This is a genomic window from Kitasatospora sp. NPDC094015, from assembly GCF_040304075.1.
Lineage (GTDB): Bacteria > Actinomycetota > Actinomycetes > Streptomycetales > Streptomycetaceae > Kitasatospora.
In genome coordinates, this window is record NZ_JBEOUL010000022.1 from 1 (window position 1) to 56,749 (window position 56,749).

Consider the following 56,749-nt stretch of genomic DNA (forward strand, 5'->3'; position numbering starts at 1 on the left):
GCTGCTCTCCGGCGGGCTGGACTCCAGCGCCGTCACCGCGCTGGCCGCCCGGGAGTCACGTGAAACAACGCGGCCCACCGGCCGCTACGACGGGCGGGTGCCCGAAAGGGCTCAGCCCAGGTCGAGGTCGTCCAGGGTGTACGCCGTCAGGTACGGCAGGCCCGCCTGCTCGATCGCCGGGGCGGCGCCGCGCTCCACGATCACCGCGACGCCGACCACCTCGGCACCCGCCTCGCGCAGCGCCTCGACCGCGGTCAGCACCGAGCCGCCGGTGGTGGAGGTGTCCTCGACCGCCAGCACCCGGCGGCCCTTCACGTCCGGGCCCTCGATCCGGCGCTGCAGGCCGTGCGCCTTGCCGGCCTTGCGGACCACGAAGGCGTCCAGCTTGCGCCCGCGGGCGGCGGCGGCGTGCAGCATCGCGGCCGCGACCGGGTCCGCGCCCAGGGTCAGCCCGCCCACCGCGTCGTACTCCAGCTCGGCGGTGGCGTCCAGCATCACCGCGCCGACCAGCGGCGCCGCCTCGGCGTCCAGCGTGATCCGGCGCAGGTCGACGTAGTAGTCGGCCTCCAGCCCGGAGGAGAGGGTCACCTTGCCGTGTACAACGGCCTTGTCCTTGATCTGCGCCAGCAGGGCGTCGCGGTCGTTGCTCATGAGCAGTCAGTCTAAGCCGTACCGCCGCCGACGATCAGCGCCGGCGCAGCGCGCGGACCAGCACCACGGCCCCGCCCAGCAGCGCCACCCCACCGCCGATCACCCACGGCATCGCGCTGCGCTCACCACCCGAGCCGGAGAGCAGCGTGGGCTCCACCCCGCCCCAGCGGGAGGCCGCCCGGGCCCGGGCACTGTGGGCCGGGGTGGCCGGGGCGTACCGCCCGCGCGGCGGGGCGTGGTCGACCTCCTCGGCCGAGCGCCCGACGATGCTGCGCCGCACCGGCCCGGCCAGCACCGGCTCCGGGTCGAACGGCCCGGGGCCCGGGTCGGCCGGCTGCTCGGCGTCGGAGAACGAGATCAGGTCGGACAGGTCGTCGTCCAGGTCGCGCTCGGCGGCGTGGTCCTCCAGGTACACCACCGTGGCGGTGGGCTGCTCGGGCTCCGGCTCCTCGGCCGGCTCCGCCAGCGCGGCCACCAGCGCCGCCGCGCCGCGCTCCAGCAGCCGCCGGCCCGCCGCCGTCCGCACGGCCGGGTCGAAGCCGGCCAGCCGGCCGCCCGGCTCCACGCTCGCGGTCAGCCGCAGCAGCGTGCCGTCCGGGACCTCCTCCAGGGCGAACCGCAGGGTCGCCGTGAAGTGCCCGTCACCGCGGACCTCGGTGCCGGTCAGGACCGCCCGGACGCCCTCCTCCGCCTCGTCGGCCAGCCCGGCGTAGGCGACGTAGGTGATGGTGGAGCCGCCGATCCGCAGCCTCAGCCGGCCGCCCACGTCCTGCTCGGAGGACTCCTCCGGCACGACGGTCAGGCCGGGCACGCAGGCGGCCAGCAGCTCCTGATCGGCCAGGGCCTGCCGGACGTCCTCGACCGGCAGCGGGACGACAACCTCATGCTCCATGGTTGCGAGCCTACCGACCCCGCAGGCCGGTGCGGAGAGTTGCGCCGAGGTTGGACCGGCCGGGCGACGCGCAGTACACGTACGGAGCCCTCGCCGCCCGCCGCCCCACCCGACCACCCGGTGCGGATCGCCCCGAACGGTCAGCCGAGCAGGTGGTGCGGGCCGGGCCCGCCGGCCGGGCGGTGGGCGGCCAGGGTGGCGGCGGACGCCCGCAGGCCGTCCTCGGTGAGCGAGCGGGGCGGCGGCCCGTCGCCGTCCAGGGCCAGCACCGGCCGGCCCCGGGCGGCCAGTACGAAGGCCGGCCGCGGCGGCCGGTGGCCGGCCCCGCAGCCCGGCGCCGGCCCGGTGCTGCCCAGATAGGGGACGGTGCCGAGCCCGGCCTCGCGCAGCCCCGCCTCGACGGCCCACAGCTCGGACTCGGCCGGGCCGGTGCGGACCGCGATCCGGCCCTCGGGCGCCAGCCGGCGGGCCGCCAGCCCGAAGAACTCCAGCGACCGGTACCGCAGGTCGGGGGTCTGCTCCGCCAGGTCGGAGATGATCACGTCGAACGGGCCGCCGCCGGTGCGCAGCCAGGTCAGCGGCTCGGCGGTCAGCAGCCGGACCCGGGGGTCGTCCAGCGCGTGCTCGTTCAGCGCGGACAGCGCCGGGTCACGCCGGGCCAGCTCGGACAGCTCCGGGTCGCGCTCGACCACCAGCACCGAGCGGACCGAGGGGTGCCGGAGTACCTCGCGCAGCGCCAGCCCGTCCCCGCCGAGCAGCAGCACCCGGGCGCCGGGCCGGGCGGCCAGCGCCGGGTGCACCAGCGCCTCGTGGTCCCGGTACTCGTCCGGCCCGCACACCACCGGGCGGCCGTCCAGGAACAGCTCCAGCGGGCCGCCGGCCGACCGCTGCGCCGGGACCCGCGGGTCGGACGGCCCGGTCAGCACGATCTCGTGGAACCGGCTCTGGGTGGCCAGCCGCACCTGAGCGCCGTAGAGCGCGTGCCGGGCCGCCCGTTCGATCGCGCCGGTGCAGGCGGCGGCCGCCGCGAGGACGGCCAGCACCAGCCCGCAGCCGGTCCACAGCAGCAGCCGGGTGCGCGGGGCGGGCTCGTCCCGGAACAGCCAGAGCACCACGGCGGCGCCCGCCACCGCGTTCACCGCGCCGGTGACCAGGGCGCCGGTGGCCTGGCCGAAGGCGGGCAGCAGCAGGAACGGGAAGGTCAGGCCGCCGACCAGGGCGCCCACGTAGTCGGCGGCGAACAGGTCGGCGGCGGCCCGGCCCGCCTCCTCCCGCCGGATCCGCTGGATCAGCGTCATCAGCAGCGGGATCTCGGCGCCGATCAGCACCCCGATCACCAGCGTGGTGCCGACCAGTCCGGTGGTGGTGGCCCGGTACCGGTCGAGCCACGCCCAGCAGGACTGGAGCGCCAGCACGGAGAGGCCGCCGACCAGCGCGAGGGTGCACTCGACCAGGGCGAAGAAGGTGGCCGGCCGCCGGGTGAGCCGCTTGGCGAGCAGCGAGCCGAGGCCCATCGCGAAGACCATCACCGAGAGCACCACCGAGGTCTGGGTCATCGACTCGCCCAGCAGGTAGCCGCCCAGCGCGACCAGCTCCAGCTCGTACACCAGGCCGCAGGCCGCGCAGACGAAGGCGGCCAGCAGGACTATCGGCCGGGCCGAGCGCGGGCGGACCCGGCCGCCCGAACCGGCCCGCGCTCGGATCGCCCGGGCGCCCGACTCCCTGGTCAGCGCGGTTTCGGGCGGGCCGTCGAGGTCCGGCCCGGCGGGCTTTCCGGTCGAATGGCTGATCATGGACAAACGCTAGGCGAGAACCGACTCCGATAGCTGCACCCATTCGGTGGACAGTGGCGAAAGTCGGTTGACGAATCGTTGTCATGTGCCATTCGGCGGGTTATTGGGCGGCGTTCGGATACCGGCGCACCACCAGGGACGAGCGGGTGCACACCAGCCGCCCCTCCTGCGGGTAGGCGTGCCAGGTGCGCCACAGCACCCGCCGCTCCTCGCAGTGCGCGACCAGCGCGGTGAAGGCGCTCGGGTCGCCCGGGAAGACCCCGGCCAGCGCGTGCGGATGGCTCTCCACCAGGGCCAGCAGCTCCTGCGCCCGGGCGGCGAAGACGTGCGGCGGCAGCTCCTCGATCCGGGCCGCGAACTCGTACTCCCAGCCCGCCACCTGCTCGGCCACCCGGGCGGGCAGCGGGGTGCGGCGGCCGGGCAGGCAGGCGACGGTCTCCAGGCAGTCGCCGGGGCCGGCGGCGAGGACGACCTGGTGCGACGCGCCCAGCAGGCGCAGCTGCAGGGTGCCGCCGGACAGGTGGTCGAGGCTGAGGTCGCGCACGGCCAGGGCGGGCAGCGGTTCGCCGCCCAGGCACCAGGCGAGGTCGCCGGCGCGGGTGTCCGTGTAGGAGGTCTGCAGTGTGGTGAGCATGCTCGGGCTCCGCGTTTCAGCTCCGTGCGCGCCGGCCGCGCAGCGCCGGACCCGGCCGGTTGGCAGGGGGCTGATCGGAGCTGTGCGGTCCAGGACGCGGCCGACCGTGGAAGGAAGGATTCCGGCTGGAGATTCAGCAGCAGAGAAGCACGAATTCTCCGGGTCCGTCAGGGATTTACCCATCTTTGCCAAGCATTCACCGTTCTGGGCGCAGCGCCAGATCTGGTGTGACCATCCAGGGGGCGGACCTTGCTCATAGCGCGCCCCGTGCCTACGCGCACGCGCCGCGCGCGCCTGGTGTGCGCCCCCATGCGCGGTGGCGTTCGTGACGCCGCCCGTTCGAGTGCGCCCCCCGAACGGCCCTGCCCGGGATGCGTCCTGGCACCGCGTCGGATACCGCCCCACCGGAACCGTGTGGCCGCCCGGTTCGTCCGTCCCTCCGGCACGTGGCGGACGGGCTCGTGCGACCGAGCCGAAAGGTGGGGATCTCCGATGGGATGGACGGCCAGGGACATTCCCGGCTGGCGTGGGGACCGCAGCCTCCGGAACTTCTACCAGGGTGCCCTGCACCCGGAGATGATCAACGACATCGCCCTGTACAAGGCCTCGGCCACGGGCGGGACCGACTACGCCAGGGCGTTGCGGGCGAGTCTGGAGTACCTGCTGGAACACCGCCCCGCATCGGTCGGCCAGTGGTGGAGCCTCACGCGGTACTCCTTCGACTCGGAGGAGGAGTTGTACCGCTACCTGCAGGACCTCCACGCCTACTTCTACGGGGATCGCGCCGAGGAACCGATCGCCCCCTGACCCGTTCCGCAGCCAGGAGTCCGGGGCCGGGACAGCCCGGGCGGAACCGCACAGGAGGTTGGTTCGTCCCTGGAGTCGTACGACTACTTCCTCGGGGACCGGAAACTGCCGGCGCCCGGGCGATGGTCAGAGCCGCCGGAGCCGGGTGACGGCCTCTTCGAGGACGCTGTCCTGCTTGCAGAAGGTGAAGCGGACCAGGCTCCGGCCCGCCTCGGTGTCGTCGTAGAAGACGGCGTTGGGGATGGCGACCACGCCGCAGCGCTCGGGGAGGCGGCGGCAGAACTCGATGCCGTCCTTCTCGCCGAGCGGGGTGATGTCGGTGGTGATGAAGTACGTGCCCTCGGGGCGGAAGACGCCGAACCCGGCGGCTTCCAGGCCGTCGGCGAGCAGGTCGCGCTTGCGGGCGAGGTCGGCCCGGAAGTCCGTGAAGTAGCTGTCGGGCAGCCGCAGGGCCTCGGCGACGGCGTACTGGAACGGGCCCGCGGAGACGTAGGTCAGGTACTGCTTGGCGGTCCGCACGGCGGCCACCAGCTCCGGGGTGCCGGTCACCCAGCCGACCTTCCAGCCGGTGAAGGAGAAGGTCTTGCCGGCGGAGGAGATCGAGACGGTCCGCCCGCGCATCCCCGGCAGGTCGGCGATCGGGTGGTGGCCGCCGCTGAACACCAGGTGCTCGTAGACCTCGTCGGTGACCACCAACAGGTCGCGCTCGACGGCGAGTTCGGCGATCGCGCCGAGCTCGGCGGGGGAGAGCACCAGCCCGGTCGGGTTGTGCGGGGAGTTGAGCAGCAGCAGCCGGGTGCGCGGGGTGACCAGCGCGCGCAGCTCGTCCAGGTCGGGACGGAACGAGGGCCGGCGCAGCGTCAGCGGTACCCGGACGGCGCCGGCCATGGCGATGCAGGCGGCGTACGAGTCGTAGAACGGCTCCAACGCGATCACCTCGTCGCCGGGCTCCAGCAGCGCGAGCAGCGCGGCGGCGATCGCCTCGGTGGCGCCGGCGGTGACCAGCACCTCGGTGTCGGGGTCGTACGCGAGGCCGTAGAAGCGCTGCTGGTGCTCGGCGATCGCCGCCCGCAGCTCGGGGACGCCGGGGCCCGGCGGGTACTGGTTGCCGCGGCCCTCGCGCAGTGCCCGCACCGCCGCCTCGCGGACCTCCGTGGGCCCGTCGGTGTCCGGGAACCCCTGGCCGAGGTTGATCGAGCCGGTCGCGGTGGCCAGCGCGGACATCTCCGCGAAGATCGTCGTCCCCATCCCCGCCAGCCGGCGGTTCAGCAACGGTCGCTCGCTCATTCCGGGCTCCTCAGCTCGTCGTCGGGCTCATCCTCGACGGCCGCGCGCCACGGGACAAGCCCGCACCGGCGCGCCGCGCCCGGTGGCACGGCGACGGCCCGCCCCCGGGGTGGGGGCGGGCCGTCGCGGTGGTGCGGGGGAGCGGGGATCAGCCCTCGTCGGTGGCGTCGCCGTCGGCGTCGCCGCCCTCGGTCTCGATCTCCTTCTGGAGGCCGAGGCGCTCGACGATCCACTGCTCGAAGCCGACCGAGGCCTGGGTCCAGTTGGCCGTGGTGGAGACGAAGTAGTCCAGGTTGACGCCGGTGCCGACGATCATCTGGGACTCGCCGATCAGGCGGACCACGCCGTCCTCGTGGGTGTGGGTGTACACCTTGGGCCAGAGGGTCTCGCGGTTCCACTCGTCGATCAGGTCGAGGATCTCGGCCTTCTGCTCCAGCGGGTACGGGCGGTCGTAGAAGGCACGGACCGCGAAGAGCTCCTTCTGCTCGCCGCGGAACATGTAGTAGACGCGGAAGCCCTCCCAGGGCGCGGTGAGGTCGCCCTCCTCGTCCACCACGTGCTTGAGCTGCATCTGGTCGAGGAGCTGGGTCACCAGCGCCTGGTCCGGGACGATCACCGGCGGCGGACCGGCCGGACCCCCGCCCTGGCCGCCACCCTGCGGGGGCTGGGGCGCGCCGAACGACGGGATCGAGGACGGGTCAATGCTCACTGGGGGTCCCTTCACGGTTCACGAGGGTGGCTGTCCACGTGGGGCCGCCCTGCTTACCTCTCCATCCTGCCTCATCAGTGGCCTGCGGCACAGGGAGCACCTGCCTCGGTGGTCGCTTCCGCGGCGGCCCGCGGAAGCGACCACCCGGGTCACTTGACCAGCGACGTCCGGCCGGACACCGAGAGCCGGTCGCCGACCTCGTCCAGGTCGACCACGACGGTGTCGCCGTCGTGCACCTGCCCGGACAGGATGGCCTTCGCCAGCTGGTCGCCGATCGCCGACTGGACCAGCCGGCGCAGCGGCCTGGCCCCGTACGCCGGGTCGTAGCCGGTCAGTGCCAGCCACTCGCGGGCGGCGTCGGTGACCTCCAGGTCGAGCCGCCGGTCGGCGAGCCGCTGGGCGAGCCGGGCGACCTGGAGGTCGACGATCCGGCTGAGCTCGGCGGTGCCCAGCGGCTCGAACACCACGATGTCGTCCAGCCGGTTCAGGAACTCCGGCTTGAAGGCGGTGCGGACCGTCTCCAGGACGAGCTCCTTCTTCCGCTCCTCCGGCGTGTTCCGGTCCACCAGGTACTGGCTGCCGAGGTTGGAGGTGAGGATCAGGATCGCGTTGCGGAAGTCCACCGTCCGGCCCTGGCCGTCGGTGAGCCGCCCGTCGTCCAGCACCTGGAGCAGCACGTCGAAGACCTCGGGGTGGGCCTTCTCCACCTCGTCCAGCAGCACCACGCTGTACGGGCGGCGCCGGACCGCCTCGGTGAGCTGGCCGCCCTCCTCGTAGCCGACGTACCCGGGCGGGGCGCCGACCAGCCGGGAGACCGAGTGCTTCTCGCCGTACTCGCTCATGTCGATCCGGACCATCGCCCGCTCGTCGTCGAACAGGAAGTCGGCCAGTGCCTTGGCCAGCTCGGTCTTGCCGACGCCGGTCGGGCCGAGGAAGAGGAAGGAGCCGGTGGGCCGGTCCGGGTCGGCGATGCCCGAGCGGGTGCGGCGCACCGCGTCGGAGACCGCCCGGACGGCCTCGTGCTGGCCGATCAGACGGCGGCCGAGCTCCTCCTCCATCCGCAGCAGCTTGGCGCTCTCGCCCTCCAGCAGGCGGCCGGCCGGGATGCCCGTCCAGGAGGCGACCACGTCGGCCACGTCGTCCGGGCCGACCTCCTCCTTCACCATCGGGGTGCCGGTGTCCTCCTCGTCCTCCGCCCCGGCCTGGCCCTCGGCCAGCTCCCGTTCGGCGGCCGGGATCTCGGCGTACATCAGCTTCGACGCGCGCTCGAAGTCGCCGTCCCGCTCGGCCCGTTCGAGGGCGCCGCGCAGGTCGTCCAGCCGCTCCTTGAGTGCGCCGACCCGGTTGAGCGCCTTCTTCTCCTGCTCCCAGCGGGCGTTGAGGGTGCTCAACTGCTCCTGCCGGTCGGCCAGATCGCGCCGCAGTCGGGCCAGCCGGTCGACCGACGCGGGGTCGGACTCCTTCTCCAGCGCCAGCTCCTCCATCCGCAACCGGTCGACCGAGCGCTGGAGTTGGTCGATCTCGACCGGGGAGGAGTCGATCTCCATCCGCAGCCGCGAGGCCGACTCGTCGACCAGGTCGATCGCCTTGTCGGGCAGGAATCGGGCGGTGATGTACCGGTTGGACAGGGTGGCGGCGGCGACCAGCGCGGCGTCCGAGATCTGCACCTTGTGGTGGGCCTCGTAGCGGCCCTTCAGCCCGCGCAGGATCGCGACCGTGTCCTCCACGCTCGGCTCGCCGACCAGCACCTGCTGGAAGCGGCGCTCCAGGGCCGGGTCCTTCTCGATCCGCTCGCGGTACTCGTCCAGGGTGGTGGCGCCGACCATCCGCAGCTCGCCGCGGGCCAGCATCGGCTTCAGCATGTTGCCCGCGTCCATCGCGGAGTCGCCGCCGGCGCCCGCGCCGACCATGGTGTGCAGCTCGTCGATGAAGGTGATCACCTGGCCGTCGCTGGCCTTGATGTCGTTCAGGACGGCCTTCAGCCGCTCCTCGAACTCGCCCCGGTACTTGGCGCCGGCCACCATCGCGCTGAGGTCGAGCGCGACCAGCCGCTTGCCGCGCAGCGACTCGGGCACGTCGCCGGCCACGATCCGCTGGGCCAGCCCCTCGACCACGGCGGTCTTGCCGACACCGGGGTCGCCGATCAGCACCGGGTTGTTCTTGGTCCGGCGGGAGAGCACCTGGACCACCCGGCGGATCTCCTGGTCCCGGCCGATCACCGGGTCGAGCTTGCCGTCCCGCGCCGCCTGGGTGAGGTCCGCGCCGTACTTCTCCAGCGCCTTGTAGGTGCCCTCCGGGTCGGCGGAGGTGACCCGCGCGCTGCCCCGCACGTCCTTGAAGGCGGCCAGCAGCGCCTTGGCGGTGGCGCCGTGCTGCGTCAGCAGGTCGGCCACCGCGCCGCCCTCGGCGGCCAGCCCGACCATCAGGTGCTCGGTGGACAGGTACTGGTCGTCCAGGTCGGCGGCGCGCTTGCCCGCCTCGTCGAGGACGGCCATGGTGTCGCGGGCCAGGTTGGGCGCGGCCACCGTCGAGCCCTGCGCGCTGGGCAGCTCGGCGAGCCGGCGCCGGGCACCGGCCAGCACGGCCGCGGGATCGGCGCCGACGGCCTCCAGCAGCGGACGGGCGATGCCCTCGGGCTGCTCCAGGAGCGCCAGCAGGATGTGCACCGGCTTGACGTCCGGGTTTCCTGCGGCGCCGGCCTGCCGAATCGCGGCGGACAGGGCGTCCTGCGTCCTGCTGGTGAACTTGCTGGCATCCACTGCTGTCGTGCCCCTCTCCATCGGGTGTGTTCCGGACCGGAGCGGCTGGGGTCAGCCCTCTCCGTAAGTCTGCTGCTTCAAGCATGCACTAAATTGAGTCTATTCCGCTCAACTTTCTCCGTCCAGGTCCGGAATCCTGCTCCGGCCCCGCGGCCGGCAGCCCTTCACGGTGGGCCCGCTCAGCCGCGTCTGGGCAGCTTCCGGGTCAGCCCCAGCAGCTCCCGGGCCGGCCCCGCCGGCCGCTGGCCCGCCGGCCAGACCGCGCGCAGCGGCCGGTGCAGGTCCACCCCCGTGAGCGGGACCTCGACCAGCCGGCGGGTGGCCAGCTCCTCCACCACGGCCAGCTCGCTCAGGCAGACCGGACCGGCCCCGGTCATCGCGGCCGCCTTCAGCGCCGTCGAGGAGGCCAGCTCCAGCCGGGGCGCCGCCGCACCGCCGTGGCCGGCCAGCGCCTGCTCCAGCACCTCCCGGGTGCCCGAGCCCGGCTCGCGCAGCACCAGCGGGGTGGCGGCCAGCTCCGGGCCGGTGAGCGGGGCGCGCCGCCGGGCCCACGGGTGACCGGGCCCCACCACGACCACCAGCCGGTCGGCGGCGACCACCGCCCCCGACAGCCCCGGCGGGGTGTGCGGGCCCTCCACGAAGCCGAGGTCGGCCTCGCCCGCCAGGACGTGCGCGGCCACGTCGGACGAGTTGGCCGTCCGCAGGGTCACCGCCGTCCCCGGACTCGCCTCGTGCAGCGCCAGCAGCCAGCCCGGCATCAGGTACTCGGCCACCGTCAGGCTGGCCACCACCCGCAGCCGGGCATCCCGGCGGCCGCGCAGCGCGTCGATCCCGGCGTCCAGCGCCTGCGCCGCCTCCACGACGCCGCGCGCCCACTCCACCACCAGCCGCCCCGCCTCGGTCGGCCGGGAGCCGCGCGGCGAGCGCTCCAGCAGGGCGACCCCGATCTGCCGCTCCATGCCCTTGATCCGGGCGCTGGCGGCCGGCTGGCTCACCCCCAGCTCGGCCGCGGCCCGCCCGACGCTGCCCAGCCGCACCACGGTGAGCAGCAGTTCGAGGGCGCCGATCTCGGGGACGTGCGAGGAGAGAGCCATACAGTCAGGTTATGCCCTCATAGGGCGCGCGGCGCTACCGGGCACCCGGCCCGACCAGGCACGGTGGCGGTATGGCCACCTCCCTGCTCTCCGCCCCCCGGGCGCTCGCCGACCCCGCGAGCCCCGGGCGCCGCCGGCTCGACCTCGGCCGGCTGGGCCCCAACTGGTACGCCACCGTGATGGGCACCGCGATCGTCGCCAACGGAGCCGCCGCGCTGCCGGTCGCCGTCCCCGCCCTGACCGCCTTCGGCCGGGCGGTCTGGCTGCTCTCCCTCGGGCTGCTCCCGATCCTGGTCGCGGCCCGGCTGGTGCACCTGGCCCGCCACCGCACCGCGGCCCGGACCCAGCTGCTGGACCAGCCGTCCTCGGCCGTGTTCTACGGCTGCCCGCCGATGGCGCTGCTCGCGGTCGGTTACGGCACCCTGGTGGTCGGCGCACCGGTGATCGGCACCGGCCCCGCGGTCGCCGTCGACCTGGTGCTGTGGACCGTCGGCACCCTGTACGCCGTCGCCGTCGCGGTCGGCATCCCGCTGCTGATGATCACCCGGCACCGGCTCTCCGTGCTGCGCGCCGACCCGACCTGGTTGCTGCCGGTGGTCGCCCCGCTGGTCGCGGCCTCGCTCGGCCCGGCCCTGGTCCCGCACCTGCCCGAGGGCGCGCCCCGCACGGCGATGCTCTACGGCTGCTACGCCCTGTTCGGTGCGGGGCTGCTCGCGGTGTTCGCCCTGCTGCCGGTGGTCATGGCCGCCCTGGTGCACAACAAGCTGCCGGTGCTGCTGCTGACCCCGACGCTCTTCCTGGTGCTCGGGCCGCTCGGCCAGTCCGCCACCGCCGTGAACCAGCTCGCCGACGCGGCCCGCCTCGCCGCCCCCGGGCTCGCTCCCTCGGCGCTGCACCTCGCGGTGCTGTTCGGGTCGATGGTGCTCGGCTTCGCGCTGCTCTGGCTGCCGGTGGCGGTCGCCGCCAATCTGCGGGCCTGGCGGGCCGGAATGCCGTTCGGGATGACCTGGTGGGCCTTCACCTTCCCGCTCGGAACCCTGGTCACCGGCGCCTCGGGGCTGGCCAGGCATACCGGTTTCGGCGGATTCACCGCGCTCGCGGGCGGGTTGTACGTGGTGCTGGTGGCCGTCTGGGCCGTGATCGGTGTACGCACGGTGACCGGCCTCGCGGCCGGACGGCTGTTGTCGGGTTGACCGGGCAGCGGGCGCTGAATCAGGAAATTCACTGCGATCCCGGCGGAATCCGGAACGTCATCCGCCCATTCCGGGTGGGTGTCGACCGGGGTGGTCCGGTGGGCATTTTCGCGATGGAGGGAAGAAGTCGGGGTCGATGCGGCCGGTGGGCGCCTGCCCCCCACCGGTGCGGGGTTTGTCGGGGGCGATTTCCGCCGGTGCGGCAGAACCGTCCGCCGTCTGGCATGGACATATCATCTATGCGAAACCAAACAAGTTCAACCGTAAACAAGCAAGATCGAACATCGCTGTGCCTCGACGGAGCAGGGAAGTCCGATCCCTCCCTGGGGTCTTCTGTTGGAATACGACCACTCCCGGCCGATGCTGAGATACGCGCGTAGACCCGCCTCCTGTCCCGAAAATCCCGCCCGGGGCCGGTGCGCCGGCGGATGGGAACGGCGGGTTCCGCTCCGCCGGACGGGCGGTCGGTCCGACGGAAATGTGTGAGCCGGGTGAAAAACCGGCCCGCCGGAATCCCGCCCTTTGTGGACCGGTCTGCAGGTTTATGCACTTGCGGGAACCTGCAACAGGAGAGCACTTGTTCCCCGCCCGTCACGCTGTGAAAGTGGACTCACGCCGGATCGCCGGGCAGCCGCAGCCCGATGACAGGTGACTTGCTCCTCGCAGGGTGTGACAGGTGTTGCTGCACCTGCCCGTCCACGGGAGGAGCGCCGGCCGGGACGCCATGTGTGGTGATGGCCCCCGTGCCGGAGTCGGTGAGGCGTTGCTGCTCCGCCTCGACCGAAAGCATCGTGGATCCGGTGTGACACCGGCGGGCCTCCCGGGGTTTCAGAGCGCAACTGCGCACTGGCTCCGGGGGGCACGCAGGTACCGCGGCTGCTGCCGTCCGCCCGGACCGGGCCCGCGGGCGTACGACCACGCCCGGGACGAATTCGGCAGGGAGTACGCGACGTGACGGCGCAGACGGGGCACGGCCTTCGCGGCGGCGTGCCGGACGAGCCCGCCCGCCGGCTCTACCTCGCCATCCTGGCCGACGGCGGCCGGATCCCCACCGACCGGATCACCCCCGACCAGCAGCCGAGCCTGGAGCAGCTGGTGCAGATCGGCCTGGTGATGCCGCACCCGATGGACCGCTCCTACGTCGCGGTCAGCCCGCGCCTGGTCGGCGACCGGGTCGGCGCAGACCTCCGCTCGCAGGCCACCGGGCTGCTGCTGGAGGCCGAACGGCTGCCGGACCGCCTCGCCTCGCTGACCCGCGCCTACGACGCGCTGCCGCGCGAGCCCGAGGCCCGCGACCACGTCAGCTACGTCGACGGCCAGGAACGGATCCGCCACCGCATCGCCGAACTCGTCTCCGAGTGCCGGCAGGAACTGCTCACCGTGCAGCCCGGCAGCCGCCAGCCCGACACGATGGAGCTGGCCCGCCGGCAGGACCTCGCCCTGCTGCGGCGCGGCAGCCGGATGCGCACCCTCTACCAGCCGCTGGTGCTGGCCGAGCCCGCCACCATCGCGTACGCGGCCGACCTGACCGGCAACGGTGCCGAGGTCAGGGTGCTGGACGAGAACTTCCAGCGGATGATCGTCGTCGACCGTTCGGTGGCGGTGATCCCGGCGGCCGACGACCACAGCCGGGCCGTCCTGCTCTCCGACCCGGCCACCGTGCACTTCCTGGTGATGCTCTTCGAGCGGGACTGGGGCCGCGCGGACGTCGTCCAGTGGCAGGAGGTCGACCCCCAGCGCGCGGGCCGGCTCACCGCCGACCGGATCGGCCGGCTGCTGGCGAAGGGCCTGACCCAGCGCGCCGTGGCCACCCGGCTGGGACTGAGCGAGCGGACCGTGGCGGGCCAGATCTCCCGGCTGCGGGAGCGCTACGGCGCCCAGACCCTGTTCCAGCTGGGCTGGCTGATGCGCGGCGGCGGCCGCTCCTGACCGGGGTGGCAGTCCGCTGCCACCAAGCTGCGCGGGCTGCCCCGGGCGTCCGGCGGCACCGCCGGGTGGCCCCGGCGTTCGTCCGGCTACGCTGCGAGGGCGGCCGCACGGGACGGCTCCGGGCCCGAGCGTCCGGCGGCCCGGCCGCGCCACGGGCCGCCCCGGCCGGGCGGCGCACGGTGTCCCGGCGCCGGCCGGTGGTACGGCAGCAGGCCCGGCCGATCCGGAGTGGAGCGAAGTGAACGAGTTGGTCGCGGGATCGCTGCCGAGCGCCGCCGAACGGGCCCTGTACCGCGCGGTCCTGGAGCAGGGCGGCCGGGTGCGGTTCCGCGACGTGGCCGAGCAGCACGCGGCGGTGGTGCTGCGGCTGCTGGAGCTCGGGCTGCTGGTCCACCACACCGAGGACGCCTCGCTCACGGCCGTCAACCCGCGGGCGGTCGGCGACCGGATCAGCGCCGAACTGCGCTCGGCGGGCACCAGGATGCTGGTGCAGGCCGAGGAGATGCCGACCCTCCTGGAGGAGCTGACCCGGGCGTACGACGCGACGCCGCGGCGGGTGGACCGCTCCAGCGAGGTGCAGCACGTCGACGACTTCCAGGAGATCCGGCACCGGATCCTGCAGATCGAGGCCGAGTGCCGGGAGGAGACCCTGGCGGCGCAGCCCGGCGGCGCGCGGCCGGCCGAGCACTTCGAGCAGTCGATCGCCCGGACCAGGGACTTCCTGGCGAACGGCGGCTCGATCCGGACGATCTACCAGCCGGGGGCACGGCTGGACGAGCCGACCGTCCGCTATGCCGCGCGGGTGACCGAGCTGGGCGAGCGGATCCGGGTGCTCAGCGAGCCGTTCACCCGGCTGTTCGTGTTCGACCGCCGGGTGGCGGTGATGCCCGCCTCCGCCGACAACAGCAGCGCCGCGTTCATCGAGGATCCGGCGGTGGTCAGCTTCCTGGTCGGGGTCTTCGAGCGCGACTGGGAACGGGCCGAGCGGGTCCAGTGGGGCTCAGCCCACCAGGACGTGGAGGGACTGCCGGTGCACGAGCAGGTCGGGAGGCTGCTCGCACAGGGGTTGACGCAGCGGACGATCGCCGGCCGGATGGGCCTGAGCGAGCGGACCGTGGCCGGGCACATCTCCCGGCTGCGGGAACTGCACGACGCCGAGACGCTCTTCCAACTGGGCTGGCAGATGCGGGGAGCCGAGGCGCCGCCGGCCGGTTGAGCGGGTGGCGGGACGGGTCAGCCGGTGGCGATCTCGGGCGACCAGTAGCCGTGCGGACGGGTGCTCGGGGCGGGCTGGCGGGGGATCGGGAACTGCTCGCCGGGGGCCGTCCAGAAGCCCTCGCGCAGGGACAGCGCCATGCCGGCCCAGTCCAGCGCGGTCTCGACGGTGTGGTGCAGCGCCTCCTGCGACCAGGTGTCGTCGAAGACCAGCGGCAGGACGGGGGAGACCTGCTCGATCGTGGCGATCAGCGGGTTGTGGGTGATCGCCTCGTCGACCAGCAGGACGATCGGCTTGCGCAGCGCGGAGGCCCAGCCCAGTTCCAGGCTGACCCCGGCCGACAGCGGCGCGCCGACGTAGGCGAAGACCAGGTCGGCGGTCTGCATGGCGCGGAAGTCGGAGGGCACCCGGGGCTCCGGCGCGCGGCCGGCCACCGTCCAGGCGTCGCTGTGGTGGCCGCTGTAGACGGCCGCACCGCTGCGCAGGAGCGTGGTCCGCAGGGTGGTGAGCCGGGTGCGGCTGGCCAGGGTCACCACGCTGTCGGCCGGCCCGGTCAGCCGCATCAGCGGCGCGGCCAGGAAGACCCGTGCGCGCCGGCCCTCGGGGGTCTGGGCGGCGCGATGGCGCAGGTAGGGCTCAGTCATGTCGACTCCGGGAGAGGTGGCCGGCCAAGAGAACCGATGGTGCTGGCGGGCGATGTGGTGTTGTGGTGTGTTGCCCGTGAATCGGCATCCGGCTGCTTGATCGGATGTCATAAAGTTGAACTGGCGACATCAAGCTGCGCGTTGGCGCCGGTCCTCCAGCGGGCCAGTTGATCGTCCACCGCTCCTGCCGTGCGAGTCCACCGGGTCGAGGTGGCATCTGTCTGCCTGGCAGAGAGATGCCACGCCTTTACCCTGGGACGCACCGTGACAGTTGATGGCGTTTAAGGCATCATCGGAGCGGTTGTTCGATACTTTGACTTTGTCCAGCGGGGGCACGGCATGAGAAGAGGTGGTCGTATGTCTCGCATGCGCGGTTTTGTCCGGCGCATCGTCGTTCCGCTCGCCATAGGCGCGGCTGCGCTGACCGGCGCGCTGTCGGTGGCGGGGAATTCCCAGCATGTACCCGTCAGTGCCGCCCCGGCGCATATCGCGGCTCCCCTGGCGTCCGCCGCGGATATCTCCTGGACCTGAGTACGTCTGCGCACTAGTGATCCACTCCGGCTGATCCCCGGAGCACCGGTGTCGTAGCGCCGGCCCCGAAGGTGCCCGAATCCCCGGAGACCGCACTCCCGTTCCGGGCCCCTGAGAACGTCGTCGTCCCCCGCGGGCCGTCGAGCCTCCCGGCCGTGTGGCCGCCCTGCCGGGGAGGCTCCGGCCCGGGGGCGTGCCCGGCGGGCGGCGGGGTCACTGGAAGTCGGCGGGCGGCTCCGGCGGGGCCTGGGCGGCCCGGGTGGCCAGCACGTAGCCGAGCTGGAACAGCGACTCGACGTTGTACTCCTCGCGCATCTCGGCCAGGTGCCGGGCGAGGGTGCGTTCGCTGATGCCCAACCGCCGTGCGATCACCCGGTGGTTGGTGCCCTGGAGGAGCAGGTCGATGATGGTCTGCCGCAGCCGTGAGATCACCTGCTGCGGCACGGTCCGGTCGCCGTCGAAATCCAGCCCGCGGTTCCAGTTGCGCTCGAACACCTCCTGCGCCAGGTAGTTGACGATCGCCTCGTCGCGGATGAACGCGGCCAGATTGAGATCGTCCGCCACCGGGAGCACCGCCATCCGGCGGTCGATGATGATCAGCCGGGTGTACGGCTCGTCCAGGGTGCGGAACTGACCGCCGGCCTCGGCGAGGGTCGCCACGTAATCCCGGGTGGGTTGGTGGTAGCGGGTGCTCGGGTGGTAGATCGTCCGGACCTCGGCCCCCCGGCGGAGCGTGTCGAGATCCTGCTGGATGGTCGAGGCCAGTACTTCCGGCGGGCGGGGGCCGCCGGGCTGAGCAGCGAGAATTTCCTCCACGCCATTCGCCACCGACTGCCGCAGGCGCTGGTTGATGAGGACCTTGCCGCGCACGTACTCGATTGTGCCGCCGACCTCTTTCGGGGCGTGGAATTCCTCGGCGAGATCCTGCAGCCCGCCCGGAAGTGCCACCGCCCGGGAAAGCAGTTCGAGCGCCTGGCGTTGCCAGGTACTGCTCAAACTCATCGAGAGCTGCATCGGATCGACGGCTATCAGCACATCGGGGTTGTCCGAGTCCGGTACCAGCAGCCCCAGGTGCAGCAGCTCCGAGAGGTGTTCCTTGGAGTCCGGATGAACGTCGGCCAGGGCCAGCCGGCCGTGTGCGCGGACCACGTGCCGGTAGAGCTGACGTGCTTCGGATGAGACCGGACTCGCCCCTCCCGAGGGGACACGAACGTCGTCCCGCCCGCTCATCTATGGCTCCTCGCCGTCGGCCGAACTGGGGTGCACCGGGTAGGTCGCGCCCACCTCATCGGGAATCCTAGGCGGCGGACGCCCTGGCATCCGTTCGTTCCGTCCACCAACCGGTCCCCGGATCTGCTGGTTGGCACTCTCTCACCAACGCCGAGCCGCCGGCACCCCCCTTCAGGAGGGATGTCGGCGGCTCACGGCCCGTCGGCACCGCGCGTTACCGCTTCGGCCGCCAGACCACCAGGGCGCTGGACTGCTGGACCTGCTGGTACGGCACCAGGTCACGGCGGTAGGAGGCGTGCACCGCCGCCTCGCGCTGCTGGAGCGTGCTGGCGGCGCCGTCCAGCGCGTCGGCCAGCTCGGCGATCCGCGACTGCAGCGCGGTCACCTGGTTCTCCAGCTCGATGATCCGCTTGATGCCGGCCAGGTTGATGCCCTCGTCCTGGGAGAGCCGCTGGACCTCGCGCAGCTGCTGGATGTCCCGGGCCGAGTACCGGCGGCCGCGGCCGGCCGTGCGGTCGGGGCAGACCAGCCCGAGCCGGTCGTACTGGCGCAGGGTCTGCGGGTGCAGCCCGGAGAGCTCGGCGGCCACCGAGATCACGTAGACCGGGGTGTCCTCGGTCAGCACGTAATGGGTGGGGCCGGCGGCGGCCCGCCGGCGGGCGCCGCCGGGCAGGCCCTCGCCCAGGCCGGGCCCGATCGGACCGTCGTGGTTGATCATCTGCTCACGCTCCCTCCGCCGCCCGGAACAGGGCGGCCCGCGGGTCGTCGGAGGCGGTGGCCTCGCGGTACTGCTCCAGTGCGGTCAGCGCGTCGCCGGTGACGAGCTTGGGGACCACGACCTCCACGGTGACCAGGAGGTCGCCGCGGGTGCCGTCCTTGCGGGTGGCGCCCTTGCCACGGGCCCGCAGGGTGAGGCCGTTGGCGCTGCCGGCGGGCAGCTTGAGCTTCACCGACGGGCCGTTGAGTGTCGGAACCTCGATGGTGCCGCCCAACGCCGCTTCGGGGAAGGAGACCGGCACGGTGACCGTCAGATTGTCGCCCTTGCGCCCGAACACCGGGTGCGCGTCGACGTGCACGGTGACGTAGAGGTCACCGGGCTGGCCGCCGCGCTCGCCCTGGGCGCCCTTGCCCTTGAGCCGGATCCGCTGCCCGTCCTGGACCCCGGCCGGGATCCGGACCTGCATGGTGCGGGCCGAACTGGCCCGGCCGCTGCCGTGGCAGACGGTGCACGGGTCGTCCACGATCATGCCCCGGCCCTTGCAGTCCCGGCAGGGCTCGGAGAGCGCGAAGGCGCCCTGGCCCCGGCTGACCGTGCCGGCGCCGACGCAGGTCGGGCAGACCCGGGGCGTGGTGCCGGCCTTGGCGCCGGTGCCGCTGCACGCCCGGCAGGCGGCCTGGCTGGTCATCCGCAGCGGGACGGTGGCGCCGTCGACGGCCTCGTCGAAGCCGAGGGTCACCTCGGTCTCCACGTCGGCGCCCCGGCGCGGCTGCGGCTGGCGGCCGCCGCGGTTGAACAGGCCGCCGAACACGTCGCCCAGCCCGCCGCCGGCGCCGGCCTGGCCGGCGCCGCCGAACAGGTCACCGAAGTCGAAGTTGTGGCTGCCGTTGCCGCCCGGGCCGGGGCGGAAGCCGCCCGATCCGAACAGCGAGCGGGCCTCGTCGTACTCCTTGCGGCGCTTGTCGTCCGAGAGGACGTCGTACGCCTCGGAGATGTCCTTGAAGCGGTCCTCCGCCTTGGTGTCGCCCTTGTTGGCGTCCGGGTGGAACTCCCGGGCGAGCTTGCGGTAGGTCTTCTTGATCTCCGCGGAGGTGGCGTCCTTGGGCACGCCGAGGACCTTGTAGTAGTCCTTCTCCACGTAGTCCTTGGTGCTCATGGCTGCCGCCACCTCCCGAAGTCAGTCCATACGGCGCTGCGGAGCCGTCCGTCGTACTCGACGACGTACGACTCCGCAGCGCACAGATTGTCAGTTGTCGGCCGCACCGTCAGCCTTGTCGGACTCCGACTTCTCGGAATCCGGCGAAGCCGTGGTCTGCGTCCCCGGCTGGGGCTCGGCCACCGCGACCATCGCCGGGCGGATGATCCGCTCGCCGATCCGGTACCCCGGCTGGAGGATCTGGACGCAGGTGTCCTCGGTCACGTCCGAGGAGTAGCTGTGCATCAGCGCCTCGTGCAGGGTCGGGTCGAAGGTCTCGCCCTCCTTGCCGAACTGCTGCAGGCCCAGCTTGGCGACCACCGTCTCCAGGTTGTCGGAGACGGACTTGAAGCCACCGGTGACCTCGCCGTGCTCGCGGGCCCGGCCGATGTCGTCCAGCACCGGGATCAGCGCCTCCAGGATGTTGGAGACGGCGATCTCACGGACCGTCAGCCGGTCGCGCTCGACCCGCTTGCGGTAGTTCTGGTACTCGGCCTGAAGGCGCTGCAGATCGGCGGTGCGCTCGGCCAGCTCGCGCTTGGCCGTCGCGACCTCCTCGGTGGCGCCGCCCGCGGCGGCCTCCTCCGCGGCCTTCAGCACTGCCTCCTCGGCGGCGGAGTCGTCGCCGGGCTGCTCGCCCTGCGGCTTCTCCGTCATGCCGCACCGCCCTTGGGCTTCTCGTCGTCGATGATCTCGGCGTCGACCACGTCGTCCTCGGCCTTGGCGGCGCCCTCGGCGTCACCGGCTGCGGCGCCGCCCGCGGCGTCGGCGTTCGCGTAGAGCGCGGCGCCGAGCTTCTGGGCGGTGGTGGAGACCTTCTCGGTGGCCTCGCGGATCGCGGTGATGTCCTCGCCCTTGAGGGCTTCCTTGAGCTCGCCGATCGCGGTCTCGACCTCGGTCTTGACGTCGGCCGGGAGCTTGTCGGTGTTGTCCGCGATGAACTTCTCGGTCGAGTAGACCAGCTGCTCGCCCTGGTTGCGGGTCTCCACGGCCTCGCGGCGCTTGTGGTCCTCCTCCGCGTACTGCTCGGCCTCGCGCATCATCCGCTCGATGTCGTCCTTCGGCAGCGCGGAGCCGCCGGTGACGGTCATCTTCTGCTCCTTGCCGGTGCCGAGGTCCTTCGCGGCCACGTGCATGATGCCGTTGGCGTCGATGTCGAAGGTGACCTCGATCTGGGGCAGGCCGCGCGGCGCCGGCGGCAGGCCGGTCAGCTCGAACATGCCGAGCTTCTTGTTGTACGCCGCGATCTCGCGCTCGCCCTGGTAGACCTGGATCTGCACGGACGGCTGGTTGTCCTCGGCCGTGGTGAAGATCTCCGAGCGCTTGGTCGGGATCGTGGTGTTGCGCTCGATCAGCTTGGTCATGATGCCGCCCTTGGTCTCGATGCCCAGGGACAGCGGGGTGACGTCGAGCAGCAGGACGTCCTTGACCTCGCCCTTGAGGACACCGGCCTGCAGGGACGCGCCGATCGCGACGACCTCGTCGGGGTTGACGCCCTTGTTGGCGTCCTTGCCGCCGGTGAGCTCGCGGACCAGCTCGGCGACGGCGGGCATCCGGGTGGAGCCGCCGACCAGGACCACGTGGTCGATCTCGGACAGCTGGATGCCGGCGTCCTTGATGACGTTGTGGAACGGGTGCTTGCAGCGCTCCAGCAGGTCGGCCGTCAGCTGCTGGAACTGGGCCCGGGTGAGCTTCTCGTCCAGGTGCAGCGGGCCCTCGGCGGAGGCCGTGATGTAGGGCAGGTTGATCGAGGTCTCGGAGGACGAGGACAGCTCGATCTTGGCCTTCTCGGCGGCCTCGCGCAGGCGCTGGAGGGCCATCTTGTCCTTCGACAGGTCGACGCCGTGGCCGGCCTGGAAGACCTTCACCAGGTGGTCGACGACCTTCTGGTCCCAGTCGTCACCACCGAGGTGGTTGTCACCGTTGGTGGCCTTCACCTCGACGACGCCGTCGCCGATCTCCAGCAGCGACACGTCGAAGGTGCCACCACCGAGGTCGAACACCAGGATGGTCTGGTCGTCCTTGTCGAGGCCGTAGGCCAGCGCGGCCGCGGTCGGCTCGTTGACGATGCGCAGGACGTTGAGGCCCGCGATCTCACCGGCCTCCTTGGTGGCCTGGCGCTCCGAGTCGGAGAAGTACGCCGGGACGGTGATCACCGCGTCGGTGACCGTCTCGCCCAGGTAGGCCTCGGCGTCCCGCTTGAGCTTCTGCAGGATGAAGGCGCTGATCTGCTGGGGGTTGAAGTCCTTGCCGTCCAGGTTGATCTTCCAACCGGTGCCCATGTGGCGCTTCACCGACCGGATGGTGCGGTCCACGTTGGTGACCGCCTGGCGCTTGGCGACCTCGCCGACCAGAACTTCGCCGTTCTTGGCGAAGGCGACGACGGACGGCGTGGTCCGAGCGCCCTCGGCGTTGGTGATGACCGTGGGCTCACCGCCCTCAAGAACGCTGACGACAGAGTTCGTCGTACCGAGGTCGATGCCGACCGCGCGTGCCATCGTAAATACCTCCACGGGAGAAGTTGAGCTGTACGGACTCAAGGATGCCCGATCGCGGGCGAAGCGTCAACAGCTATGAGTCCGCGGCACTCAACTTTACTGAGCGCTTATCTCTCCGCCGCCGCTCGGCGGGTCGCCGGCGGGTTGCTGCGCCGCGCGGGTGAGTCTGGCCTTAGTGACTGCCGCCATACCTTGAGTGGCTTATGGATCAGTGGTAAGGAGCGGTAGTGTCCGGCCCGTTGGGCCAGTAAGTTACCCATCAGTACAATCGGGGTGACCTCTTTACCCGTCCCCCGTACCGCCGTGTGGGACACCAGCCGCTGGAGACGGAGAGCCGATGCAGCTAGCAGCGATCGTCATCTCGCTGGTCACGACTGTGATCGGCACCGCGCTCGCCGCCCGGGCGGCCGCGTACATCTACCAGGTGGTGAAGACCGGCGCGCCGGACTCCACCCGGACCGGGCAGCCCGTGCAGCGGGTGAAGACCGTCGCGGTCGAGTTCCTCGGCCACACCAGGATGAACCGCTGGGGCATCGTCGGCATCGCGCACTGGTTCGTCGCGGTCGGCTTCTTCACCCTGGTCACCACCCTGGTCACCGCCTTCGGCCAGCTCTTCGACGCCGAGTGGGTGCTGCCGATCATCGGCCACTGGCTGCCGTTCGAGATCTTCACCGAGCTGGTCGGCACCCTGACCACCCTGGGCATCGCCACGCTGATGGTGATCCGGCTGCTCAGCCTGCCCGGCCGGGCCGGCCGCAAGTCCCGGTTCGCCGGCTCGATCGCCTGGCAGGCCTTCTACGTCGAGTACACGATCCTCGGCATCGGCCTGTGCATCATGATCCTGCGCGGCCTGGAGGGCGCCCTCGCCGGCGTCGACTCCTACGAGGCGGCCTACCTGGTCAGCTACCCGCTGGTGCTGGCCTTCAAGGGCCTGGCGCACGGCGCCCTCGAGAACCTGATCTACCTGTTCGCGATGCTGAAGATCTGCATCTCCTTCGCGTGGGCGATCACCATCGGCATCAACCCGTCGATGGGCGTGGCCTGGCACCGCTTCCTCGCCTTCTTCAACATCTACTTCAAGCGCGAGGAGGACGGCGGCGTCGCGCTCGGCGCGCTGCGGCCGATGACCAGCGGCGGCGCCCCGATCGACTTCGAGGACCCGGCCGAGGACGCCGTGTTCGGCGTCTCCCAGGTCGAGCACTTCGCCTGGAAGGGCATCCTCGACTTCTCCACCTGCACCGAGTGCGGCCGCTGCCAGTCGCAGTGCCCGGCCTGGAACACCGGCAAGCCGCTCTCGCCCAAGCTGCTGATCATGAGCCTGCGCGAGCACGCCTTCGCCAAGGCGCCGTACCTGCTGGCCGGCGGCGGCAAGGACATGGAGGGCACCGAGCAGGCCACGCCCGAGCAGCTGGCCGGCGTCCCGGCCGCGGCACTGGCCGAGGCCGAGCGTCCGCTGATCGGCACCGCCGAGGAGAACGGGGTCATCGACCCCGACGTGCTGTGGTCCTGCACCACCTGCGGCGCCTGCGTCGAGCAGTGCCCGGTGGACATCGAGCACATCGACCACATCGTCGACATGCGCCGCTACCAGGTCATGATCGAGAGCTCCTTCCCGACCGAGGCCGGGACGATGCTCAAGAACCTGGAGAACAAGGGCAACCCGTGGGGCATGGCCACCAAGGCCCGCCTGGACTGGGTCAAGGAGCTCAAGAAGGAGACCGGCATCGAGGTGCCGGTGATCGGCGAGGACATCGACCCCGCCGAGGTCGAGTACCTCTACTGGGTCGGCTGCGCCGGCGCGCTGGAGGACCGGGCCAAGAAGACCACCAAGGCCTTCGCCGAGCTGCTGCACACCGCCGGGGTGCAGTTCGCGATCCTCGGCAAGGAGGAGTCCTGCACCGGTGACTCCGCCCGCCGCCTGGGCAACGAGTTCCTGTTCCAGATGCTCGGCGCGCAGAACGTCGAGACCCTGAACGCCGCGCTGGAGGACGCCCCGGTCAAGCGGATCGTGGCCACCTGCCCGCACTGCTTCAACACCATCGCCAACGAGTACCCGCAGCTGGGCGGCCACTTCAAGGTCATCCACCACACCCAGCTGCTGCAGCACCTGATCGACGAGGGCAAGCTGATCCCGGTCAACCCGGTCGAGGGCCTGATCACCTACCACGACCCCTGCTACCTGGGCCGGCACAACAAGGTCTACAGCCCGCCGCGCGAGATCATGGACAAGGTCCCCGGTCTGCGCCAGCAGGAGATGCACCGCCACAAGGAGCGCGGCTTCTGCTGCGGCGCCGGCGGCGCACGGATGTGGATGGAGGAGCGGATCGGCAAGCGGATCAACAACGAGCGGGTCGACGAGGCGCTGTCGCTCAACCCCGACATCGTCTCCACCGCCTGCCCGTTCTGCCTGGTGATGCTCTCGGACTCGGTCAACGGCAAGAAGAACGAGGGCGCGGCCAAGGAGCACCTGAAGGTCGTCGACGTCGCGCAGCTGCTGCTCGACTCGGTGAAGGCCCAGCCCGCCGAGGTCGAACCGGAGCCGGTCGAGGCCTGATCCGGCCCCCGGCGGTCACGGGCACCGATCCCCGCCCCGTTCCGCAGCGGTCCGAGTCCCGGTCCGCTCACCGCGGCCCCGTTCGCCCTCACCGGCAGCGGGGCCGCGGTGTGCGTGCACCGCCGCCCGCCCGCCCCACGTTCGTCCCCGGACCCGCGGCCGACCGTCCCAAAGGCCTCCCGATCGCACTTCGATACCCGCCGGCGCGTCTTTCACGGGGTTTTCGTTCCACCGCCCGCGCAAATGCGCCCCGGTGCGCGAGGCGGGGGGTCGGAGTTGTCATTGCCGCGCGGCCGAATCGATGCCCGGCACCCCGCCGACTGCGCTGACATCGGCCGATCGGGCCCGGCGCGCTGCGCCGATCTTCGCCATTTCCCCGCGCCACCACCGTGCTCCGGCCATAACTCGACGCCGCCGGAGCGGCCGGCAATTGCCACCGCGGCACCCGCCCGCCGGCCACCGGAATCCGGCGCGGGACCATTGGTTGGCAGCGCCTATCATGGGCGCATATCTCGGCCGCCGATCGGACGTGGCGCCGTACCGGAGCACGTCGACCCGATGCGTCGACGCCGGCGACGGTGGCACCGCAGATCGGCCGGCCCGGCGGCGGTGACCGACCGCCCCGGTGCCGGGGAGCCAGTTCCACCTAGGGGAGTACTTCGCTGATGACCGAAGCGATCATGCTGGTTGGCGGTAAGGGCACCAGGCTGCGCCCGTTGACGACCCACACCCCCAAGCCGATGCTGCCGGTGGCGGGCGTCCCGTTCATCGCCCACCAGCTGGCCCGGGCGGCCGCGGCCGGCGTCACCCGGGTGGTGCTCGCCACCTCCTACCTCGCCGAGGTCTTCGAGGAGCACTTCAAGGACGGCAGCCCGTACGGCATCGAGCTGGTCTACCTCACCGAGAAGGAGCCGCTCGGCACCGGCGGCGCGATCCGCAACGCGGCCTCGGGCCTGACCTGCGGCCCCGACGAGCCGGTGCTGGTCTTCAACGGCGACATCCTCTCCGGCGTCGACATCGCCGCGCTGCGTGACGGCCACCTGGCCGCCGGCGCGGACGTCACCCTGCACCTGACCCGGGTGGCCGACCCGCGCGCCTTCGGCCTGGTCCCCACCGACGCCTCCGGCCGGGTGCTGGAGTTCCTGGAGAAGCCGGAGACCCCGGAGCAGATCGTCACCGACCAGATCAACGCCGGCTGCTACGTCTTCACCCGTTCGGTCATCGACCGCATCCCGGCCGGCCGGGAGGTCTCCGTCGAGCGCGAGACCTTCCCCGAGCTGCTCGCCACCGGCGCCCTGCTGCGCGGCGTGGTCGACACCTCCTACTGGCTCGACCTCGGCACCCCCGCGGCGTTCGTCCGCGGCTCCGCCGACCTGGTGCTCGGCAAGGTCGACTCCCCGGCCGTCCCCGGTCCGACCGGCGAGGCCCTGCTGCTGCCGGGCGCGGAGGCCGACCTCGGCGCGGTGCTCAGCTCCGGGACCGTGGTCGCCGAGGGCGCGAGCGTCGCGGCGGGCGCCATCATCGAGGGCAGCGTCATCCTGACCGGTGCGGTGATCGGACCGGACGCCTACGTCAAGGACTCCATCGTCGGCGCGTACGCCACCGTCGGCGCCCGGACCTCGCTGGACGGCGCCGTGATCGGCGACGGGGCGATCGTGGAGGCCGACAACGAGCTGCCCAGCGGTCTGCGGGTGGCCTGCGGCACGCTGCTGCCGGTCGGCGCGGTCCGGCTGACCGCGGGCCCCGGCGGCTGCCCGGCGGGCGAGGTGCCGGCCGCCGTGGTGCACGGCGCCGGGCCGGCCAGGTCCGCGGTGGCCGGGCGGTAGCGCCCGTCGCGCCGGGCGGGGTCGGGCGGGTCGGTCGGCGTCCGGTCCGCCGGTAAGGGGCGCCGGGCCCGGTCGTCACAGGACGGACCCAATCCTTCGACGGCTCCATGATCACCCGACGGGCGGTCAGCGCGAGCGGGTACCGTCGATCCGTGGCTGGTAATCGATACGACAGCGGGCAGGGCGGCGACCCCCGACAGGGTTGGCCCGCGCCCGGCTCCCCGGCGTCCCCGCAGCACGGCGGCAGCACCGGGCAGCCGGAGTACTTCACCGCGCCCCACGAGGGCTACCCGCAGGCCTACGCCTCCGCCGACGGCCACCCGGCCGGCCCGGCGGACCCGTTCGCCGCCGACCGGCCCGGACACACCCGGGCCTTCGCGGTCGGGGACGAGCCGTACGGCGCCCACGACCCGTACGGCGACCCCGGTGCGCCGGGCGGCCCCGACACGTACGGGCAGCAGGCGGACGGCTACCCCGGGCAGGACAACGTCGCGGTGTACCGGGCCGGCGGCCGGAGCACCCCGCGGGTGTCCGGGCCCCGGCTGCCGTGGCGGCCGCTGCTCACCGGGATCTACCGCGAGCCCTCCCGCACCTTCACCCGGATGCGCGACCACCAGGTCTGGCTGCCCGCGCTCTGCGTCTCGCTGGTCTACGGCGTGCTCGCGGTGCTGGGGATGGGCTCCACCCACGACGAGGTGGTCAACTCGACCTTCTCGGTCGCGGTGTGGGCCATCGCCGGGGCGGCGATCGGCTTCACCCTGGCCGGGGCGATGCTCGGCGCGGTCACCTACGCGCTCGCCCGGCAGTTCGGCGGGGACGGGCCCTGGCAGTCCACGGTCGGACTCGCCGTGCTGATCGGCTGGACCAGCGACGTGCCGCGGCTGCTGCTCGCGCTGTTCCTGCCCGGCGACAACCTGGTGGTCCAGGTCGTCGGCTGGGCCACCTGGATGCTCTGTGCGGTGCTGCTGACCACCATGGTGCGCCGGGTGCACGACCTGCCGTGGGGCAAGGCGGCGGGGGCGGCCGCGCTGCAGCTGCTGGCGCTGCTGGTGCTGATCAAGCTTCCGACGCTGGGCTGACCGCCCGGTGGCCCGGCCGCCTGTGGTCGGCCGCCGTGGAGGGGTCCCGCCGCCGGGCGGGTACTAGGCTGTTGGCTTTGCCCGCTTCCGTCCCGACCGGAGCCACCGAATGACCCTCCCCACCACTCTCGTCAGCTTCCCGGCCGGTACGGTGCACGGCGAAGCGGCGATCCTCGCCGTGCACCGGCTCGCCGACGGCCGGCCTGCGGTGATCACCGCGGAAACCCCGTTCCACCCGCTCGACCACACCTGGCCCGACCAGCCCGCCGACCACGGCACGCTGACCCTCGACGGCGTCGAGCACCCGGTGGTGGACTGTCTGACCGGCGCGCTCGGCCCGGACGGCGGCGAGGTGCTGGTCGGCGCCGACATCCCGGTGCGCCGCGGCGACGAGGAGTGGTCCTGGCTGGTGCTGCACGTGCTGCCGCTGTCCTCCGCCGCGACGCTCGGCGACGACGACGCGGTCGCCCGGACCGCCGGGCTCCAGGTCGACGCCGGGCGCCGCGGCCTGCTCTCCGCCGCCCACAGCGGCTGCCACCTGCTCGCCCTCGCCCTCAACGAGGCGCTCGCCCCCCGCTGGCGCAAGGACCCGGGGCGCTCCGACGCCTTCGGCAACCCCGACTTCGACAGCCTGGCGATGGCGAGCTCGGTGATGGACACCGAGGCGTCCACCGACACCTACCGGCTCGGCAAGTCGCTGCGCAAGAAGGGCTTCACCGCCGAGGCCACCGAGGACTTCCCGGCCCTCGCCGAGGCCCTGCCGGCCGTCGCCGAGGCCGTCAACCAGCGGCTCGCCGCCTGGGTGGCCGCGGACGCCCCCGTACGGATCGAGGTCCCGGGGCCCGAGCTCACCGCCCGCCGCCGCTGGCAGTGCGAACTCCCGGCCGGCCCCGCGGAGATCTTCTGCGGCGGCACCCACCTGCACCACCTCGGCGAACTGGCCGAGCTGCGGACCGAGTTGACCCTCTCCGAGGACGGCAGCGAGCTGGTCGCGGTGACCCGCCCGAAGCGCGCCTGACTGCGCTCGCGCAGACGGAAGGGGCGGCCGAACCCGTCGGCCGCCCCTTCGTCGTACTCCGCGTGCCGCGCCCGGGTGCTGCGGTCAGATCTCGGTGCGGTGGAAGTTCAGGTGCGAGCGCGAGGCCGTCGGGCCGCGCTGGCCCTGGTAGCGCGAGCCGTACCGCTCCGAGCCGTACGGGAACTCGGCGGGGGAGGACAGCCGGAACAGGCACAGCTGCCCGATCTTCATCCCCGGGTAGAGCTTGATCGGCAGCGTCGCGACGTTCGAGAGCTCCAGGGTCACGTGCCCGTTGAAGCCCGGGTCGATGAAGCCGGCGGTGGAGTGGGTCAGCAGGCCCAGTCGGCCGAGGCTCGACTTGCCCTCCAGCCGCGACGCCACGTCGTCCGGCAGCGTGAGCCGCTCGTAGGTGGCCGCCAGCACGAACTCGCCCGGGTGCAGGATGAACGCCTCGTCGCCCTCCGGCTCGACCAGCCGGGTGAGGTCCGGCTGCTCCTCGGAGGGGTCGATGTGCGGGTAGCGGTGGTTCTCGAACACCCGGAAGTAGCGGTCGAGCCGGACGTCGATACTCGACGGCTGGACCATCGAGGGCTCGAACGGGTCGAGGACGACCCGACCCTTGTCGATCTCGGTACGAATGTCCTTGTCAGAGAGCAGCACGTCACCGAGGTTACGTGCACCTGGGCGCGCCCGCCCAATCGCACCCGGCCGGGTCCCTTCGGGCTCGCGGCCTCAGGCCAGGAACTCGGCCGCCTCCAGCCGCAGCGCCCGGGCCAGCTCCGGAGCGGACAGCGCACCCGGGTCGGCCGGCACCGAACTGCGCAGGCGGCCGCACCGGGGGCACCGGATCAGCCGGCCGGGGCCGAGCCGGCCGGCGCCGAGGTTCTGCATCGGGAACGAGGTGGTGCTGAACAGATGCCCTTCGGCACAACGAACGACGGTGCGCTGATCCATCGGTCCCCTTCCCATGGCTACCCAGGGCTCCCCGTACACCGGCCCCGACGACAGCAGCACATTAGGGGATGTTCCGGACACCACGCACCGCGGCTCGCCGCCCACCACCCGGACCAGCAGGGCCCGCATGCCATGCCTCGGCAACGGCCCGGCGGCGCGTTCACACCGGGCGCCCGGGCGGCTCCGCGGATGGGGTACAGTAGTGATCGATCGAGCGGTCACTGACGGCTCATCACATGCGGGCGTAGTTTAATGGTAGAACATGAGCTTCCCAAGCTTATAGCGCGAGTTCGATTCTCGTCGCCCGCTCAGAGATAAAGCCCCAGGTCAACGGCCTGGGGCCTTCTGGTTGTCTGGACCAATTCGAGGCCGCCGTGCCAGATTCGTGCCAGATGGTCGCTGACGAAGCGTTAGTTTCGTGGGATTTCGGTCGCGATCCGTGTCCGCAAGGTTCGGCAGGCGGCAATAATCTCGAATTATAAGACCAAATGTCTGTGACCTGCATCACGTCTTTGGTGCCTTGGTTGGGTGACCCACGCGGTGGGTGACCGGCCGTCGATCATGGCGAGCTGTCCGCCCTACTTGTAGACGCTCGACAACTCCCGTACTCGGTGGGGCCGTCGAGGTGTCCGACGTCAGCCGGCCATGCCGAGGGCTTCAGCGAGGCGGGCGTCTTGATCAGGTGAGAGCCCGAGACAGGCCGCTCGCGGGCTGTAGCTGCCGCTGGAAGACAGGACCTGGCCAGCGCCGATAGTAGAGCCACCGCTGAGCGGGAGTCGACCCCTTCGAGGTACCAGGTCTCGCCGTCCCAAAAGGGTTGGTCGAGCAGGGCCTCGGCGAGGGGCACCCTGGCCTCTGTTGGGGGCGGCGAGGGCGCTCGCGATAGTCACGGAGGCGTCCGCCGGCAGGTCAGCATCGTCGAGGAGGTGTGGTCACCGGTTCTCGCCGCGCGGCGGCTGGTGATCACATCGGGTCCTCGGGCCGCTGGGTGGCCGGTGGCACGGCATGGTCGTGGCCGCTGCCAGCCCAACGTCCTGTGACCAGCCACAGTTCATAGTGCAGGAGCCATTCCGAAGTCCACGGCAGGATCGTGCGGACAAGGAGCATGCTCTCCTTCCACTCTCCGGGCAGGTGCAGGCACAGGTCACCACCGGGATAGACGTGCGGCAGAGCCGTGGCCCGCGGATGCAGCGTCAGCGGCGGATCGGTGATCGTCACACGCGGCCTGTGCCTGTGCCGGTAGGCGATCCGCGCCATGTAGCGCCTGCTCACGGGAGTGGGTTGCAGGGGGACCGTGCAGACGAGTTCGCCGCCGCGCACGGTTCCCTGCGCGGCGGGAAGGACCGCCTTGATCGCGGCCATCTGCAGCCCGAGGTTAATCGCGCGCGGAGGAGTGCTGGCCATAGAAGGTGTGGCTCGGCTTGCGGGGCCCGGCTGCGGTCGGGGACAGCCGCCCGGTCGCACCCATCCTGTTGTCGGTGGCTGCACCGATACTGGCGGCATAGCGCTTGTAGGAGTGGAGCACAGGGGCGCGATCGAAGGACTTGGCGAGGCGCTCGTAGACGGTGTCCAGCCCCTTGCCCTCCATGTGGGCGAGTTCGCTCATGGTCGTGTCGATATCGGTGAACCAGGCGTTGAACGCTTCCCGCCGCTCGGGGTACTCGTTCCACTTGTCGGTGAAGTTCTCCTCCTCGTGCGCCGGGTTGGCCACCCACCACTTGCCGTTGGTCTTCTTGATGAAGCGCGGCATGTTGTCCAAAACGCTGCGGACGGCCGTGAACAGATCCTCCTCGCCGTTGTAAGCGTGGCCGGCCAGCGTCGTGATGAGGATGGACGGCGGACGGTTGTCAGGGTCATTCGCGAACATGATCATGCAGTGCCACTTGAGGATCTGGACAACGCGCTGGAGCGGGCTGCGGACGTGCCAGATGGGGACGTCCGCGACGTTGGCGTGCCGCTTCTCCAGGATCCTGGTGGACAGTTCTGAGCGCCCCCGGAACCAGTCCGCGTATCCGATGGGGTTGCTGCGCTGCCATTCCCAGAGGTCCTTGTCCGTCAGACGGATACCGGTGGGCAGGTGTTCGTCGTCCGGGATGGCTGGAAGGACGTCAAGGTGGAACCCCGGGTACCCCAGGGTCCAGCAGCGGCGCCGGGCTTCGAGGCTTTCCGGGGCGTCGGTGTGACCCTGATCCTTCTTCCAGCGCCGATAGGCGACCAACTGCTCGCCGACCCGCTGCTTAAGCCGCTCCTGCGTCGTGCTCTCGTGGTGCAGCGGCAGCCGACAGACTAGGTCGATGTCGTACTCGCCGCCGGGGGTCCCGGGGCGGACCACGGTACCCAGGCGGAAGGAGCCCTGAGGATAGATCTGCCACCCGGGGCTGCCGTGCTCGGCGAGCCAGGTGCCGACCTCCTCGTAGCGCTCGACGGCGTCGCCGTACAGATCCGGAGAGATGTCGAGCACCTCCACGGCGCCGTCGAGCAGCATCGACAGCATTTGATCGAGTGAGTCCACGTTATTCCTCCCGAGCGGGGTAGAACGGAACGAACACCGGAGCGAGGTGGTCGCAGAAGGTGCGGTGGACGGCCGGCGAGGCGTCGCGGCTGACGTGGCCGGCCAGCCCGTAGAGGGTCTCGGTGTTGACCTTGTCCAGTGCGACGGCGCCGGTGGGCACCGTCGGATTAAGGCGGAGGACGTTGTCCTTCCCGACGAGGTGCCGCACCTGCTTAGCAGCGCTCTCGCTCTGCGCCCGCATGAGCACCTCCACGGCGTCGCTGGCCCAGGGCAGCAGACCGCCACGGTCGAGACGGCGGTGGCGGCGGCGGACGTCGATCGTGGTACCGAGGCTGAACACGCGGATCGCCTCGAGCGGAACGGAGAGCGGTCCCACTGCCTCTGTCAGCGCGACCATGGTCGGGTTGTTCGCCCACACCCCGCCGTCGATGAGCCGCGCTCCGTCCAACGGCATTCCCGGCAGATAGGTCGGCGCGGCGGAGGTGGCCAGCCCGACGTTCACGGCCTTCTCTCGCCAGTCGCGCTTCAGGGTGGGTAGATGCGGGGTCCGGAAGAGGTAGACGTCATCGGCTGCGATGTTGTACGAGGTGATCACCAGCCGCTTGGTGCTCTCCCCGAAGGTTCGCTCACCGAAGACCTCGGTGAGCGCCGACCGCAGCGGCCCGGAGCCGTACTTAGCCCGAAGCAGGTGCCGGAGGCCGCGCAACCGACTGCGGTCACGGAAGATCCGCGGGCCGTGCACGGTATAGAAGCTGAGGATCTCCCGGGGGGACAGCCCGAGACCGAGGCCCAGCGCGATGATCCCGCCCGTCGAGGTGCCCGCGATCAAGTCGAAGTGATCAGTGATCCGCACGCCGAGATCGTCCTCTAGGCGTGCGAGGACCGCCGCGGAGAACATGCCCCGAAAACCTCCGCCATCCAAGCTCAGAATCTGAAACCGCTCGGTCACCCTCTGTTGCCCCCGTGTCCTCACCCGCGCGGACCGGCCCATCCGGGGTCGGCCTCCACTATCGATTGTACTTAATATCACGGCATGGTTTTCCGCGCATCTTTCTATACTGAGGGTGCAACGCTTTCGCCCGGGGAGCCCACGAGGGCACCTACGGCCTCCACGATCCGCCAAGATGTGGGGAACAAGATCAACCAAGGGGAGAGATGAGTACGCAGGCGTTCGAACGGACACGCCTTCGCGCCGCCCGCGAGCTGGCCGGGCTGAGCCAGGCACAGCTGGCTCGCGAGGCTGGGCTCACACCTGCCGCGATCAGCCAGTTCGAGAGCGCTGCGGCGCGTCCGAGTCCGGAGACGATCGACGACTTGTGTCAGATCCTCGGGGTACCTCCAGGCTTCTTCCGTGAGTCGGCGGCCGAGAGCCATGAGGGCTTCTTCCGGTCGCTGCGCCGGACATCAGTGGTTGACCGCCGCCGCGCCCGAGCGATTGCTCTCGTCGCTCACGACCTCGCCGCCCGCGCGGCCACCGCAGGGCGCTTCGCTACAGCTGACCTGCCAACGATTCCCGTGAGCGGCCTGGATGCTGGTGCAGCTGAGATCGAGCGGGTCGCAGCCCAGGTCCGGTCACTCTGGGGCGTCCCCTCAGGCCCGGTTTCGGATGTCGTCGGGCTGCTGGAGGCGCACGGGGTCGCCGTGATCCGCCTTCCGCTCGGCACCGCAGACGTCGATGCCTTCTCCCTGCCCTTCCCTGACCATCCAGTCATCGTCCTGGGCACTGACAAGAACGACCGCGCCCGGTCCCGGTTCGACGGTGCGCACGAACTCGCCCATCTTGTCCTGCACGGCCAGCAGATCTGGGGCGTCAAGGAGGTTGAGACCCAGGCCCACCAATTCGCAGCGGCCTTCCTCATGCCTGCTGACGAGATCCGCGATCAGTTGCCGACCACGGTTGACTGGCCGGCCCTTTTCGAACTCAAGCGGCTCTGGCAGGTGTCCCTGGCCGCTCTGCTCATGCGTGCTCGGACCTTGGGTCGCATGAGTGAAACGACATACTTGACGGCCATCAAGGCGGCATCCGCCAGAGGGTGGCGTCGCGTCGAACCGGTCCCGCTGGGCCGACCGGAGCGGCCAGCGCGACTCCTGAACTACCTTGCCTCCCCCGATAGTGGCCCCGCCAGAGCCGTCCTGCCACCAGGGATTGTGCAGAGCATCGAGACGGCGTCGGCGGCATAGTCGCTGTCCGCCATATCGGCCCTTACGGACCTTGAATCGTGATGTCGTCGAGTGCCGAAGCCCCCGCGATTCAGCTGACCAGTCCTCCCGACCACACCGAAAGACCCCGGCCAGCGCGATGGCTGGCCGGGTTTCTTCGCGGCTGGGCTTCTACGCCTCGCGGGCCTCCTTGGGAGTGTCAGAGGGAGGGCGTCGGCGGCGGGTGCGGATGTCGACGACGGCGGCGCTGATGCCGTTGGCGATCTTGGTCTGCTGCTCGGCGGTGGCGTGCTGGTAGATCAGTGCGGCGCGGACGGAGGCGTGGCCCATGTGGGTCATGAGGTCCTTGAGGCTGGCGCCGGTGCTGGCGGCGAGGACGTTGCCGGTGTGGCGCAGGTCGTAGAAGTGGAGGTCGTCCATGCCGATCTTCGCGCGGGCCTTGCGCCACTTGCGGCCGAAGGTCGATCGGCGGAACGGGGCTCCGCGCTCGCCGATGAACAGCAGGCCGTCGTCACCGTCCTGCGCGTAGCGGGCCAGGTGGTGCTCGAACTCCGGGACGATCTCGGGCGGGATGCCGACGGCGCGCTTGCCGGCCTTGGACTTCGGATCGCCTACGGCCCGCTCACCGGTGGTCAGTTCGGGGGCCGCGCGGCGCACCCACACGACCTTTTTGGCCAGGTCGACGTCGCTGCGGCGGCTGGCTCCCGGGACTTCATGGACGTGGTGGGCGCGCACTGCGAGACCGTCCCGGCGCAGGCCATGGTGGACATCGCGGGGGAGTGCGGCTTCGGATTCTTCTCCATCGAGCACCGGGTACCGGAGTTCGACCGACGCTATGGCGGCCGTTTCCAGGCCGTACACGCCCTGAGCTTGGGCTTCCCTGCCCTGCTGAGCCCGGTGGCCTGCCATGGCTTCGTCTACGGCCTGTCCCATCCGGCGGTCGGGGTGTCCGCGCGGTTGCTGTACCGGCTCGGCCTCGGCGACGTCACCGTCGTCAACTCCTCACCCGTGCCCGGCAGTCAGGTCGACGAACTCATCCCCGGCGGCACCATCCGCGTCTGCCGCCTGACAGCTGGCCAGGAAGACCCGGAGTTCGGGCGCGCCGTCGCCGAGGCCGCCGGTGCCGTGGCCCCCGTCGTCGACCTCGGATCCCTTGCGCAGCGCACCGATCCGCGCGCCAACGTCGCGGCCGTCGTGCGCCTCCTCGCCAGCCGCGCCCCGGCAGTGGCCCGGCGCACGGTCGCCCTCAACGCGGCTGTACTCATGCTGACCGCCCGCGCAGTCCCCACCCTGCGGGCTGGCCTGGACACCGCGCATGCCGTCCTGGACGACGGTGCCGCCCTGGACACCCTGCGCCGTTTCGTATCCCTCACCGGCGGCGCCCCGCGCACGGTCGATGCCCTTCTGCGACTCCCCGGCGACCACCGGGCCACCTCGACCGTGTCCGCCCCGCGCCGCTCGCCCCAGAACGCCCCCGCCTTCGGACGCCTCGCCGTTCCGTCCTCCGACAGGGAGACGACCGCATGCTGACCCGCGACGAACTCGGCATCGTGCACCTGGTCCTCAACACCGACTGCAACGCCTGGGACCTGCCCAAGACGCCCGAATCTCCAGGGGTATGCCGCTTCTGCTACCGCGAACGCAACCGCGTGCACACCGACGAGGCCACGGTCCGCCGCGTCATCGACCGTGTCCGCGCCGAGTCGGACGCCCACCGAATCGTCTTCACCGGCGGCGACCCGGTCATGCCCTACGACAACCACCTGGAGCCCGCACTCCAGCACGCCCAAGCCGCAGGCTTCGAGACCAACCTGCACACCAACGGTCTCCTGCTCGCCGACCGCTACGCGGCCCTGCGCGACCACGTCACCCTCTACTCCCTGGCCGTCGACGGCCCCGACGAGCACAGCGCCGACTGGTTCCGCGGGAGCGGCTACTTCGCCGCCTTCAAGGCCAACATCGCCCTGCTCGTCTCTGACCGGTGCCGCCTCGCCTTCAACACGTTCACCACAGCCGCTTCCTTGGCCACCCTCCCCAGCCTCGCCGAAACGATCACCGGCCTCGCCGTCCGTACGCCGGTGGAGTACTGGCTGATCTCCCAGTACCGGCCGATCGGCCGCGCCAACTCCCGCAAGGCCGACCTCTACGCCTACGACCGCGAGGCGTTCACCGAGGCCGTCGCCCACGTCCGCGGCCTGCTGTCCGGCACCGGAATCCAGGTGTACGACCAGCCGACCCGCGCTCCCGAGGACCCCTATCCCTTCCGGGTCTGGGTCCTGGCCGACGGCACCGTCACCGCCGATCTCGGCAGCGTCGCCGCGCCCAGCAACACCGTCCTCGGCAACCTCCTCGCCGACGGCTTCGAGCCCCTCGTCCGCCGGGCCTTCGCATCACGTTCCACCACTGGCACCTCCACCACGACCTCCTCGGAGAAGGAAGTGACCGCACCATGAAGTTCGACTCCGCGTACTACGACGACGTCATCGCCAGCCACAACTACGAGCGCATCGCGCCCGAGACCACTCCTGCCGCCAGCGGCAGCGTTATCCCGGAGGCCGACGCCGAACCCGCCCTCGGCGCCATCGACTTCCCGCTCGCTGACCTGAGCCCGGACGACCTGCGCACCAAGTGGATGTGCCACACCGGAGCCCGGGGCTTCGCGACCGCCGTCGCCAGCGGGAAGCCGGCCACCGTGACCACCGGTGTCGGCCTCGGCGGCCCGCCGCACGCCGGCACCGTCTTCCAACTCCTGCGCGCCGTCACGCTCCAGCAGCACGGACTGCACGTCCAGGTCGTGCTCGGCGACCTCGACTCCTACAACGCCCGCCGCACCCCGCTGGCCGAAGTCCGTCGACTGGCGGACCAGTACGAGGAGTTCGTACGCCGTCTCGGCTTCGACGAGCAGCGCGGAGTCCTTCGTCGACAGGAGGGCAACACCGACGTCCTGGCCACCGCATTCCTGCTCTCCCGCCACCTGGACGACGCCGACTTCAGCTGGGCGGAGGAGGACCTCTCCGGCTTCTACCGCAACCACGGGGTCTTCGACCACCTCACCTACGGCATGAAGCAGGCCACCCTCCTCATGGCCGCCGACTTCGTCCACCTGCTCGCCCAGGACCGCCACGTCCTGGTCTCCCTCGGCGTCGACGAGCACAAGTACGTGACACTCGCCCGGCGCGGAGCCGAACGCTGGGGCTTGCCCGCCGACCGCCTCTCCGGCATCTACACCAAGATGATCCCCGGACTCGGCGGCCTGCCGAAGATGAGCAAGAGCATCCCTGGCTCCGGCATCACTGCCGCCCTGCCGCCCGACGACATCCGGGCCCTGCTCGCAGCCGACACCGACTCCGGGCCGGACGACGACACCTCCGCCCTGCTGCAGATGTTCGCCTGCCTGCCCGAGACCGGCGGCCACGCCTACGACCTGGCCACCGAAGCCCGCCGCGCCGGCGGCCACCGCTGGCGCGAGCTCCGCGAGGAACTCACCGAGCGCCTGATCGGCATCTTCTCGCTCTGGCCTCAGCCGTGACGCAACCGAAGGAATCCACCGTGTCCACCACTCCTGCGCTGTCCCCGGCGCCGTACCCCGTCCTCTCCCGTCAGCCCCTCGGCGACGCCACCACCCACCACATCCGGGACGGCTACCGCCACCGGACCACCGTGGAGTACTTCCCCGACACCACCGACGACGACGTCACCTGGCAGCCCGACGTCTATCCGTACGCCGCGACCCTCGCCGAGCACTCCGGTCTCGACACCCTCATCGACCTCGGCTGCGGCCGCGCCGGCAAACTCGCCGCCCTCGCCGCCGAACACCCCGACTGGACGTACATCGGAGTCGACTTCGGCGACAACCTCGCCTGGAGCCGCGACAAACACCCCTTCGGCCAGTGGATCGACGCCGACCTGGAGAAGACCGAACACCTCCACCTCGCGCCCGATCTCCTGCGAGGCTCCATCGTCGTCTGCTCCGACGTCATCGAGCACCTCCTCGACCCGCTCCCGCTCCTCACGCTCACCCGCAACCTCCTGTCCGACGGCTGCTCCGCCGCCGTATTCTCCACCCCCGCCCGCGAGTTCCGCAGCGGCTACGACGCCGCCGGGCCGCCCCGCAACCCCAGCCATGTCCGCGAATGGGCCAGCGACGAGTTCCAGGCCCTCCTGCGCGCCCGCGGCTTCGAGATCCACTACGCCGGCATCACCCGAAGCGACGACGCCTCCCACGGCTTGTCCACCCAGCTCGTCACGGTCGGCCTGCCCGAGGTCCGCCGATGACCGCCACCACCGCTCTCCCTGCCTCCGGCCTTCGGGTCGTCCACCTGCCTGCCCGCACCCCCTACGCCCGCAAGCTCCAGGGCCCCGGCATCCACGCCTTGAACACCACCGCCGAGCCCACCGAGATCCGCCCCGGCCTCGTCGTCCCCGCCGACGTCACCGCTTCCTGGATCCTCGACCACGCCCCGTTGGACTGGCTCGACGTCCTCCACCTCCACCACGTCGACCTCGAAACCCCCGCCGTCCTGGAGCGGCTCCTCGACGCCTGCGCCACCGCCGGCGTCCGCGTGGTCTTCACCGCCCACGACACCCGCCCCATGTTCGGCGCCGCCAGCGACGGGGCCGACGCCTTCATCACTCGCCTGAGCCTGCTCCTCGCCGCCGACGTCCCCTGGATCTGCCTCACTGAAGGCTCCCGCGCTGACCTCGCCGCCCTCCTGGGCGCCGAGCCTCCCGCCACCGTCATTCCGCACGGCTACGTCGTACCGCCCGACACCCTCCGCCACCGCGATCGTCTCCCCGGCGCCGGCGTCCGCACCCTCCTGTACGGGGCCACCCGCGCCAACCGCGACCAGATCTCACCCGTCGTCAACTGGTCTCTCGCCACCAGCGACCCCGCCCACACCCTGCATCTCCTCCTGCGCGCCGCCAGCCCCGCCGACTTCACCCGAACCACCCCCAACCCCCTGCTCGCGCTCCTGGACACCGCCCGCCACGACCCCCGCATCCGGATCACGATGCGCCCGTACCCCACCGACGCCGACGTGCTGGACGCCGCGCTCGCCAGCGACCTCCTGCTGCTCCCCTACCTCTGGGGCACCCACTCCGGCCAACTGGAACTCGCCTTCGACCTTGGCCTCATCCCGGTCTGCGCCCGCGTCGGCCATCTCGCCGAGCAGCACCGCCTCCACCAGCGGCACGGCCAGGCCGTCCCCGAACCCGAATGGTTCGACTGGACCACCGGCCACCCCAACCTCTTCGGCGAACGCTTCCTGACCGCCCTGGAATCCGCGACCGCCCGAGCTGCCGCCACCCCACGCCGCCTCGACCACGACTTTCTCGACTACCGCGCCCAGGAACACAAGGACGTCCTCGCCGCCTACCTCGCGCTCTACGAGGGCGGCCGCCGATGACGAACACCCCGTCGCCGCTGCCCCGGATCTCCTGCGTGATCCTCTGCCACAACTACGGCCGCTACCTCGACCGTGCCATCACCAGCTGCCTGGAGCAGCAGCCCGGCCAGTACACACTCCACGAGATCCTCGTCATCGACGACGGCTCCACCGACGACACCCCCGAGGTCTGCCGCCGCCACCAGGACTACGTCCGCGTCGTGCGCCGCCCCCAGCGAGGGTTCGCCCAGACCCTCAGCGACGCCGTGATCCTCTCCGAGGGCGACTGGATCGCACCCCTCGACGCCGACGACTGGTTCCACCCCGCAAAACTCCGCACCTGCGCCGCCGCCATCACCCCCGGCCGCCTCCTGATCGACCACTGGGAGACCGTCGTCGGCGTCGACGGCCTCCCGCTACTGCCCGAGCCCCACCCCGGCGGTAACACCAGCACCCTCCTCGTCCGCCGCGACGCAGCCCGCACCCTTCTCCCCGTCACCAACGAGATCCACTTCCACGCGCTGCGCGACGCCGGCCACGGCCACACCCTGACCGAGCCCCTCGTGAACTACCGGCTCCACCCGGCGAGCATGACCGACCGAACCCTCAACGGCGCCTCCCAGCACTACCGCGCCGACGTCTGCGCTGACCTCGCCCACCGTCTCGTCGCCCTCACGGCCACCCCGCCAACCTGGGCCACCGCCGCCACTCTGCGCCGTATCGCCCGCCGCTACCGGGCCCGCTCCGCCGGCCACCGCGTGGAAGCCCACCTCCAGCAAGGCCACCGCCTCCACGCTCTTCGCCCTCTCACCGCGATGCTCTACCACTCCCTCCGCGGCCGCGCCCCGTTCACCGCCTGGCTCCGCACCCTCGCCAGCGTTGCCCGCGACCGCCCGCTCGCCCCACCCCCGCCAGCCGTAGCCACCGCCGCGGCGCCGACGATTCCTCTGCCGCTCGGCCAAAGCGGAATGTGATCAAGTAAATGCAGCGCGGTATGCCGCGCTGCTAAAATCACGTGTTCCCCCATACCTGCTGGTCCCGTCAGCCGACAGACCCAGGAGCGTAACGACGCCATGAGCCGTCTCAGCGAATCCGTAGTCCGCGCCATGGAGATCCTCAAGGGATCGGACCTGGCCGCGGACTATACGGTCGCCAGGCTCTTGGAAGAGACCTATCGTCGCCGCTCGCTGGACCTCACTGACCTTTCCCCGGCCGAACAGGCCGCGCTGGTCGAAGGCCGCGCGATCAACGTCATCCCCTCCGCGTCGGCGCTCGCGGCGAAGATCACGGCTGCCCAGACAGAGGGTCGGCCGCTCGTGGTCAAGTACGGCATCGACCCCACGTCCCCGGACGTCCACCTGGGCCACTCGGTGCCGATCATCATCGCGTCCCGGTTCCAGCGCATGGGCCACCACGTCGTCTTCATCATCGGCGACGTCACCGCCAAGATCGGCGACCCGTCCGGCCGCTCCTCCGAGCGCCCGGAGCTCACCGACGCCGACATCGCCCACAACCTCAGTGGCTACCAGCAGCAGGTCACCCCGTTCATCGACTTCGAGCGCGCCGACCTCCGCTTCAACGGTGAGTGGCTGAACAAGGTCAGCCTCCCCGAACTGGTGAGCATCCTGGCCCGTGTCCCGGTCTCGATGACCCTCCAGCGCGAGGACTTCCGCAGCCGTCTAGCCTCCGGCGACGGCCTGTCGGTCGCCGAGTTCGTGTATTCCGTCGTTATGGCCCTTGACTCCGTGGCCATCACTGCGGACGTCGAACTCGGTGGCGTGGACCAGCTGCTGAACCTCCAGATGTGCCGCAAGGTCATGGAGATCCGTGAGCAGGCCCCCGAGGTCATCATCACCACCTCGCTCATCGAGGGCACTGACGGCAACGGCTCCAAGATGAGCAAGTCCAAGGGCAACTACGTCGGACTCTCCTCCGCGGCAGACGAGATCTTCGGCCGCCTGATGTCCATCCCCGACCACCTCGTCGAGCCCTACCTCAGGCAGCTCACCGAGTGGACCGACGAGGAGATCGCCACCGTCACCGCGCGCGTCACCGACGGCACCGCGCACCCCATGGCCGTCAAGCGCATCCTCGCCGGCGAGGTCACCGCCACCCTCCACGGCCTGAAGGCCGCCGAGGCAGCCCGCGCGGAGTTCACCGCCCGCTTCTCCAAGCGGACCTTCGGCGAAGCACAGAACCTCCCGGCCATCTCCCTCAAGGAGCACGCCGAGACCCCTCTGGTCACCCTGCTCACTCAGGTCTTGGACTTCGCCCCCAGCAACTCCGCCGCCCGCCGCGTCGCCGCCCAGAACGACCTCCGCCTCATCGCCGAAACTGCGGACGGCGAACAGCACACCACCCAGCTCGACCAGGACGCCACCCAGCAGCCGCTGTCCGCCCTCGTCAGCGAGGCCGACATCGCTGGGGAAGCGACCTTCTACCTCAAGGCAGGCCGAAAGATCGCCCGCATCGACGCGTGACGAAATGTGGCGTGGTGGTGGGGGCAGGCTTGCCCCACCACTACGCCAGTCTGGGACACCCTGGCGGTGAGCGAACGCGGCCAGCCGTCGTGCTGCTCTCGCTTGGGCCGACTGGACGCTGTTTCCTCAGGACCTGGGGACTCATGTAACATAACTGCCGAGGCAATGGCGAGCTACACAGATTCGTCGGCCAAAACATTTCGGTGGTCACAGCGAGAGGGAAACGCCCGGCTACATTCCGAACCCGGAAGCTAAGCCTTTCAGCGCCGATGGTACTGCAGGGGGGACCCTGTGGGAGAGTAGGACGCCGCCGATTTTCTCTTCGAGCCCCGCTGCATCTCAATTGAGAGATTGCAGCGGGGCTTTTGTTTGCGCCGAAGCGTCCATGACCGGATGAGGCTCGTCGCCCTTCACGGCCTGCCCGCAACCCGCGTGCTGTCGTTGTCTGGTTGATATAGCGACACCGGAATGCTCGCTAGTCGACCCAAGCGCTCGTCCTGGAGCAGGTTGCGCTCAGAGCAGCCCAAACCGTGCGACTGTGTCCAGTATCTGGGACTGCGAGGGCTGCGCTGGGCCGTGACGGACCTAGCTTGCAGGCCGATCGGACTTGCGTCTCGCTGAATGAGACTGCAATATCATGGTATGGACAACTCTAGCGGCGTCGGCGTTCTCGACAAGGCCGCTCTGGTGCTCAGCGCACTGGAGTCGGGCCCCGCCACGTTGGCGGGGCTGGTCGCCGCCACCGGTCTGGCGCGGCCCACGGCCCACCGACTCGCCGTCGCACTCGAACACCACCGCCTGGTCACCAGGGACATGCAGGGCCGATTCATCCTCGGCCCCCGACTCTCCGAACTCTCCGCCGCGGCGGGCGAGGACCGGCTGCTCGCCACCGCGGGCCCAGTCCTGACCCACCTGCGAGACGTCACCGGCGAGAGCGCACAGCTCTACCGCCGGCAGGGCGAGATGCGCATCTGCGTCGCCGCCGCCGAGCGGCTCTCCGGCCTGCGCGACACCGTCCCGGTCGGCAGCACCCTGCCGATGAAGGCCGGCTCCGCCGCCCAGGTCCTGCTCGCCTGGGAGGAGCCCGAACGGCTCCACCGCGGCCTCCAGGGCGCCCGCTTCACCGCCACCGCGCTCAGCGGCGTCCGGCGCCGCGGCTGGGCCCAGTCGATCGGCGAGCGGGAGCCGGGCGTCGCGTCCGTCTCCGCGCCCGTCCGCGGCCCCTCCAACCGCGTGGTGGCCGCCGTCTCCGTCTCCGGCCCCATCGAGCGTCTGACCCGCCACCCGGGCCGTATGCACGCGCAGGCCATCATCGAAGCCGCCAACCGCCTCACCGAAGCACTGCGCCGGGGCTGACTGGCCACAACAACAGTCGGGGCCGCGCTCAGGGGGAGCTGACTTCCTCTGAGCGCGGCCCTGTGCCTTCCGAGAGCACTCGATGTGTGACCTTGGCCTCTGCGCGCCACCGTCGACACACCGCTGGACTGGAGCACACACGGACCCAGCTCGCCGTTTCAGGTAGGTGCTGAAGCCGGAGTCTGCTCGTACGAGTGACGGTTTTCTGGATGGTACCCACCCCCAGTGCGTAGGCTTCACGCATGGCAACACAGGTAGCAGGCGACGTGCACCCCCTCGTTCAGCGGACCGAGGAGCGTCGGCAGTCGGCCTCAGCGGAGCTGGACGCCAAACAGCGCAGTAAGTTGGGCCAGTTCTTCACACCTGCACCGGTTGCTGACTTCATCGCATCCCTGGTTCGCCTTCCCGCTGGGGGTACTGTTCGACTGCTGGACCCGGGTGCTGGCGCCGGCTCGCTCACAGCATCGGTCGTGGCGCGATGCATTAAAGAACGCCCAGACCTGGCATTGTCGCTTGTCGCATGCGAGGTGGACCCTGGGGTGCACAGCGCCCTACGCGCGACGCTCGAAGACTGCGTCAAGGCAGGTGCTGCCACGGGAACCCACGTCGAGTACGAGCTCGTCGGCGGAGACTTCATTGAGTGGGCGACCACCGAGACCACACTCCTTGGGACGCCCTTGGAGAAGTTCGATGTCGTCATCATGAACCCGCCGTATCGAAAGCTGGCGCGCAGCTCGCGCGAGCGCCAGTCGGTAGAGGCGACTGCAACAGAGACATCGAACCTCTACTCGGCGTTCCTGGCGCTTGGGGTGACACTCTTGGCACCTGGTGGCCATCTTGCGGCCATCACCCCAAGAAGCTTTGCAAATGGGGCCTACTTTAGAAATTTCCGCAAATTCTTCCTCGGGAATATGCATCTCGACAGGCTTCATGTCTTTGAGTCAAGGCGAACTGTGTTCGCCGACACTGATGTACTGCAAGAGAATGTCATCTTCACCGCTGCGAGGCAGGTCAGTGGAGACCGTCCGGCCGTCACGGTCTCCACAAGCGCCGGATACACGGACCCGCTGCGAGAGCGTGTAGTGGCGTACGAGGAGATTGTCCACCCCGGGGACGCTGAGTTCTTCATCCACATCAGTGCAGAGGATTCTGACACCGAGCTCGCCGCTGCTCTTGCTGCCTTGCCGGCCAGCCTCTCTGAGACTTCACTGGAGGTCTCAACTGGTCGCGTTGTTGACTTCAGGAGCAAGGAAGCCCTCCGTCAGGACCCGGAGGATGGCGCTGCTCCTTTGATTTATCCGTTGCACATGCGGGACGGTCGCGTCACATGGCCAGTGCAGGGCGCCAAAAAGTGTAACGCCATCATGCTCGATGATTCCACTCGGAAGATGACGTTCCCTCCAGGTTATTATGTAGTGGTGAAGAGGCTCTCCTCAAAGGAGGAGAAGCGAAGAGTTGTCGCCTCGGTCTACGACCCGGCGTGCAGCCCGGATTCTCGAATTGGCTTTGAGAATCATGTAAATGTCTTTCACGAGGGTGGCGATGGTCTGGCGTCAGAGCTCGCCCACGGCCTTTGCTTGTGGCTGAACTCCACCCTCCTGGACCAGCTCGTTCGCCGATTCAATGGGCATACGCAGATCAACGTGACTGACCTACGTAACCTGCGGTATCCGAACCGCGAACAGCTAGTGGCTCTTGGGCGGGAGTGGAATAGTGGACCGCTCCCAGACCAGGAGATGATCGATAAGCTCGTTGAGAAGCACGTACGGAATCCAGTGATCGGAGCTCAGTGAGCCAGCAGCTGTCCGTGGGTATGGACGACTCGCCCATCGCCACAAGGATCGAGGAGGCGCGCGATATTTTGCGCGCCCTGAATTTTGACTCAGAGCGGTGTAATGAACGCTCTGCACTGGTGTTGCTAGCGCTCCTCGATCTGCCTCCGGAGCAGGCATGGGAAGAGGCCCAGAGTCCGATGGTCCGCACCGTCGCCCTGATGCAGTGGCTGCGCGACGAGTACGACAAGGACTACAAGGCCAATAGTCGCGAAACGATTCGGCGATTCACTCTCCACCAGTTCATCGAAGCTGGCCTGGTCGTCGCCAATCCCGACGACCCTAAGCGGGCAGTAAATTCCCCGAAGAACTGCTACCAGATCGAACCGGCCGCGCTTGAGCTGATCTCATCCTACGGAAAAGAGGGATTCCCTGGACGGCTCCAGAAGTACCTGGAAAAGCTCCCAGGGCTGAAGTCTATCTATGCCAGCGCGCGCGAAATGTCACGAATTCCCGTGACGCTTCCGAACGGCGAGCCGATCTTTCTCAGCCCAGGCGGCCAGAACGTCCTCATCAAAGAGATAATTGACGAGTTCTGCTCGCGCTACACGCCGGGCGGGCATGTGCTCTATGTCGGCGATGCTGACGACAAGTGGAGCTACTTTGAGAAGGAAATGCTTGCCGAGCTCGGCGTGACCGTCGACGCGCATGGCAAGATGCCTGATCTTGTGGTTTACCTTCCGGACAGGAAATGGCTGGTCCTTATAGAAGCGGCATCCAGCCACGGGCCGGTTGATTCAAAGCGTCACGCGGAGCTGAAGTCCCTCTTTGCTGGCGCCGAATCAAAGGGAGTGGGCCCAGTCTTTATCTCGGCCTTCCCTACCAAAACTGAACTTCGAAAGTACTTGGGGTCTATCGCCTGGGAAACCGATGTCTGGTGCGCTGATAACCATGACCACTTGATCCACTTCAATGGAGAGCGCTTCCTGGGGCCGTACGGAGTTCCTGGAGCGTCTTAGGTAGAACTCCACACCAGCAAAGCCGTGAGACGGCTGCAGTTTCTCCTTGCTGCTGACGATGAGCTGTTCGTCAGCAGCAAGGAGACGCGCGTGCTCTCAAGCAGAGGCGTTCCAGCCCAGCGAGATCAGCCTCTGGAGTTCCGATGCCGAAAGCCAGTGTGTTCCATCGTCATCCCGAATCGGCACACGAATAGCGTTAGGCGATTTCCTGCTCGAAACTGAGAATAGCTTATCGGAATCCATCTGCTGCGGAACATAGATCGAAATTACACCGAAATCCGTACTGGTTGAAACCCAATCGATCTCAAGTCCGCGAACGTGCGGGACGACCCATTGACGCACTAGCTTTCGATAGCGAGCCAAGTCGACTGCCCCTGCTGCGAGCGGGGCCACCGAAGCGAGCACCTCGGTCTGCCCCTCCATGCGGGTCTCGAATCCCACCAGCACGAGTCCGCCACCCAGGTTTGCAAAGGCTGCAATATCCTTGCATAGCTCCGCATCAGCGGCGGGGTTCCCCAGCTTGTAGCCTTCTTTCTTGGCGTCCAGCCATCTGCATTCGCGCTGGCCGATCAAGTCACCGAGGCGGCCAGAGACCACTGCCCTGTAGGCGTCAGCCAGACCGAACGTGCTACCCACGGCTGGCCGCTCGGCATGATGCGCAACTCGCTGAAGAGGGATCGCAGTCTGGGCGAGCCAATGCTCGATCAAGGACTGGAGAGGCCCGTCTTTGATGGCTGAGTCGAAGAGGGCTGCGAAGTCGGGGTCGAGATAATAGCGCGGCCGTGCTGAATTAGTTGGTGCGTCCGCAACCAGAATCGCCCCGAGGCTTCGCAGAGCTTGCAGTGCGCCGGTGCGCAGCGTTTCTCGGCTATTGGGTTTGTACCATGCGGAGCCCCGGTCGAAGCCCGCGGCCATGCAGATCTGGCCGATTTTCTTGTCCGGGCTCGCCGAAAGGGCTGCATCGTAGTAAGCGCGCCGTTCGCGGACGCCGCGGTGGCTTGCTACTGGATCACTCATGCCAGCCACTAGGGCCAGGCTGAACGGGCGTGAATGACTGACAGAGCCGACGTATAGAGCGGCGAAGACGATGGCGGCCGCAGCCGGGCTGGCGGCGTCTGGGCGGCCGGTGCTCTCCCTTGGGAAGATCAATGCCAAGCGGTCCTGGCAGTCATCGCGGGAAGCGGGCAGGACCGGCAGGTCAACGGTGTCGTTCATCGAGGCCACACGCTAACGGTATCGGTTAGCCAGGCGCGGCTGATGGCGTTTCAGCAGAGGTCAGTTGTCGGCTTGGTAGGTCTTCTTCCACTGGGCGCGATGGCGCGTGTCACCTTGGCCTGCTCCGTTGACGTGGGTCAGCGACTCCAGGGTGGCGCCGTTGTTCCAGACGCCGAAGTGGTCGCGGTGGATGGCGATGATCCCGTTCTCCTGGGCGAAGGTCTCGGCGGGGCGGGTGAAGCGAGTGGTGGCGACGAAGATGGCGATGTCGGCCTTGAAGTGCTGCTTGGCACCCAGGAGGTCGCGCACCTCACGGCTCGCGATGGAGGCGGTAGGCGCGTAGCGCTTGCACTGGATCACCATCTTGCGTCCGTCCGGAAGGCGGCCGAGCACGTCGGCCCCGTTGTCGCCGGCCCCGCCTACACGTTGGACCTCGAAGCACCCGTCCCGGCGGCAGAGGCCGGCGACCAGCTCCTCAAACTCGGTGCCGGTCATCTTGTCCACGTCGGCGAACGTCCGGTGGCCGGCCCGCACTAACTCCTCGGCCCGCCACTTCCGATCGCCGCTGCGAAGGAGGCGGTCAGTGCGCCACAGTCGCCAACCCAGCGCGCCAACACCGCTGATCCCGGCCGCGCCGAGGAGGTACGGCCAGATCAGCGACCAGTAGGCCGCGAGGAGAAGCACCAGAACACCGGCGCCAATGGCGCTTGCCATCCACTGGTTGTTCTGGCGCCTCCGCGCGGATGAGCGACGTCCGCCTCGCTTGGCCATGTAGTTCCCCCTCCGAAGCTCCCGGTCAGCAGTGTCGGGTACGGAAGGGGCCCGCGGGAAGACCGCCTCTACAGCAGGCATCGGGCGCTCGCTCGTGTTTCGCCACCGAACTCGGTTGCGTCATTTTTCTGCCAGCCGCATGGATCGTCACGGTGCCCACCGCCTTGGGCCGCTCCTGGAGGCCGGTGTTCAGCTGGCGCACCAGCCTGGCCTTTGGAGTGCTCGCCTTCGTCCTGCCGAAGGCTGAGCGACGGTGGACCCCACGAAACGTTGATCCTAGGCGAAAATCAGCCAAATTTCCTGCTTAGCACAGGAGTTATCTAGCAGCAGAGTACGCGGCTGTGTGCACATGGTTACGCTGTCGTGCCTCTAGAGAGTCCACGGACGTGGGCGGATCTGACTTGGGGAGGACACTTGAGCACTCATCTGCGCTTTGCACCGGAGATCCTGATCCGCCTGGGCGAGGAGCTGATCCCGCACCCAGACCTTGGAGTGATCGAGCTGGTCCGTAACGCTTACGATGCCGATGCGAAACGGTGCGTTGTCCGGCTCCACAATGCCAGTCAGCCTGGCGGGACTCTCGTCGTTGAGGATGATGGCGATGGAATGACGGCTGAGGATATTCGTGAGGGATTCCTCCTCATTGGGAAGTCGACGAAGTCCGGATCCCCGAACACTCGCTCTAGCCGTCGCAGGATCGGGGAGAAGGGCCTCGGCCGGTTGGCAGCGTTGCGCCTGGGCCGTCGCGTTGAGCTCGTCTCTCGCCCACGCGGCGAGCCTGGCGTGGAGCACACACTAGTCATCGATTGGTCCGACTATGACTCGGTGCGGTCGGTCGAGGAAGTAGAACTCACGGTTGTCAGTGAGCCGACGCGACGATCCCCCGGCACATCGGTGACCGTGCATCGGTTACGACAGGGCTTTGACAACGAGCAGATGGAGCGACTTGCTCGCGCCATGCGACTGCTTACAGGGTTTTTCGATGACGAGGTGACAGATTTCACCGCATCGCTCATAGCTCCACATTTTGATCGAGTTTCCGATGCGGTAAATCGGAGCTTCTTTGATGAATTTGAATATAAGCTGGAAGCTCACATCGATGAGCAGGGATTTGCGAGTACCGTTCTCTATGACTGGAAGGGTCAGGTAATTACGCGGGGGGAGCATATTGATGTGGCGCCCGAAGGTCCGGGAGGCCGGCTTCAGTCACCTTTGCGATACCAGGCCCCGCCGGCCTCTTTTGAGCTATGGATGTTCCTGCTAAATAAGCGTTCATTCGACCTGCGCCACTCGAGCCGCCGGTATACGGATTTGAGGCCTTGGCTTCGTGTGGTGGGGGGTGTCCATCTATTTCATCGCGGACTTCGTGTTCATCCATATGGAGATCCAGGATCCGATTGGCTGGATCTTAATTTGCTTCGGGCGCGCAGCCCGGAATTGCGCCCGTCGACTAATACCAGCGTTGGGCGGGTTTCGGTAGAGGACCCGGATGGCTTGCTCGTTCCCAAGACTGACCGAATGGGCTTTCAAGAGAACGCGGCCTTCATCGAACTTCGCCAGTTTGCTCGAAGTGCAACGGACTGGGCAGCCAGGGAGCGGAAGAGGATTCGGAATAACGAAGAGGCTGGGAGTCATCCCTCAGCTCAACGGCGAGAGCTGAAGCCAGCTCGGGAGCGTAGTGAAGTCCCTAAGAAGCTGGTAGAGACTGAGGACGCGCCGGAGATGTTGCCGCTTGCGGATCTTGCAGTACACGCGCCAAGGCCCATAAATGACCAGGAAGATCTGATCCTGCCGACAGTACCGCGCGAGCGTCTGTTGTATCGCGCACTGGCCACCATAGGGATATTGGCAACCGAGTTTTCGCGCGAGAGGGTCGGATTTCCTAATGAATCTGGCGGCGTTATTGGGTCGGCGGAATTTGGGAGACTCGCTGCGAGTGTTACTCGATCCGATAAGCTCCAGATTGAAGTCATAAACCTTAACGAAGTAACCGCCAGTGCCCTGCGTGTGCTGCGCGCCCCTCTGGATCGGCTTGGTGTTCTCATTGAAGAAGATCTCTGGGATGGGCCACTGTATGTGGCCGGTTCGGTGTCGGATCTTGAGGTGATTCTATTCAGTCTGACCGCAAGCTCTATGTCATTCTTTAGGACTGGAGGTGCGGTGAACGATCAGACTATTTTGGTTCGGACTCATGTCGATGGCATTCATGCCGTGATGGAGCTCTCGAATTCGAATCAAGGGATTGCTGACGTCAACGTTGTAGAAATGCGGCCGGGGTTGGCTACTGATAATTATGAGCCTTTTGGATCTGAATTGATGATCGTTAGGGATGCGGTCGCTGACATGTGCGGCATGAGATCCATGGTTGGGAGTGACGCTCTGATGGCCCGCGCAACTGGGCTGGGAAGTGCGTCTTTTCGTATCCGCTTGCCGGTCCGTAGGGTTTCCGTGTGAGCGATGCGTGACCTGACGGCGAAGCGCCGTGACTCGTCCCGTGCGTGGTAACTGTAGAGTTCCGACGAGAGCTCACATTGGGCCAAGGCCGACGTGCCAACGGTTCTACGAACGAGGCCATCGAGTTGCGGCACCGCGCCACCGGTATAACCGTAGGCGGAGGCAGGGCGGAGAGCTGAATCAGTCTCGTGCCAGATCCGTGCCAGAACGGGCGGTGGAGGACGGTCAGCAGGGGTCGGAAGTGGACGCGCCACGAACCCATCTGATCACGTATCGCCGCAGGCCAGAGGCCGGTTTTGGCCTCGAAGGGCCAAAGATTCCCAAGCTTATAGCGCGAGTTCGATTCTCGTCGCCCGCTCCACGGTAAAGCTCCAGGTCAGCGACCTGGGGCTTTCTGCATTTCCCGGGCCGCGGGCGGTCACGGTGGGGAGTCGCCGCGGTGGGTGGCGAGGGTGAGGAGGTCGGGGAGGTCGGTGAGGCGGTCGAGGCCCTGGACGGCGCGGGTGGTGCGGTGGTTGGCGGCGAGGCGGGTGCGGTGGCGGTGGAGGAAGGCCCAGTAGCCGGTGGTGTAGGGGCAGGCGTGGTCGCCGGTGCGGGCGGTCGGGCGGTAGGCGCAGGGGCCGCAGAAGTCGGTCATCCGGTGCAGGTAGGCGCCGCCGGTGGTGTACGGCTTGGTGGTCATCAGGCCGCCGTCGGCGTACTGGGACATGCCGATGACGTTGGGGAGCATCACCCAGTCGTAGCCGTCGACGAAGCAGCGGTGGAACCAGTCGGTGACCGCCGCCGGGTCCCAGCCGTCCTGGAGGGCGCGGCTGCCGAGCACCATCAGCCGCGGGATGTGGTGCGTCCACCCGGTGTCGCGGACCTGGGCCAGCACCGTGGACAGGCAGTTGGCGGTGACCGCGTCCGCGTCCAGGTCGAGGAACCAGCCGGGCAGCGGGGTGGTGTGGCGCAGTTCGTTGCGGGTCCGGTAGTCCTCGCCGAAGTGCCAGTAGAGCTGCCAGACGTACTCGCGCCAGCCGGCGATCTGCCGGACGAAGCCCTCGACGCTGTTCAGCGGTGCGGCGCCGGAGCGCCAGGCCCGTTCGGCGCGCTCCACGCATTCGGCCGGGTCGAGCAGCCCCAGGTTCAGCGGCACCGAGAGCAGGCTGTGGCTCATCACCGGGTCGGCGGCGAGCACCGCGTCCTCGTAGCGCCCGAAGTCCGGCAGCCGGTGGGTGATGAAGTGCCGTAGGGCGGCGAGTGCTTCGCGCCGGGTGACGGCGAACCGCCGCGGGCCGTCCCGGCCGACGAACTCCACCTCGCCGTCGCGCTCCCAGCGGTCGAGGTCGCGGCGTACCTCCTCGTCGATCTCGTCCTCGACCGGCAGCCACGGCCCCCGGACGTCCAGGGTCGCGCTGCCGCGCGGTGGCGGCTCGCGGTTGTCGTGGTCGAGGTTCCACCGGCCGCCGGCCGGCTCGCCCCCGTCCATCAGGAGGTCGTGCCGCCCGCGCACCCAGCGGTAGAAGGACTCCAGCCGCAGGCCGTGCCCACTGCCCCGGCCGGCCCACTGCGCGAAGTCGGACCGGTCGACCAGGAACCCCTTCGGCGGCAGGACCTCCACCCCGTCCAGCCCGCTGACGAACTCCAGCGCCCGGCGCGAGGTGGGATGGCGGACGGTCAGCCGGACGTCGCCGCCGCTCCGGGTGCCCAGCGCCCGGGCCAGGCCGTCCGCGTAGGTCTCGGCGCGCACGTAGGAGACCCGGTCGCCGAGTTCGGCGGCGCGGTGCCGCATTGCCGACAGCACCAGGTGGGCCTTGGCCCGGTGGAAGCGCCGGCGGCGCAGTACGGAGCGGGCCTCGATCATCACCACCGGCGCGTCGGCGTCCGGCCCGCCGTGCCGGGGGTCGAGGAAGTGCGGCCCGAGCTGGTCACCGAAGAGCCAGTGGGGCCGTGCCGCCGTCCGCCCCGCCGGCCGCCCCGCGGAACGCCCCGCCGTTCGCTCTGCCATCCGGTCCGCCTCCCGCAGTGCTCGTCCTGCGCGGGGACAGCGCCGGCATGGTCGCCCGGGGCCCCGCCCCGAACGATGCTGGCAGCCGCCGCACCCGCCCGGCCCGCGACACTCCGGCCCGCCGGACGGCCGCGCCGCCGCCCCGCGCCGCCGCCCCGGACCGGCGCCCCGCGGCGTAGGGTCCCGGTACCGGGGTGCCCCGGCCGGACGGCGGACAGGAGCGGTGGCGTGGAGCAGGAGCCCGAGCAGCAGGCGCTGTTCGGCTGGGAGGACCTGCCGGGCGCTGCGGGGCCGCCCGACGGCGGATTCCGGGACGACCCGCGGGCGAAGCGGATGCTGGACGTGCGGGAGGTGTACGCCGAGCCCGCCGCGCTGGCCTCGCCGCGCGGGCGCCGGATCATGGCGCGGCTGCCCGGCGTGCCGGTGACGGAGGTGCCGAGCCACTGGCGGATCCCCGCGCTGCACGGCAACGAGGGCAACGTGGCCCGCTGGACCAGGATCAAGACCGAGGTCCTGGTGCTCGGCGTGCGGCAGACCCTCACCACCCGCCCCAACGGCCGGTCCGCTGACTGGATCGCGCCCGGCGCCTCCAACGGCTGCGCCATGGCCTGCGCCTACTGCTACGTCCCGCGCCGCAAGGGGTACGCCAACCCGATCACGCTGTTCACCAACATCGAGGCGATCACCGGCCACATCCGGCGGCACGTGCAGGCGCAGGGGCCGAAGCGGGAGCCCACCCAGTGCGACCCGCAGGCGTGGGTGTACGACATCGGCGAGAACGGCGACTGCTCGGTCGACGCCCTGGTCTGCGACAACACGGCCGACCTGATCGCCGCGTTCCGGCAACTGCCCACCGCCAAGGCCTCGTTCGCCACCAAGTTCGTCAACCCGGACCTGCTCGGGCTCGATCCGCAGGGCCGTACCCGAGTGCGCTTCTCGGTGATGCCCGCGGTCGACTCCCGGCTGCTGGACCTGCGCACCAGCCCGGTCGCCGAACGCATCGCCGCCGCCGCGGACTTCCTCGACGCCGGGTACGAGGTGCACTTCAACCTCTCGCCGGTGGTGCTGCGCCCGGACTGGGAGCGGGACTGGGCCGAGCTGCTGGTCCACCTCGACGACGTCCTGCCCGGCCGGGTGAAGGAGCAGGCGGCCGCCGAGATCATCATGCTGACCCACAACCGGCCGCTGCACGAGGTCAATCTCGGCTGGCACCCGCGCGCCGAGGACCTGCTGTGGCGGCCCGCCGTCCAGGAGGCCAAGCGCTCGGAGAACGGTGCGGTCAACGTCCGCTACGCCCGCGAGGTCAAGCGGGACGCGCTGGCCCGCCTGAGCGGCTTGATCACTGCGTACGCACCGTGGTTGCGGGTGCGGTACGCCTTCTGACCGGACGAGGCCGGAAGGCGTACCGCACCCGGGCGCGGGCTACCAGCGGGCGGGCGCCGGCGGGACGGTGACCGGGGGCCGGTCGTCGCAGGTGAGGGTGTTGGGCAGTTCCCAGGGGGCGAGCCAGGGTCCGGTGGTGCCGCCGCCCTCGTTGCCGCCGAGGTCGGTCAGGGTGAACTCCGAGCCGGCCGGGGTGAAGTGGAAGGTGCCGCAGTTGTTGACGCCGACCGCGCCGACGTTGCGGGCGTCGACGTTCTCGAAGGTGGCCGAGCCGGCTGCGCGGGCGCTGAGCACGGAGGTGCCGGTGCCGTCGACCCGGATGTCCTTGAAGTGCAGGCCGGTGATCGAGTAGCGGTCCTTCACCGGCCAGTCGGCGACCAGCATGATCGCGTTGTAGCCGTTGTCGAGGAAGTGGTCGCCGGTGACCTGGATGTCGGCGGCGATGTCCCGGTCCAGTGCGTAGAACCAGAGCGCGCCGAGGCCGATGTTCCAGTTCAGCTCGTAGGTGCCGGCGCGGACGGTGGTGTTGTCGGTGATCCGCAGCTGCCCGGTGAACGGCTCGGCGCCGAACCGGGAGCCGACCTGGATGGCGCTGCCCTCACGCACCGGGTCCGCCACCAGGTTGCGGGAGACGGTGTTGTCGCTGCCGCCGTACAGCGCGATGCCGTTGGCGAGCACGGGCGACTGGACGGTGTTGCGGTCGACGGTGTTGCCCGCGTCCTCGATCCGCTCGGACCACAGGGCGATCCCGTCGTCGCCGGTGTTGCGGACGAAGTTGTTCACGACCGCCGAACTCCGCACGCCGGTGTGGAAGTTGAGGCCGTCGGCGATCTGGTCGGCGATCACGTTGTCGCGGACGGTCAGGTTCGCCATCGGGCCGTCGAACCACATCCCGACCTTGGTGTGGTGGACGTAGAGCCCCTCGATCGTCGAGTCGCTCAGGGCGCCGCCGACGCCGTTCACCTGGTCGGTGTCGATCCGCTCGCGGACGTCGCCCTCGATCGCGAAGCCGGACAGGTGGACGTGCGAACTCCCGCCCGCGGCGGCGTCCTTGCCGTAGAAGCCGACACCGGTGTGCACCGACCCGTCGGGGGCCGGGGCGGGCAGGTCGACCTGGTGGCCCTTGATGATCGTGTACCAGCTGCCGGCGCCCTCGATCGTCACGTCGTCGACCACGATGTGCCGGTTCACCTGGTAGGTGCCGGGCGGCAGGTAGACCTTGAGGTGGCTGCGCCGGGCGAAGGCGACGGCCCGGTCGATCGCGTCGGCGGAGTCCCGGCGGCCGGTCGGGTCGGCCCCGAAGGCCAGCACGTTCGCGGCCACGAGCGCCACCTTCGGGGCGCCGACCAGCTGGGAGTCGAGCACGTCGATCACCGTCCAGGCGGCGGTGCTGCCGGGCGGGACGGTGAGCCGGACCCGGTCGCCGGCCCGGTAGCTGCGGCCGAGCAGCAGGCGCTGCTCGTCGTAGGCGTGGCCGGGGCGGAACGGCTTGGCGACCACGGGGGCCGGGGTGGTGGCGGCGGGCACGCACGAGCACTCGGTGATCCACCAGTCCGGGTGCAGCAGGTCGGCGCCGGGATCGTCGGAGAACGGGTACTGGTTGTACAGCCACGAGTAGCGCGAGGTGAGCGTCATCGTGGTCCGGGCCCCGCCGTTGACGGTGAGGTCGAGCGGTGCGGTGATGCCGCCGCCGCCCGGCGCGTCCGGGATGCTGTACCGCACGGTGACGGCGTCGGCCGCGGCCGGCAGCGTGAACTCGACGTACTGGCCGGGGGCCAGCCGCACCGCCCGCCGGCCGGAGGCCTCCGCGGTCAGCGTGTACGCGGTGCGGTCCGGGCCGATCACCGTGCCGTCGGTGGCGGCGTTCTCCGCCTCCTGCTCGGCGAACGGGACGTCCGCGCCGCGCCCGGCCACCAGCGCCGGGTCCAGTGCGGCCCGGGTGACGACGGGTGCGTGGCCGGGCCCCGGCCGGGCACCGCCGGCTGTGGCGAAGGCGGTGTCGGCGAAGGCGGTGCCGCCGAGCGCGCCACCGAGTCCGAGGGCGGCCGCCGTCAGGGCGGCGAGCGCCGCCGCGGCCCTGCGGGGCGGGCGGCCCGACCGTCGCCGCCCGGCTCCCGTGCTGCTGCGTGACATCGAATGCTCGCCTCTCTGGGGGTGTGGGCGCCCGGGCGACCCGCCGGGGCGGGCGCCGGGGAGGTGAGGCGACAGTAGGGCGCCCCACCCGGGCCCACAAGGTCCCTGGCGGACATTTTCCGATGGATGTTCAGTTATTGCAGCATGAGCATGAATCGTTGCGGAATCAGGCGGCCCGCTGGGAGCCCGCCCGCTGCTCGGCGATCGCCAGCCAGACCTTGTCGCGCAGCAGCGGCACCTCGGTGAAGCGGATCCCGGTCGCGTCCCGCAGCGCGTTCGCGAAGGCGGGCGCGACCGGATTGAACGGGCTCTCGCTCATCGACTTGGCGCCCAGCGGCCCGATCGCGTCGGAGGTCTCCATGAAGTGCACCTCGGTCCGCGGCACGTCCGCGTACGCCGGCAGCCGGTAGCGGCGGAACGCGGCGGTGGTGACCTGGCCCTCCTCGTCCACCAGCACCTGCTCGAACAGGGTGGCGCCGAGCGCCTGGGCCACCCCGCCCTCGACCTGGCCGCGGCACTGCATCGGGTTCATCACCCGGCCCGCGTCGGCGGCGTGCACGCTGCGCAGGATCCGGATCTCGCCGGTGTCCGGGTCGACCGCCAGGCGGAACCACTGCGCGTTGAACGCCACCGAGCGGGGCGAGCCGCCCCAGTGGCCGTCCGCCGACAGCTCCTGCCCGCGCTCCCGGGCGGCCTCGAAGAGCTCCTTCAACGAGACCGGCCGGCCGTCGCAGTCCACCGCGTCCGCCGTCAGCCGGCACAGGCTACGAGGGGCCCGGGCGTACTCCGCGGCGAACGAGAGCACCTGCTCGGCGAGCGCGTTGGCGGCCTTCATCACCGCCTTGCCCGCGACCACCGTGCCGGCCGAGCCGAACGCCCCGGTGTCGTGCTTGACCACGTCGGTGT

The 56,749-nt window shown here is 70.0% G+C and carries 46 protein-coding genes, 1 tRNA gene, 1 rRNA gene and 2 pseudogenes (1 of these 50 cut by a window edge); 25 read left to right on the top strand and 25 right to left on the bottom strand.

Annotation, left to right across the window (positions count from 1 at the left end; genetic code table 11):
- Position 1 precedes the first annotated feature (1 nt).
- Positions 2–61: pseudogene (locus tag ABT014_RS23710) on the top strand (asparagine synthase-related protein); the annotation flags it as partial.
- A 50-nt stretch (positions 62–111) separates the two neighbouring features.
- Here ABT014_RS23710 and pyrE read toward each other — a convergent pair.
- The 4 genes from pyrE to ABT014_RS23730 form a co-directional block, all read right to left on the bottom strand.
- Positions 112–651 carry an orotate phosphoribosyltransferase gene (gene pyrE, locus ABT014_RS23715; RefSeq protein ID WP_350641043.1) on the bottom strand — a complete coding sequence of 180 codons (540 nt, stop codon included), beginning with the start codon at positions 649–651 and terminating at the stop codon, positions 112–114.
- Between the two features lie 34 nt (positions 652–685).
- Positions 686–1,543: an SRPBCC family protein gene (locus ABT014_RS23720; RefSeq protein WP_350641044.1), complete on the bottom strand. Its 858-nt coding sequence runs from the start codon at positions 1,541–1,543 to the stop codon at positions 686–688.
- Positions 1,544–1,683: 140 nt separating this feature from the next.
- A complete protein-coding gene (locus ABT014_RS23725) occupies positions 1,684–3,336 on the bottom strand; it encodes a spermine/spermidine synthase domain-containing protein (RefSeq protein WP_350641045.1) in 1,653 nt (550 codons plus the stop codon).
- A gap of 100 nt (positions 3,337–3,436) precedes the next feature.
- Positions 3,437–3,970, bottom strand: a complete 534-nt coding sequence (locus ABT014_RS23730) for a DUF2617 family protein (RefSeq protein ID WP_350641047.1) — start codon at positions 3,968–3,970, stop codon at positions 3,437–3,439.
- A 492-nt stretch (positions 3,971–4,462) separates the two neighbouring features.
- Between ABT014_RS23730 and ABT014_RS23735 the strand changes: the two genes are divergently transcribed.
- Complete coding sequence (locus ABT014_RS23735; RefSeq protein WP_350641049.1) at positions 4,463–4,777, top strand: hypothetical protein; 315 nt, start codon at positions 4,463–4,465, stop codon at positions 4,775–4,777.
- 126 nt (positions 4,778–4,903) lie between these two features.
- On the opposite strand, the gene ABT014_RS23740 is transcribed toward ABT014_RS23735, so the two are convergent.
- The 4 genes from ABT014_RS23740 to ABT014_RS23755 all read right to left on the bottom strand — a co-directional run bounded on the left by ABT014_RS23740 (position 4,904) and on the right by ABT014_RS23755 (position 10,626).
- Positions 4,904–6,064 carry a pyridoxal phosphate-dependent aminotransferase gene (locus ABT014_RS23740; RefSeq protein ID WP_350641050.1) on the bottom strand — a complete coding sequence of 387 codons (1,161 nt, stop codon included), beginning with the start codon at positions 6,062–6,064 and terminating at the stop codon, positions 4,904–4,906.
- A 148-nt stretch (positions 6,065–6,212) separates the two neighbouring features.
- Positions 6,213–6,773: a type III secretion system chaperone family protein gene (locus ABT014_RS23745; protein ID WP_350641051.1), complete on the bottom strand. Its 561-nt coding sequence runs from the start codon at positions 6,771–6,773 to the stop codon at positions 6,213–6,215.
- A 149-nt stretch (positions 6,774–6,922) separates the two neighbouring features.
- On the bottom strand, positions 6,923–9,532 hold the full coding sequence (gene clpB, locus ABT014_RS23750; protein ID WP_350641052.1) for an ATP-dependent chaperone ClpB: 2,610 nt from the start codon (positions 9,530–9,532) through the stop codon (positions 6,923–6,925).
- A 179-nt stretch (positions 9,533–9,711) separates the two neighbouring features.
- Positions 9,712–10,626, bottom strand: coding sequence for a LysR family transcriptional regulator (locus ABT014_RS23755; protein WP_350641053.1), 915 nt, complete (start codon positions 10,624–10,626; stop codon positions 9,712–9,714).
- Between the two features lie 71 nt (positions 10,627–10,697).
- Here ABT014_RS23755 and ABT014_RS23760 point away from each other — a divergent pair, with 71 nt between their 5' ends.
- The 3 genes from ABT014_RS23760 (at position 10,698) to ABT014_RS23770 (ending at position 14,964) form a co-directional block, all read left to right on the top strand.
- Positions 10,698–11,819: a TDT family transporter gene (locus tag ABT014_RS23760; protein ID WP_350641054.1), complete on the top strand. Its 1,122-nt coding sequence runs from the start codon at positions 10,698–10,700 to the stop codon at positions 11,817–11,819.
- Positions 11,820–12,770: 951 nt separating this feature from the next.
- The gene (locus ABT014_RS23765; RefSeq protein ID WP_350641055.1) at positions 12,771–13,748 is read left to right on the top strand and encodes a LuxR family transcriptional regulator; all 978 of its coding nucleotides are present in this window, start codon (positions 12,771–12,773) and stop codon (positions 13,746–13,748) included.
- Positions 13,749–13,986: 238 nt separating this feature from the next.
- On the top strand, positions 13,987–14,964 hold the full coding sequence (locus ABT014_RS23770) for a LuxR C-terminal-related transcriptional regulator (protein WP_350641056.1): 978 nt from the start codon (positions 13,987–13,989) through the stop codon (positions 14,962–14,964).
- A gap of 17 nt (positions 14,965–14,981) precedes the next feature.
- Here the strand turns inward: ABT014_RS23770 and ABT014_RS23775 are convergent, their stop codons facing one another.
- Entirely contained in the window at positions 14,982–15,608 is a 627-nt protein-coding gene (locus tag ABT014_RS23775; protein ID WP_350641057.1) for a hypothetical protein, read from the bottom strand.
- A 366-nt stretch (positions 15,609–15,974) separates the two neighbouring features.
- Between ABT014_RS23775 and ABT014_RS23780 the strand changes: the two genes are divergently transcribed.
- A complete protein-coding gene (locus ABT014_RS23780; protein ID WP_350641058.1) occupies positions 15,975–16,139 on the top strand; it encodes a hypothetical protein in 165 nt (54 codons plus the stop codon).
- A gap of 213 nt (positions 16,140–16,352) precedes the next feature.
- Here ABT014_RS23780 and ABT014_RS23785 read toward each other — a convergent pair whose 3' ends face one another.
- The 5 genes from ABT014_RS23785 to dnaK all read right to left on the bottom strand — a co-directional run bounded on the left by ABT014_RS23785 (position 16,353) and on the right by dnaK (position 21,780).
- On the bottom strand, positions 16,353–17,369 hold the full coding sequence (locus ABT014_RS23785) for a helix-turn-helix domain-containing protein (RefSeq protein WP_350641059.1): 1,017 nt from the start codon (positions 17,367–17,369) through the stop codon (positions 16,353–16,355).
- 214 nt (positions 17,370–17,583) lie between these two features.
- The gene (locus tag ABT014_RS23790; RefSeq protein ID WP_350641060.1) at positions 17,584–18,087 is read right to left on the bottom strand and encodes a heat shock protein transcriptional repressor HspR; all 504 of its coding nucleotides are present in this window, start codon (positions 18,085–18,087) and stop codon (positions 17,584–17,586) included.
- 4 nt (positions 18,088–18,091) lie between these two features.
- Positions 18,092–19,243, bottom strand: a complete 1,152-nt coding sequence (gene dnaJ / locus ABT014_RS23795) for a molecular chaperone DnaJ (protein ID WP_350641062.1) — start codon at positions 19,241–19,243, stop codon at positions 18,092–18,094.
- Positions 19,244–19,333: 90 nt separating this feature from the next.
- Positions 19,334–19,939 (bottom strand): nucleotide exchange factor GrpE, encoded by a 606-nt coding sequence (gene grpE / locus ABT014_RS23800; protein ID WP_350641063.1) that lies wholly within the window; start codon positions 19,937–19,939, stop codon positions 19,334–19,336.
- Complete coding sequence (gene dnaK / locus ABT014_RS23805) at positions 19,936–21,780, bottom strand: molecular chaperone DnaK (protein ID WP_350641064.1); 1,845 nt, start codon at positions 21,778–21,780, stop codon at positions 19,936–19,938. Before dnaK ends, grpE begins: the two co-directional genes overlap by 4 nt.
- A gap of 337 nt (positions 21,781–22,117) precedes the next feature.
- Between dnaK and ABT014_RS23810 the strand changes: the two genes are divergently transcribed.
- The 4 genes and pseudogenes from ABT014_RS23810 to ABT014_RS23825 all read left to right on the top strand — a co-directional run bounded on the left by ABT014_RS23810 (position 22,118) and on the right by ABT014_RS23825 (position 28,257).
- Positions 22,118–24,334 (top strand): (Fe-S)-binding protein, encoded by a 2,217-nt coding sequence (locus tag ABT014_RS23810; RefSeq protein ID WP_350641065.1) that lies wholly within the window; start codon positions 22,118–22,120, stop codon positions 24,332–24,334.
- 665 nt (positions 24,335–24,999) lie between these two features.
- Positions 25,000–26,073 (top strand): annotated as a pseudogene (gene manB, locus ABT014_RS23815) (mannose-1-phosphate guanylyltransferase); the annotation flags it as partial.
- A 239-nt stretch (positions 26,074–26,312) separates the two neighbouring features.
- On the top strand, positions 26,313–27,239 hold the full coding sequence (locus ABT014_RS23820; RefSeq protein ID WP_350641066.1) for a Yip1 family protein: 927 nt from the start codon (positions 26,313–26,315) through the stop codon (positions 27,237–27,239).
- 109 nt (positions 27,240–27,348) lie between these two features.
- Entirely contained in the window at positions 27,349–28,257 is a 909-nt protein-coding gene (locus tag ABT014_RS23825; protein ID WP_350641067.1) for an alanyl-tRNA editing protein, read from the top strand.
- 84 nt (positions 28,258–28,341) lie between these two features.
- On the opposite strand, the gene dcd is transcribed toward ABT014_RS23825, so the two are convergent.
- Together dcd and ABT014_RS23835 are read right to left on the bottom strand one after the other, a co-directional pair.
- Positions 28,342–28,917: a dCTP deaminase gene (gene dcd, locus ABT014_RS23830; RefSeq protein WP_350641068.1), complete on the bottom strand. Its 576-nt coding sequence runs from the start codon at positions 28,915–28,917 to the stop codon at positions 28,342–28,344.
- 72 nt (positions 28,918–28,989) lie between these two features.
- The gene (locus ABT014_RS23835; RefSeq protein ID WP_350641178.1) at positions 28,990–29,211 is read right to left on the bottom strand and encodes a hypothetical protein; all 222 of its coding nucleotides are present in this window, start codon (positions 29,209–29,211) and stop codon (positions 28,990–28,992) included.
- 238 nt (positions 29,212–29,449) lie between these two features.
- Here ABT014_RS23835 and ABT014_RS23840 point away from each other — a divergent pair.
- Positions 29,450–29,520: transfer RNA gene (locus tag ABT014_RS23840), tRNA-Gly, on the top strand.
- A gap of 654 nt (positions 29,521–30,174) precedes the next feature.
- Here ABT014_RS23840 and ABT014_RS23845 read toward each other — a convergent pair.
- Genes ABT014_RS23845 through ABT014_RS23855 form a run of 3 tightly spaced genes read right to left on the bottom strand, consistent with a single transcriptional unit; the run spans position 30,175 to position 32,714 of the window.
- Positions 30,175–30,573, bottom strand: a complete 399-nt coding sequence (locus ABT014_RS23845; RefSeq protein WP_350641069.1) for a type II CBASS E2 protein — start codon at positions 30,571–30,573, stop codon at positions 30,175–30,177.
- A 13-nt stretch (positions 30,574–30,586) separates the two neighbouring features.
- Positions 30,587–31,705, bottom strand: coding sequence for a nucleotidyltransferase domain-containing protein (locus ABT014_RS23850; protein WP_350641070.1), 1,119 nt, complete (start codon positions 31,703–31,705; stop codon positions 30,587–30,589).
- 19 nt (positions 31,706–31,724) lie between these two features.
- Positions 31,725–32,714 (bottom strand): CBASS cGAMP-activated phospholipase, encoded by a 990-nt coding sequence (locus ABT014_RS23855; protein ID WP_350641071.1) that lies wholly within the window; start codon positions 32,712–32,714, stop codon positions 31,725–31,727.
- A gap of 164 nt (positions 32,715–32,878) precedes the next feature.
- On the opposite strand from ABT014_RS23855, the gene ABT014_RS23860 reads away from it, so the two are divergent.
- Complete coding sequence (locus tag ABT014_RS23860; protein ID WP_350641072.1) at positions 32,879–33,904, top strand: ImmA/IrrE family metallo-endopeptidase; 1,026 nt, start codon at positions 32,879–32,881, stop codon at positions 33,902–33,904.
- Between the two features lie 150 nt (positions 33,905–34,054).
- On the opposite strand, the gene ABT014_RS23865 is transcribed toward ABT014_RS23860, so the two are convergent.
- Positions 34,055–34,618: a tyrosine-type recombinase/integrase gene (locus tag ABT014_RS23865; protein WP_350641073.1), complete on the bottom strand. Its 564-nt coding sequence runs from the start codon at positions 34,616–34,618 to the stop codon at positions 34,055–34,057.
- Between ABT014_RS23865 and ABT014_RS23870 the strand changes: the two genes are divergently transcribed.
- From ABT014_RS23870 to ABT014_RS23920, 11 genes are all read left to right on the top strand, one after another.
- A complete protein-coding gene (locus ABT014_RS23870; protein ID WP_350641074.1) occupies positions 34,598–35,413 on the top strand; it encodes a hypothetical protein in 816 nt (271 codons plus the stop codon). The genes ABT014_RS23865 and ABT014_RS23870 overlap by 21 nt on opposite strands.
- Positions 35,407–36,336: a radical SAM protein gene (locus tag ABT014_RS23875; RefSeq protein WP_350641076.1), complete on the top strand. Its 930-nt coding sequence runs from the start codon at positions 35,407–35,409 to the stop codon at positions 36,334–36,336. The genes ABT014_RS23870 and ABT014_RS23875 overlap by 7 nt, the downstream gene beginning before the upstream one ends.
- Positions 36,333–37,412 (top strand): nucleotidyl transferase family protein, encoded by a 1,080-nt coding sequence (locus ABT014_RS23880; RefSeq protein ID WP_350641077.1) that lies wholly within the window; start codon positions 36,333–36,335, stop codon positions 37,410–37,412. The genes ABT014_RS23875 and ABT014_RS23880 overlap by 4 nt, the downstream gene beginning before the upstream one ends.
- A 20-nt stretch (positions 37,413–37,432) precedes the next feature.
- Positions 37,433–38,158, top strand: a complete 726-nt coding sequence (locus tag ABT014_RS23885; protein WP_350641078.1) for a methyltransferase domain-containing protein — start codon at positions 37,433–37,435, stop codon at positions 38,156–38,158.
- Entirely contained in the window at positions 38,155–39,291 is a 1,137-nt protein-coding gene (locus ABT014_RS23890; RefSeq protein ID WP_350641079.1) for a hypothetical protein, read from the top strand. Before ABT014_RS23885 ends, ABT014_RS23890 begins: the two co-directional genes overlap by 4 nt.
- Positions 39,288–40,244 carry a glycosyltransferase family 2 protein gene (locus ABT014_RS23895; RefSeq protein WP_350641080.1) on the top strand — a complete coding sequence of 319 codons (957 nt, stop codon included), beginning with the start codon at positions 39,288–39,290 and terminating at the stop codon, positions 40,242–40,244. The genes ABT014_RS23890 and ABT014_RS23895 overlap by 4 nt, the downstream gene beginning before the upstream one ends.
- Positions 40,245–40,343: 99 nt before the next feature.
- Positions 40,344–41,750, top strand: coding sequence for a tyrosine--tRNA ligase (tyrS, locus tag ABT014_RS23900; protein WP_350641081.1), 1,407 nt, complete (start codon positions 40,344–40,346; stop codon positions 41,748–41,750).
- 199 nt (positions 41,751–41,949) lie between these two features.
- Positions 41,950–42,066, top strand: a 5S ribosomal RNA gene (gene rrf, locus ABT014_RS23905).
- Between the two features lie 326 nt (positions 42,067–42,392).
- On the top strand, positions 42,393–43,106 hold the full coding sequence (ndgR, locus tag ABT014_RS23910) for an IclR family transcriptional regulator NdgR (protein ID WP_104818425.1): 714 nt from the start codon (positions 42,393–42,395) through the stop codon (positions 43,104–43,106).
- A 242-nt stretch (positions 43,107–43,348) separates the two neighbouring features.
- Positions 43,349–44,899, top strand: coding sequence for an Eco57I restriction-modification methylase domain-containing protein (locus ABT014_RS23915; RefSeq protein ID WP_350641082.1), 1,551 nt, complete (start codon positions 43,349–43,351; stop codon positions 44,897–44,899).
- The gene (locus ABT014_RS23920) at positions 44,896–45,897 is read left to right on the top strand and encodes a BsuBI/PstI family type II restriction endonuclease (protein WP_350641083.1); all 1,002 of its coding nucleotides are present in this window, start codon (positions 44,896–44,898) and stop codon (positions 45,895–45,897) included. Before ABT014_RS23915 ends, ABT014_RS23920 begins: the two co-directional genes overlap by 4 nt.
- A 96-nt stretch (positions 45,898–45,993) precedes the next feature.
- On the opposite strand, the gene ABT014_RS23925 is transcribed toward ABT014_RS23920, so the two are convergent.
- A complete protein-coding gene (locus tag ABT014_RS23925; RefSeq protein WP_350641085.1) occupies positions 45,994–47,112 on the bottom strand; it encodes a hypothetical protein in 1,119 nt (372 codons plus the stop codon).
- A 60-nt stretch (positions 47,113–47,172) separates the two neighbouring features.
- On the bottom strand, positions 47,173–47,826 hold the full coding sequence (locus ABT014_RS23930; RefSeq protein ID WP_350641086.1) for a restriction endonuclease: 654 nt from the start codon (positions 47,824–47,826) through the stop codon (positions 47,173–47,175).
- A gap of 471 nt (positions 47,827–48,297) precedes the next feature.
- Between ABT014_RS23930 and ABT014_RS23935 the strand changes: the two genes are divergently transcribed.
- Complete coding sequence (locus ABT014_RS23935) at positions 48,298–50,337, top strand: ATP-binding protein (RefSeq protein ID WP_350641088.1); 2,040 nt, start codon at positions 48,298–48,300, stop codon at positions 50,335–50,337.
- Positions 50,338–50,755: 418 nt separating this feature from the next.
- On the opposite strand, the gene ABT014_RS23940 is transcribed toward ABT014_RS23935, so the two are convergent.
- Positions 50,756–52,327: a cryptochrome/photolyase family protein gene (locus tag ABT014_RS23940; protein WP_350641089.1), complete on the bottom strand. Its 1,572-nt coding sequence runs from the start codon at positions 52,325–52,327 to the stop codon at positions 50,756–50,758.
- A 228-nt stretch (positions 52,328–52,555) separates the two neighbouring features.
- Between ABT014_RS23940 and ABT014_RS23945 the strand changes: the two genes are divergently transcribed.
- Positions 52,556–53,710 (top strand): spore photoproduct lyase family protein, encoded by a 1,155-nt coding sequence (locus ABT014_RS23945; protein ID WP_502895085.1) that lies wholly within the window; start codon positions 52,556–52,558, stop codon positions 53,708–53,710.
- 39 nt (positions 53,711–53,749) lie between these two features.
- Here the strand turns inward: ABT014_RS23945 and ABT014_RS23950 are convergent, their stop codons facing one another.
- Positions 53,750–55,843, bottom strand: a complete 2,094-nt coding sequence (locus ABT014_RS23950) for a glycosyl hydrolase family 28-related protein (RefSeq protein WP_350641091.1) — start codon at positions 55,841–55,843, stop codon at positions 53,750–53,752.
- Positions 55,844–56,009: 166 nt separating this feature from the next.
- Positions 56,010–56,749 carry the 3' portion of a molybdopterin-dependent oxidoreductase gene (locus ABT014_RS23955; RefSeq protein ID WP_350641093.1) on the bottom strand. The gene runs 2,011 nt beyond the window's last position, so the window shows 740 of its 2,751 coding nt (coding positions 2,012–2,751); the start codon falls outside the window, past its right edge — the gene reads right to left on this strand; it ends in the stop codon at positions 56,010–56,012.

What these genes read in the sequence shown, in the direction of transcription:
- pyrE (WP_350641043.1), bottom strand. Translation starts at nt 651, where the DNA reads ATGAGCAACGACCGCGACGCCCTGCTGGCGCAGATCAAGGACAAGGCC.
- ABT014_RS23720 (WP_350641044.1), bottom strand. Translation starts at nt 1,543, where the DNA reads ATGGAGCATGAGGTTGTCGTCCCGCTGCCGGTCGAGGACGTCCGGCAG.
- ABT014_RS23725 (WP_350641045.1), bottom strand. Translation starts at nt 3,336, where the DNA reads ATGATCAGCCATTCGACCGGAAAGCCCGCCGGGCCGGACCTCGACGGC.
- ABT014_RS23730 (WP_350641047.1), bottom strand. Translation starts at nt 3,970, where the DNA reads ATGCTCACCACACTGCAGACCTCCTACACGGACACCCGCGCCGGCGAC.
- ABT014_RS23735 (WP_350641049.1), top strand. Translation starts at nt 4,463, where the DNA reads ATGGGATGGACGGCCAGGGACATTCCCGGCTGGCGTGGGGACCGCAGC.
- ABT014_RS23740 (WP_350641050.1), bottom strand. Translation starts at nt 6,064, where the DNA reads ATGAGCGAGCGACCGTTGCTGAACCGCCGGCTGGCGGGGATGGGGACG.
- ABT014_RS23755 (WP_350641053.1), bottom strand. Translation starts at nt 10,626, where the DNA reads ATGGCTCTCTCCTCGCACGTCCCCGAGATCGGCGCCCTCGAACTGCTG.
- ABT014_RS23760 (WP_350641054.1), top strand. Translation starts at nt 10,698, where the DNA reads ATGGCCACCTCCCTGCTCTCCGCCCCCCGGGCGCTCGCCGACCCCGCG.
- ABT014_RS23775 (WP_350641057.1), bottom strand. Translation starts at nt 15,608, where the DNA reads ATGACTGAGCCCTACCTGCGCCATCGCGCCGCCCAGACCCCCGAGGGC.
- ABT014_RS23780 (WP_350641058.1), top strand. Translation starts at nt 15,975, where the DNA reads ATGCGCGGTTTTGTCCGGCGCATCGTCGTTCCGCTCGCCATAGGCGCG.
- ABT014_RS23785 (WP_350641059.1), bottom strand. Translation starts at nt 17,369, where the DNA reads ATGAGCGGGCGGGACGACGTTCGTGTCCCCTCGGGAGGGGCGAGTCCG.
- ABT014_RS23790 (WP_350641060.1), bottom strand. Translation starts at nt 18,087, where the DNA reads ATGATCAACCACGACGGTCCGATCGGGCCCGGCCTGGGCGAGGGCCTG.
- dnaJ (WP_350641062.1), bottom strand. Translation starts at nt 19,243, where the DNA reads ATGAGCACCAAGGACTACGTGGAGAAGGACTACTACAAGGTCCTCGGC.
- grpE (WP_350641063.1), bottom strand. Translation starts at nt 19,939, where the DNA reads ATGACGGAGAAGCCGCAGGGCGAGCAGCCCGGCGACGACTCCGCCGCC.
- dnaK (WP_350641064.1), bottom strand. Translation starts at nt 21,780, where the DNA reads ATGGCACGCGCGGTCGGCATCGACCTCGGTACGACGAACTCTGTCGTC.
- ABT014_RS23810 (WP_350641065.1), top strand. Translation starts at nt 22,118, where the DNA reads ATGCAGCTAGCAGCGATCGTCATCTCGCTGGTCACGACTGTGATCGGC.
- ABT014_RS23825 (WP_350641067.1), top strand. Translation starts at nt 27,349, where the DNA reads ATGACCCTCCCCACCACTCTCGTCAGCTTCCCGGCCGGTACGGTGCAC.
- ABT014_RS23835 (WP_350641178.1), bottom strand. Translation starts at nt 29,211, where the DNA reads ATGGATCAGCGCACCGTCGTTCGTTGTGCCGAAGGGCATCTGTTCAGC.
- ABT014_RS23845 (WP_350641069.1), bottom strand. Translation starts at nt 30,573, where the DNA reads ATGGCCGCGATCAAGGCGGTCCTTCCCGCCGCGCAGGGAACCGTGCGC.
- ABT014_RS23850 (WP_350641070.1), bottom strand. Translation starts at nt 31,705, where the DNA reads ATGCTGTCGATGCTGCTCGACGGCGCCGTGGAGGTGCTCGACATCTCT.
- ABT014_RS23855 (WP_350641071.1), bottom strand. Translation starts at nt 32,714, where the DNA reads ATGGGCCGGTCCGCGCGGGTGAGGACACGGGGGCAACAGAGGGTGACC.
- ABT014_RS23860 (WP_350641072.1), top strand. Translation starts at nt 32,879, where the DNA reads ATGAGTACGCAGGCGTTCGAACGGACACGCCTTCGCGCCGCCCGCGAG.
- ABT014_RS23870 (WP_350641074.1), top strand. Translation starts at nt 34,598, where the DNA reads ATGGACGTGGTGGGCGCGCACTGCGAGACCGTCCCGGCGCAGGCCATG.
- ABT014_RS23875 (WP_350641076.1), top strand. Translation starts at nt 35,407, where the DNA reads ATGCTGACCCGCGACGAACTCGGCATCGTGCACCTGGTCCTCAACACC.
- ABT014_RS23880 (WP_350641077.1), top strand. Translation starts at nt 36,333, where the DNA reads ATGAAGTTCGACTCCGCGTACTACGACGACGTCATCGCCAGCCACAAC.
- ABT014_RS23890 (WP_350641079.1), top strand. Translation starts at nt 38,155, where the DNA reads ATGACCGCCACCACCGCTCTCCCTGCCTCCGGCCTTCGGGTCGTCCAC.
- ABT014_RS23895 (WP_350641080.1), top strand. Translation starts at nt 39,288, where the DNA reads ATGACGAACACCCCGTCGCCGCTGCCCCGGATCTCCTGCGTGATCCTC.
- tyrS (WP_350641081.1), top strand. Translation starts at nt 40,344, where the DNA reads ATGAGCCGTCTCAGCGAATCCGTAGTCCGCGCCATGGAGATCCTCAAG.
- ndgR (WP_104818425.1), top strand. Translation starts at nt 42,393, where the DNA reads ATGGACAACTCTAGCGGCGTCGGCGTTCTCGACAAGGCCGCTCTGGTG.
- ABT014_RS23915 (WP_350641082.1), top strand. Translation starts at nt 43,349, where the DNA reads ATGGCAACACAGGTAGCAGGCGACGTGCACCCCCTCGTTCAGCGGACC.
- ABT014_RS23925 (WP_350641085.1), bottom strand. Translation starts at nt 47,112, where the DNA reads ATGAACGACACCGTTGACCTGCCGGTCCTGCCCGCTTCCCGCGATGAC.
- ABT014_RS23930 (WP_350641086.1), bottom strand. Translation starts at nt 47,826, where the DNA reads ATGGCAAGCGCCATTGGCGCCGGTGTTCTGGTGCTTCTCCTCGCGGCC.
- ABT014_RS23940 (WP_350641089.1), bottom strand. Translation starts at nt 52,327, where the DNA reads ATGGCAGAGCGAACGGCGGGGCGTTCCGCGGGGCGGCCGGCGGGGCGG.
- ABT014_RS23950 (WP_350641091.1), bottom strand. Translation starts at nt 55,843, where the DNA reads ATGTCACGCAGCAGCACGGGAGCCGGGCGGCGACGGTCGGGCCGCCCG.